This window comes from Caballeronia choica (genome assembly GCF_001544535.1).
GTDB lineage: Bacteria > Pseudomonadota > Gammaproteobacteria > Burkholderiales > Burkholderiaceae > Caballeronia > Caballeronia choica.
The window spans coordinates 1-47,546 of sequence record NZ_FCON02000060.1; the positions used below are offsets into that span (position 1 = coordinate 1).

The 47,546-nt window shown below is 60.0% G+C and carries 48 protein-coding genes and 3 pseudogenes; 12 read left to right on the forward strand and 39 right to left on the reverse strand.

Annotation, left to right across the window (positions count from 1 at the left end):
* From AWB68_RS23785 to AWB68_RS51480, 3 genes and pseudogenes are all read right to left on the reverse strand, one after another.
* A partial coding sequence (locus AWB68_RS23785) for a 3-keto-5-aminohexanoate cleavage protein (protein ID WP_143281970.1) occupies positions 1 to 242 on the reverse strand: 242 nt, incomplete at its 3' end.
* Positions 243 to 603: 361 nt separating this feature from the next.
* Positions 604 to 756: pseudogene (locus AWB68_RS49605) on the reverse strand (cytochrome c); the annotation flags it as partial.
* An 89-nt stretch (positions 757 to 845) separates the two neighbouring features.
* Positions 846 to 1,039, reverse strand: a pseudogene (locus AWB68_RS51480) (hypothetical protein); the annotation flags it as partial.
* Between the two features lie 139 nt (positions 1,040 to 1,178).
* On the opposite strand from AWB68_RS51480, the gene AWB68_RS23795 reads away from it, so the two are divergent.
* The gene (locus AWB68_RS23795) at positions 1,179 to 3,761 is read left to right on the forward strand and encodes a penicillin acylase family protein (RefSeq protein ID WP_200828776.1); all 2,583 of its coding nucleotides are present in this window, start codon (positions 1,179 to 1,181) and stop codon (positions 3,759 to 3,761) included.
* Between the two features lie 352 nt (positions 3,762 to 4,113).
* On the opposite strand, the gene AWB68_RS23800 is transcribed toward AWB68_RS23795, so the two are convergent.
* Genes AWB68_RS23800 through sfnG form a run of 6 tightly spaced genes read right to left on the reverse strand, consistent with a single transcriptional unit; the run spans position 4,114 to position 10,243 of the window.
* Entirely contained in the window at positions 4,114 to 4,863 is a 750-nt protein-coding gene (locus AWB68_RS23800; protein ID WP_087646804.1) for an ABC transporter ATP-binding protein, read from the reverse strand.
* Between the two features lie 2 nt (positions 4,864 to 4,865).
* Positions 4,866 to 6,233, reverse strand: a complete 1,368-nt coding sequence (locus AWB68_RS23805; RefSeq protein WP_087646805.1) for an ABC transporter substrate-binding protein — start codon at positions 6,231 to 6,233, stop codon at positions 4,866 to 4,868.
* Between the two features lie 56 nt (positions 6,234 to 6,289).
* Positions 6,290 to 7,333 carry a branched-chain amino acid ABC transporter permease gene (locus AWB68_RS23810; RefSeq protein ID WP_087646806.1) on the reverse strand — a complete coding sequence of 348 codons (1,044 nt, stop codon included), beginning with the start codon at positions 7,331 to 7,333 and terminating at the stop codon, positions 6,290 to 6,292.
* A gap of 8 nt (positions 7,334 to 7,341) precedes the next feature.
* Positions 7,342 to 8,223, reverse strand: coding sequence for a branched-chain amino acid ABC transporter permease (locus tag AWB68_RS23815; protein WP_087646807.1), 882 nt, complete (start codon positions 8,221 to 8,223; stop codon positions 7,342 to 7,344).
* A 52-nt stretch (positions 8,224 to 8,275) separates the two neighbouring features.
* The gene (locus AWB68_RS23820; RefSeq protein WP_087646808.1) at positions 8,276 to 9,067 is read right to left on the reverse strand and encodes an ABC transporter ATP-binding protein; all 792 of its coding nucleotides are present in this window, start codon (positions 9,065 to 9,067) and stop codon (positions 8,276 to 8,278) included.
* A 39-nt stretch (positions 9,068 to 9,106) separates the two neighbouring features.
* Positions 9,107 to 10,243 carry a dimethylsulfone monooxygenase SfnG gene (gene sfnG, locus AWB68_RS23825; RefSeq protein ID WP_087646843.1) on the reverse strand — a complete coding sequence of 379 codons (1,137 nt, stop codon included), beginning with the start codon at positions 10,241 to 10,243 and terminating at the stop codon, positions 9,107 to 9,109.
* Between the two features lie 306 nt (positions 10,244 to 10,549).
* On the opposite strand from sfnG, the gene AWB68_RS23830 reads away from it, so the two are divergent.
* Entirely contained in the window at positions 10,550 to 11,782 is a 1,233-nt protein-coding gene (locus tag AWB68_RS23830) for an acyl-CoA dehydrogenase family protein (RefSeq protein WP_087646809.1), read from the forward strand.
* Between the two features lie 297 nt (positions 11,783 to 12,079).
* On the opposite strand, the gene AWB68_RS23835 is transcribed toward AWB68_RS23830, so the two are convergent.
* Both AWB68_RS23835 and AWB68_RS23840 read right to left on the reverse strand, forming a co-directional pair.
* Positions 12,080 to 12,424, reverse strand: coding sequence for a DoxX family protein (locus AWB68_RS23835; protein ID WP_087646810.1), 345 nt, complete (start codon positions 12,422 to 12,424; stop codon positions 12,080 to 12,082).
* A 2-nt stretch (positions 12,425 to 12,426) separates the two neighbouring features.
* Positions 12,427 to 13,350, reverse strand: a complete 924-nt coding sequence (locus tag AWB68_RS23840; protein WP_087646811.1) for an NAD-dependent epimerase/dehydratase family protein — start codon at positions 13,348 to 13,350, stop codon at positions 12,427 to 12,429.
* Between the two features lie 130 nt (positions 13,351 to 13,480).
* Here AWB68_RS23840 and AWB68_RS23845 point away from each other — a divergent pair, with 130 nt between their 5' ends.
* Positions 13,481 to 14,086, forward strand: coding sequence for a TetR/AcrR family transcriptional regulator (locus AWB68_RS23845; RefSeq protein WP_087646812.1), 606 nt, complete (start codon positions 13,481 to 13,483; stop codon positions 14,084 to 14,086).
* A gap of 184 nt (positions 14,087 to 14,270) precedes the next feature.
* On the opposite strand, the gene AWB68_RS23850 is transcribed toward AWB68_RS23845, so the two are convergent.
* The 13 genes from AWB68_RS23850 to eutC form a co-directional block, all read right to left on the reverse strand.
* A complete protein-coding gene (locus AWB68_RS23850) occupies positions 14,271 to 14,924 on the reverse strand; it encodes an ANTAR domain-containing response regulator (RefSeq protein WP_235028465.1) in 654 nt (217 codons plus the stop codon).
* Complete coding sequence (locus AWB68_RS23855) at positions 14,925 to 16,079, reverse strand: transporter substrate-binding domain-containing protein (protein WP_087646814.1); 1,155 nt, start codon at positions 16,077 to 16,079, stop codon at positions 14,925 to 14,927. It lies immediately after the preceding gene.
* 82 nt (positions 16,080 to 16,161) lie between these two features.
* Complete coding sequence (locus AWB68_RS23860) at positions 16,162 to 17,895, reverse strand: nitric oxide reductase activation protein NorD (protein ID WP_235028466.1); 1,734 nt, start codon at positions 17,893 to 17,895, stop codon at positions 16,162 to 16,164.
* A complete protein-coding gene (locus AWB68_RS23865) occupies positions 17,846 to 18,655 on the reverse strand; it encodes a CbbQ/NirQ/NorQ/GpvN family protein (RefSeq protein WP_087646816.1) in 810 nt (269 codons plus the stop codon). The genes AWB68_RS23860 and AWB68_RS23865 overlap by 50 nt, the downstream gene beginning before the upstream one ends.
* A gap of 14 nt (positions 18,656 to 18,669) precedes the next feature.
* Complete coding sequence (locus tag AWB68_RS23870; protein WP_087646817.1) at positions 18,670 to 19,707, reverse strand: aliphatic amidase; 1,038 nt, start codon at positions 19,705 to 19,707, stop codon at positions 18,670 to 18,672.
* Between the two features lie 258 nt (positions 19,708 to 19,965).
* The gene (locus AWB68_RS23875; protein WP_087646818.1) at positions 19,966 to 20,721 is read right to left on the reverse strand and encodes a CbtA family protein; all 756 of its coding nucleotides are present in this window, start codon (positions 20,719 to 20,721) and stop codon (positions 19,966 to 19,968) included.
* 13 nt (positions 20,722 to 20,734) lie between these two features.
* Entirely contained in the window at positions 20,735 to 20,944 is a 210-nt protein-coding gene (locus AWB68_RS23880; protein ID WP_087646819.1) for a CbtB domain-containing protein, read from the reverse strand.
* A 38-nt stretch (positions 20,945 to 20,982) separates the two neighbouring features.
* Positions 20,983 to 21,960 (reverse strand): CobW family GTP-binding protein, encoded by a 978-nt coding sequence (locus tag AWB68_RS23885; protein WP_087646820.1) that lies wholly within the window; start codon positions 21,958 to 21,960, stop codon positions 20,983 to 20,985.
* Positions 21,961 to 22,021: 61 nt separating this feature from the next.
* Entirely contained in the window at positions 22,022 to 23,719 is a 1,698-nt protein-coding gene (locus AWB68_RS23890; protein WP_200828777.1) for an FtsZ/tubulin family protein, read from the reverse strand.
* Between the two features lie 77 nt (positions 23,720 to 23,796).
* Positions 23,797 to 24,123, reverse strand: coding sequence for a hypothetical protein (locus tag AWB68_RS23895; RefSeq protein WP_087646821.1), 327 nt, complete (start codon positions 24,121 to 24,123; stop codon positions 23,797 to 23,799).
* Between the two features lie 35 nt (positions 24,124 to 24,158).
* Complete coding sequence (locus tag AWB68_RS23900; protein ID WP_087646822.1) at positions 24,159 to 25,730, reverse strand: tubulin-like doman-containing protein; 1,572 nt, start codon at positions 25,728 to 25,730, stop codon at positions 24,159 to 24,161.
* Positions 25,731 to 26,025: 295 nt separating this feature from the next.
* A complete protein-coding gene (locus tag AWB68_RS23905) occupies positions 26,026 to 26,520 on the reverse strand; it encodes a hypothetical protein (protein ID WP_235028467.1) in 495 nt (164 codons plus the stop codon).
* 62 nt (positions 26,521 to 26,582) lie between these two features.
* On the reverse strand, positions 26,583 to 27,437 hold the full coding sequence (gene eutC, locus AWB68_RS23910; protein WP_235028468.1) for an ethanolamine ammonia-lyase subunit EutC: 855 nt from the start codon (positions 27,435 to 27,437) through the stop codon (positions 26,583 to 26,585).
* 14 nt (positions 27,438 to 27,451) lie between these two features.
* On the opposite strand from eutC, the pseudogene AWB68_RS23915 reads away from it, so the two are divergent.
* Positions 27,452 to 28,183 (forward strand): annotated as a pseudogene (locus AWB68_RS23915) (aminotransferase class I/II-fold pyridoxal phosphate-dependent enzyme); the annotation flags it as partial.
* A 204-nt stretch (positions 28,184 to 28,387) separates the two neighbouring features.
* Here the strand turns inward: AWB68_RS23915 and AWB68_RS23920 are convergent.
* Both AWB68_RS23920 and AWB68_RS23925 read right to left on the reverse strand, forming a co-directional pair.
* Positions 28,388 to 28,693, reverse strand: a complete 306-nt coding sequence (locus AWB68_RS23920) for a hypothetical protein (protein WP_160110051.1) — start codon at positions 28,691 to 28,693, stop codon at positions 28,388 to 28,390.
* A 745-nt stretch (positions 28,694 to 29,438) separates the two neighbouring features.
* The gene (locus AWB68_RS23925; protein WP_087646845.1) at positions 29,439 to 30,107 is read right to left on the reverse strand and encodes a TetR/AcrR family transcriptional regulator; all 669 of its coding nucleotides are present in this window, start codon (positions 30,105 to 30,107) and stop codon (positions 29,439 to 29,441) included.
* 87 nt (positions 30,108 to 30,194) lie between these two features.
* On the opposite strand from AWB68_RS23925, the gene AWB68_RS23930 reads away from it, so the two are divergent.
* Positions 30,195 to 31,295, forward strand: coding sequence for an NmrA family NAD(P)-binding protein (locus AWB68_RS23930; RefSeq protein WP_087646825.1), 1,101 nt, complete (start codon positions 30,195 to 30,197; stop codon positions 31,293 to 31,295).
* A gap of 43 nt (positions 31,296 to 31,338) precedes the next feature.
* On the forward strand, positions 31,339 to 31,872 hold the full coding sequence (locus tag AWB68_RS23935) for a DUF8737 domain-containing protein (RefSeq protein WP_087646826.1): 534 nt from the start codon (positions 31,339 to 31,341) through the stop codon (positions 31,870 to 31,872).
* Positions 31,873 to 31,987: 115 nt separating this feature from the next.
* Here the strand turns inward: AWB68_RS23935 and AWB68_RS46775 are convergent, their stop codons facing one another.
* Positions 31,988 to 32,236 (reverse strand): hypothetical protein, encoded by a 249-nt coding sequence (locus tag AWB68_RS46775; RefSeq protein WP_125483019.1) that lies wholly within the window; start codon positions 32,234 to 32,236, stop codon positions 31,988 to 31,990.
* Positions 32,199 to 32,483, reverse strand: a complete 285-nt coding sequence (locus tag AWB68_RS49610) for a hypothetical protein (RefSeq protein WP_235028473.1) — start codon at positions 32,481 to 32,483, stop codon at positions 32,199 to 32,201. The genes AWB68_RS46775 and AWB68_RS49610 overlap by 38 nt, the downstream gene beginning before the upstream one ends.
* Between AWB68_RS49610 and AWB68_RS49615 the strand changes: the two genes are divergently transcribed.
* Positions 32,406 to 32,825: a MarR family winged helix-turn-helix transcriptional regulator gene (locus AWB68_RS49615; RefSeq protein WP_327383154.1), complete on the forward strand. Its 420-nt coding sequence runs from the start codon at positions 32,406 to 32,408 to the stop codon at positions 32,823 to 32,825. The two genes, AWB68_RS49610 and AWB68_RS49615, sit on opposite strands and share 78 nt — an antisense overlap.
* A 160-nt stretch (positions 32,826 to 32,985) precedes the next feature.
* Here the strand turns inward: AWB68_RS49615 and AWB68_RS23945 are convergent, their stop codons facing one another.
* The 5 genes from AWB68_RS23945 to AWB68_RS23965 are packed head-to-tail and all read right to left on the reverse strand — an operon-like array spanning position 32,986 to position 37,869.
* Positions 32,986 to 33,849, reverse strand: a complete 864-nt coding sequence (locus AWB68_RS23945; protein WP_087646828.1) for a fumarylacetoacetate hydrolase family protein — start codon at positions 33,847 to 33,849, stop codon at positions 32,986 to 32,988.
* A 20-nt stretch (positions 33,850 to 33,869) separates the two neighbouring features.
* Complete coding sequence (locus AWB68_RS23950; RefSeq protein WP_235028469.1) at positions 33,870 to 35,207, reverse strand: MFS transporter; 1,338 nt, start codon at positions 35,205 to 35,207, stop codon at positions 33,870 to 33,872.
* On the reverse strand, positions 35,204 to 35,701 hold the full coding sequence (locus tag AWB68_RS23955) for a flavin reductase family protein (RefSeq protein ID WP_087646829.1): 498 nt from the start codon (positions 35,699 to 35,701) through the stop codon (positions 35,204 to 35,206). Before AWB68_RS23955 ends, AWB68_RS23950 begins: the two co-directional genes overlap by 4 nt.
* Positions 35,698 to 36,585, reverse strand: a complete 888-nt coding sequence (locus AWB68_RS23960) for a VOC family protein (RefSeq protein WP_235028470.1) — start codon at positions 36,583 to 36,585, stop codon at positions 35,698 to 35,700. Before AWB68_RS23960 ends, AWB68_RS23955 begins: the two co-directional genes overlap by 4 nt.
* Positions 36,586 to 36,624: 39 nt before the next feature.
* Entirely contained in the window at positions 36,625 to 37,869 is a 1,245-nt protein-coding gene (locus tag AWB68_RS23965; protein WP_087646831.1) for an acyl-CoA dehydrogenase family protein, read from the reverse strand.
* A 113-nt stretch (positions 37,870 to 37,982) separates the two neighbouring features.
* Between AWB68_RS23965 and AWB68_RS23970 the strand changes: the two genes are divergently transcribed.
* Complete coding sequence (locus tag AWB68_RS23970) at positions 37,983 to 39,005, forward strand: amidohydrolase family protein (RefSeq protein WP_087646832.1); 1,023 nt, start codon at positions 37,983 to 37,985, stop codon at positions 39,003 to 39,005.
* A gap of 145 nt (positions 39,006 to 39,150) precedes the next feature.
* Here the strand turns inward: AWB68_RS23970 and AWB68_RS23975 are convergent, their stop codons facing one another.
* The gene (locus tag AWB68_RS23975) at positions 39,151 to 39,786 is read right to left on the reverse strand and encodes a malonic semialdehyde reductase (RefSeq protein ID WP_087646833.1); all 636 of its coding nucleotides are present in this window, start codon (positions 39,784 to 39,786) and stop codon (positions 39,151 to 39,153) included.
* A 155-nt stretch (positions 39,787 to 39,941) separates the two neighbouring features.
* Entirely contained in the window at positions 39,942 to 41,033 is a 1,092-nt protein-coding gene (locus AWB68_RS23980) for a porin (RefSeq protein WP_087646834.1), read from the reverse strand.
* On the opposite strand from AWB68_RS23980, the gene AWB68_RS46780 reads away from it, so the two are divergent.
* Entirely contained in the window at positions 41,032 to 41,394 is a 363-nt protein-coding gene (locus AWB68_RS46780) for a hypothetical protein (RefSeq protein ID WP_125483020.1), read from the forward strand. The genes AWB68_RS23980 and AWB68_RS46780 overlap by 2 nt on opposite strands.
* A gap of 182 nt (positions 41,395 to 41,576) precedes the next feature.
* On the opposite strand, the gene AWB68_RS23985 is transcribed toward AWB68_RS46780, so the two are convergent.
* The 3 genes from AWB68_RS23985 to AWB68_RS23995 are packed head-to-tail and all read right to left on the reverse strand — an operon-like array spanning position 41,577 to position 44,137.
* Positions 41,577 to 42,557: a fumarylacetoacetate hydrolase family protein gene (locus tag AWB68_RS23985; protein WP_087646835.1), complete on the reverse strand. Its 981-nt coding sequence runs from the start codon at positions 42,555 to 42,557 to the stop codon at positions 41,577 to 41,579.
* Between the two features lie 18 nt (positions 42,558 to 42,575).
* Entirely contained in the window at positions 42,576 to 43,049 is a 474-nt protein-coding gene (locus AWB68_RS23990) for a VOC family protein (RefSeq protein WP_087646836.1), read from the reverse strand.
* A 56-nt stretch (positions 43,050 to 43,105) separates the two neighbouring features.
* A complete protein-coding gene (locus AWB68_RS23995) occupies positions 43,106 to 44,137 on the reverse strand; it encodes a CDP-6-deoxy-delta-3,4-glucoseen reductase (protein ID WP_200828778.1) in 1,032 nt (343 codons plus the stop codon).
* A 1,174-nt stretch (positions 44,138 to 45,311) separates the two neighbouring features.
* Here AWB68_RS23995 and AWB68_RS48305 point away from each other — a divergent pair.
* The 3 genes from AWB68_RS48305 (at position 45,312) to AWB68_RS51490 (ending at position 46,511) form a co-directional block, all read left to right on the forward strand.
* The gene (locus AWB68_RS48305) at positions 45,312 to 45,476 is read left to right on the forward strand and encodes a hypothetical protein (protein WP_160110052.1); all 165 of its coding nucleotides are present in this window, start codon (positions 45,312 to 45,314) and stop codon (positions 45,474 to 45,476) included.
* Positions 45,477 to 45,679: 203 nt separating this feature from the next.
* Positions 45,680 to 46,147 carry a GNAT family N-acetyltransferase gene (locus tag AWB68_RS51485; RefSeq protein WP_374729601.1) on the forward strand — a complete coding sequence of 156 codons (468 nt, stop codon included), beginning with the start codon at positions 45,680 to 45,682 and terminating at the stop codon, positions 46,145 to 46,147.
* Between the two features lie 139 nt (positions 46,148 to 46,286).
* Positions 46,287 to 46,511 carry a TetR/AcrR family transcriptional regulator gene (locus AWB68_RS51490; protein ID WP_087646840.1) on the forward strand — a complete coding sequence of 75 codons (225 nt, stop codon included), beginning with the start codon at positions 46,287 to 46,289 and terminating at the stop codon, positions 46,509 to 46,511.
* A 147-nt stretch (positions 46,512 to 46,658) separates the two neighbouring features.
* Here AWB68_RS51490 and AWB68_RS24015 read toward each other — a convergent pair whose 3' ends face one another.
* A complete protein-coding gene (locus AWB68_RS24015; protein ID WP_087646841.1) occupies positions 46,659 to 47,369 on the reverse strand; it encodes an enoyl-CoA hydratase in 711 nt (236 codons plus the stop codon).
* Between the last annotated feature and the right edge of the window lie 177 nt (positions 47,370 to 47,546).

A 47,546-nucleotide genomic window follows, 5' to 3' on the forward strand; every position in this document is an offset into this window, starting at 1 on the left:
GCGATCAGCTCGTTGAACTTCGACAGGCGCTTGCTGCCCTTGCCGTCGAGTTCGCGCACGTGCAGGTGCAGCACGGTGGCGCCGGCGTTGTAGCAATCCACCGCCTTCTGGATCTGCTGCTCCATCGTGACAGGGATGTCTTCGGGAAAGTCGGAAGGTACCCACGACGGCGCATACGGCGCGGCCGTGATGATCAGGGGTTGCTGGTTTTCGGGGTAGAGGGAACCGTCGAGAAAGTTCATGTCATGTCTCCAAAGGCGGATCGGGAATAAGGAAATAGATCGGGGATGGGGTTGATAAACCCTGTTCGGCTCCAATAGCGCAGGTCAGAGCTTCAATGCGCATTTGGTCGCCTATTGAGACGTCAAATCAAGAAAATCGATGAGCCTGTGGTCTTGCCAGTCTCCAGGCCGCGCGCAGGGCCTCGGGTGTACCCGATTCATAGGAGCTATGGCTTTAACCATGCTGCGTATCTTTTTTTCAATGGCTTGCGAGACATCATAGTAGTGCGGGAAATCATCTTCGACCCCACTCGCGGCAGGGGGGGCGATCCACCACCGCTCGAACCATCGTTGCGCGGAATGCACAGCTTGCAAGGCATTGCGTGTAGATCCTGCCCATCGGCGTGGTCATTGGCAGCCCGCCGGCGAACGGCTTGCCCTTCGGCGCCGAGTGGCACGCGAAGCAATCGCCAGCTTTCGCGAGATATGCGCCCCGTGCGACGAGCACATCGTCGGCAACCGCCGCGCGCGCTGATCGGCAAGGGGCAAGGCCAGCCCGATTACCGCAACGAGCCTCCTGGTCATCATTGTTCCCCTCACGCGGTTTGCAGCTAACGGCCTACCCAGTTGCCGGCGACGCTTGGCCGTCGCGGCATAGATCGCGTTGGTGAGTGCAGGCGCGAGCGCGGCCGTGCCGGCTCTCCGATCGCGCCCGGCGCTTCGGCGCTCTTGACGTTATGCACCTCGATAGGCGGTGTCTGGCTCAGCCGCAGCGTGCAGTAACGAAACGTGGCCCCCTTCTCAAGCTTGATCGGGCCGTTCGCGAACGTCCCGATTCGCAATTTCGGCCCGTGCGCCCGGGCATTGCGCCGTCTTGCGCTTTCCACCAATTCTTGATCGGCCGGACGGTAGGCCTTACGATTGCGCGAACCATCGATAACAACATGGAGACGCGCAATGTCCGATCCGATTCACCGCCCGCTGCTCGTGCGCATCGCGCTTGTCCTTGCGCTGTCCGTCACGCCCTTTATGCCCGCCGCGCATGCGGCCGCAACCGGCAACGCCACCGATACCGCGCATGAAGTCGTCATCAAGAGGGATGAGTATGGCGTGCCGCATATCTACGCGAATTCCGTGTATCGATTGTTCTACGGCTACGGTTATTCGGTGGCGCAGGACCGGCTCTTCCAGATGGAGATGGCGAAGCGCAGCACGCAAGGCACCGTAGCCGAAGTGCTCGGCGAGAAGTTCGTGAAGTTCGATCAGTCCACGCGCGGCAACTACTGGCCCACATCGATCGAAAGGCAGATTGCGGCGTTGCCGCAGCACGAACGCGATATTCTCGACGGGTATGCTGCCGGAATGAACGCCTACATCGCGCACGTTCGCGAGCAACCCGGCACGCTGATGCCGAAGCAGTTCAACGACTTTGGCTTCGCGCCCTCGGCCTGGAGCGCATTCGATGTCGCGATGGTGTTCGTCGGCACCATGGCCAACCGCTTTTCCGACAGCACGAGTGAAATCGACAACCTCGCGCTCCTGACCGCGTTGAAGGACCGCTACGGCGACACCCGCGCGATGGAACTGTTCAACCAGTTGAAGTGGCTCGTCAACCCGAATGCGCGCACGACCATCGCAGCGGGCGAACGCTCGTACTCCGTCAAGGTCGGCTCGCAGCAGCGCGACGGATCGCTCGCATACGCACTGCCCCGCTACGACGCTGCACCGCCGATGGCCGATCGCCCTGCGCACGGAAACGACGGCCTCCTGCTCGCGCTCGATCCGGTGTCCAATCGCGAAACGGTGCTGGAGCAGTATGCGCAAAGCGGAGCGAATGGTCTCGCAGGCTTTCCGACCACGAGCAACATGTGGGTCATCGGCAAGGAGCGCGCGCGGGGCGCGAAAGCGATCATGCTCAACGGCCCTCAGTTCGGCTGGTTCGCGCCGGCCTACACGTACGGGGTTGGCTTGCATGGCGCAGGCTTCGACATCGTCGGCAATACACCGTTCGCTTATCCGTGCATGCTCTTCGGCCACAACGGCACGATATCGTGGGGCTCGACGGCCGGCTTTGGCGACGATGTCGACATGTACGCCGAACGCATCGATCCCGCGCGTCCGGACTTCTACTGGCATGACGGCCGGTGGGTGAAGATGCAGAAGCGCACCGAGATCATTCACGTGAAGAACGGCGCACCCGTTGTGCTCGACGTGTACCGGACGGTGCACGGCAATGTCATGCAGCGAGACGACGCGCGGCACACGGCCTACGCGAAGGCACGTTCGTGGGACGGCCTCGAAGTGCAATCGCTGCTTGCATGGACGCATCAGGCGCAAGCGCACGACTGGAAAAGCTGGACAGCGCAAGCGGCACGTCAGGCGCTGACGATCAACTGGTACTACGCCGACGGCGACGGTAACATCGGCTATGCGCATACCGGCGCGTATCCGCGTCGTCGCGACGGGCACGATCCTCGCCTGCCGGTGCCCGGCACTGGCGAATGGGATTGGCGCGGCTTGTTACCCTTCTCGACCAATCCGCAGATCTACAATCCGCGCGCGGGCTATATCGCGAACTGGAACAACTCGCCGGAAAAGGGCTATCCCGCCTCTGATCTGTTCGCTTTTCTGTGGGGCACGGCCGATCGCGTCGACGAGATCAGCACGCGCATCGAGGCGCACGCGACGCTCGACAGTGACGACGTCTGGCAGATCCTCAAGGACACGAGCCGAGCCGATCTCAACGTGCGACATTTCCTTCCCTTCATCGAGCGGGCCACAGCATCGCTGCCCGAGGACGACCCGCGGCGACGCATCGCGGACACGCTCCATCGATGGAATGGCATCAACGACGACCCGAAGGACAGCGGCCACTATGCGCAACCCGGTTCGGCGATCATGAGCGCATGGCTGGGCTCGATGCTGACGAAGACCGTGGCTAAAGCCGTGCCCGCGCCGTTCGACAAGTGGTACACGGCGAGCGGCTACGAAACGACCCAGGACGGTCCGACCGGCTCGATGAACCTCAGCACCGGCAGCAAGATTCTTTACGAGGCGCTGCTCGGCGAACGCTCAGCGGTGCCGCAGCGTGTGGACCTGTTCGCGGGCGAGCAACCCGACGACGTGGTTCGTGCCGCGCTCGGGGACGTCTGGACGAAGCTCTCGGAACAGCAAGGCAAGGAAATCGCCGCGTGGCGTACGCCCGCCGTCGCGCTGACGTTTCGCGCGAACAATTTCTTCGGCGTGCCGCAGGCGGATGCATCGGAGGCGATTCGCGTGCCTGAGTATCAGAACCGTGGTACGGAGAACGACCTGATCGTATTCGGAAGCGTAGCGGCGCGAGGCAAGGTGCAGGCGTTCGATATAGTCGCCCCGGGAGAAAGCGGGTTTATCGCGCCCGACGGAACGCGTTCGCCGCACTACGACGATCAGCTTGCCCTGTACACGGGCTTCGGCCGCAAACCGCTCTGGCTCGAAGACGCGGATGTCGCGCGGCAGGCGCGACAGATCACGAAACTCCACGTGGAAGGATCCCCATGAAGCGGTGCTTGCGCTCGACGACGTGCCTTCGCCTCGGCGGTCTGCCACATCACGCGACGATCATCAGACTCCTTTGCGCTACGGCACGCCACAGACATCCTCAACTAGCCGATCGAACGATCTCGTCTTTGTCCGCGCGGCGATAGCGACCGCGCAGCACTTTAGGGTTTAGCGAACTCGCTAAACCCCAGCCCCCAAATCAAATGGGGTCTCCCGCAGACGCCTGCCCTCTCAGCTTGAACACCGCGTTCCCTATCGCCGGCGCAACCGACGGACCCGACAACTCCCCGACACCGCCGGGCTTGTCCGGATCGCCCTGCACGATCGCGATGTCGATCTCCGAAAGCAAGCGTTAGAGCACGGCGCCGAGGTAAGCAGTCTGAAGCGCATCCTCGCTCCGCAGTTCGGCGCTGGTCCCTTCTGCCACCACGCGCCCCGTTTCGAGCACGTAGCCATAGGAAGCGTAATGCAACGCCACGGTGGCGTTCTGCTCGGCGAGAAGGATGCTCACGCCATCGTCCCGGTTGAGCCTGGCGAGTATCTCGAAGATCTCTTCAACGATCTGCGGCGCCAGGCCCATCGACGGCTCGTCGAGCAGCAGCAGTCTGGGGCGTGCCATCAGCGCCCGGCCGATGGCTATCATTTGCTGCTCGCCCCCTGAGGTGACACCGGCGAGCGATTTACGATGCGTCTTGAGACGGGGGAAAATCGCATAGATTCGCTCGAGCCCCGCATCGACTTCGCGCCGCGACGGGCGTTGCGAATAAGCGCCGATGCGCAGGTTGTCCTCCACGCTCAGATGCGCGAAGCATCGGCGCCCTTCCAGCACCTGCACAAGCCCGCGCTCGACGAGCCGTGCAGGATCGGCATGCGTAACGTCCTCTCCGCGATAAGCGATCCGACCGTGTGTCAGCGCCCCGCGATCGGCACGGACAAGCGCGGAAATCGCCTTGAGCGTCGTGCTCTTGCCCGCTCCGTTCGAGCCCAGCAGCGCGACGATCGCTCCTTGGGGAACCGCAAGCGTCACCTTGCGCAAGGCCGGAATGAGTCCGCCGTAGGAGAGCGCGATCGCATGGACCTCGAGAATCGCGGGCGCGCTCATGCTCAGAGCTCCTTGCTGCAATCGCGCGGCTTGATGCCTTTCTCTTTCGCATAGGTGTTCGCCGATTGCTCGATGATCGGACGCAGTAACGTGCGATCCGCTTGCACCCAGCCGCTGATCACCTTCCAGTTCTGACCGTCCCATTGCTGGAAGCGCACGGCTCCGCCGCCTTCGTGATCGGCACAGGAGAGCCTGAGCGGCTGCACGAGCCCAAGCGCGCCAAGCTGCTTCAGGCGTGCGTCGTCGAGATTCAGGTGTTCGAAGCCCCAGCGCACCTGTTCACCCGTGAGCGGCTTGTTGCCATACTTCGCCTGCGCGACGCGCAGCGCTTCGACATTGAGGATGCCGTTCACCACGCCCAGGTTGTAGTACACGGTACCGAAGCGCGCCGGGTCCTGCAGGTTGCCCTTGCCTGGCTTCACGACATACTGGTCGATTGCCTGAAGCACCGGGTAGTTCGTGCCGGAGGGATGCGTCGTGATCGAAATGAAGCCCTTCGCGGCATCGCCTGCGGGACGCACATCTTCCTCCGAGTTGCTCCAGATGTTGCCGATGATATGGTTGGCCGGAAAGCCCACCTTCTGCGCAGACTTCAACGCCACCGGGTTCATCACGCCCCAGCCGCGCAAGATCACCCAGTCGGGGTGAATGCGGCGAATCGTCAGCCACTGGGAGCCCTGCTCGTTGCCAGGGTGCGGCACCTCGATCTGCGTGAGTTCGAAGCCGTACTTCTTCGCGAGAATGTCGAGCACGGGAATCGTCTCGCGGCCATACGGCGAGCCGTGATAGAGCACGACGATCTTCTTGCCCTTCAGCGCGGGCAAGCCGCCCGATTGGGAACCGATGTAATTGACGATTGCCGAGACTTCGCTATACGGGTTCAGTTGCAGCGGAAACACGTAGGGAAAGACGGCGCCGTCGGTCGAGTCGGTGCGGCCGTGATTGATCGTGATGAGCGGCAGCTTGTCGGCTGTCGAGCGATCGAGCGTCGCGTAGGCAATGCCCACCGATAGCGGATTGGTCGCTGCGGCAGGCGCACCATCGATGCCACCCTTCAGGCGCTCGTAGCATTCGACCCCCTTCTCGACCACATACTCGGTCTCGCACTCACTCCAGACGAGCTTCACGCCGTTCACGCCGCCATCGCGCGTGTTGATCAGACGCATGTAGTCGATGAAGCCGCCGAAGAAGCCGGTCCCGCCCGCCGCATAAGGGCCGACGCGATAGCTTTGCAGCGGGAAATATTCTTCGCCCGCCGCTCGTGCGGTCGGTGCGGCGCACAGGACGCTCGCGGCGACCGAGATTGAAAGCGCTGCACGCAGCAACGTTGATTGCGCGCGGCGAACCGCGTGTGATGCGAAAGCGTTCATGCTGAACGAATCCTTTATCGTGAGGAAGGGATGGAAGATGAAGCTTGGTGGATCGATCAGGCACGCGAGGTCCGCTCGCGGAACCGCTGCCGCATGCGTTGCACGAGCCGTGCGAGGCCGTCCGGCTCCTTGACGAGGAACACGATGATCAACGTGCCAAACACGATCTTCTGAACGTTCTGCACTTGTCCCGCGTCGATGCCGAGTCCGGCGAGCGCACCCGATGCATGCGACAGCGCGATCGGCAGCAACACCACGAAGGCCGCTCCGTACACGCTCCCTGCGATGCTTCCCATGCCGCCGATGATGATGATGAAAAGCACCTGGAACGACAGGTTCAGGTCGAATCCGTGAGGCTCCACTGTGCCGAGATAGGCGAACGCCCATAGCGCACCGGCGATGCCCAGCACGAACGAACTGAGCGCGAACGCAAGCAGCTTGGTCTTCGCCACGTCAATGCCGATGACCGCGGCGGCCGTGTCCATATCGCGCACGGCCATCCATCGGCGGCCCAGTTCACTGCGAACAAGGCTCGCCGCGAAGAGGAAGAGCAAGCCCGTCACCACCAGAACGAATAGATAGCGAGACGCAGGTGTCGCGACCGTCCAGCCGAGTATCTCGAGCCTGGGGGCGCTCAATACGCCCGATGTGTCGTCATTCGAGAACCAGCTCACTTTCGTCAGCAGCCATTCGACGAAGAACTGCGCGGCGAGCGTCGAAGCGATCAGGTAAAAGCCCTTGATGCGGATGCTCGGCAAACCGAAGAGCACGCCGAACGCGGCGCTCACCATTCCCGCCGCCAGGAGATCGACCGGCAGCGGCAGCGACGGCAGGCGTACCGCGAAGTTATACGTCGCGTACGCACCGACCGCCATGAACGCGGCAGATCCAAGCGACAACTGACCTGCGTATCCGGTGAGCAGGTTCAGCCCGAGTCCGGCGAGCGAGAGGATCAGGAACGGTGTCAGGATCGCGTTGAGCCAATAAGCGCTGGCCAGTGCCGGAATCGCGACTAGGGCGAGAATCGCGGCCGTCACGCCGACGAGCAGGACGGGTAACGCGAAACGAGGCGCAACGGCGCTAACGGAAGTAGTCGACATGGCCGTCCTCACACGCGCTCGATGGCCGGCTCGCCGAACAGGCCGGCGGGTCGTGCCAGGAGAAACACCATCGCGAGAACATACGGAAACCAGTTCTCGATCCCGCCGCCCACGAACGGCCCCGCGTACACTTCTGCGAGCTTTTCAGCGGACCCGACCAAGAGGCCGCCCGCAATCGCCCCTGCAATCGACGAGAAGCCGCCGATGATAAGCACCGGCAATGCCTTGAGCACGACCAGCGACAGAGAAAACTGCACCCCGAGCCGCGCGCCCCACAGCAGTCCCGCGACCAGACTCACGAATCCCGCGAGCGACCACACGATGACCCAGATGCGCGGCAGCCGAATGCCGACGGCGAGCGCGGCGAGCGGATCGTCCGCGACCGCGCGCAGCGAAAGCCCTAACCGCGTGCGCTGCGTGAAGAGCGAGAGCGACACCACCAGCACGCCGGCGATCGCAGCGGCGAACAGATCGAATTGGCTGAGCATCGTACCTCCGATCTCGAGTGGCTTGTCGTCGATGCCGAGGTCGAGACCATGAACCTGCGCGCCCCAGAAGAGCTGCGCCGCGCCTTCGAGGATGAAGCTCAAGCCCAGCGTCGCCATGAAGAGTACGATCGGCGCGCGATTCACCAGCGGCCGCAGCACGGCCCGTTCGATCGCGACTGCGATCAGGACGAATACCGCGAGCGTCACGATGAATGCAAGCCAGGGCGCGAGGCCGCGCTCGACAAGACTCACGAACGTGAGCGCACCGAACAGCACGAGCGCGCCCTGCGCAAAGTTGAACACGCCCGATGCCTTGTAGATCAGCACGAAGCCGATGGCGACGAGCGAATACATCACGCCTGCGAGAAGTCCGCTCGCGAGCACTTCCAGAAAGAAATTCATGAGCCACGCCCTTGAGCGAATTAACCTGCTGTTACCGCGTTGTCAGTGGTTGTCAGTGCCGCGTCCCGAGATACGCGGTGAGCACATCGGGGTGTGTGCGCACGTCCGCTGGCGCGCCGTCCGCGATTTTCCTGCCGTAGTCGAGCACGACAATGTGGTCGGACAGGTTCATCACCACGCCGATGTCGTGCTCGATCAGCACGACGGTGACCTTGAACAGCCCATTCGCGTCGCGGATGAAGCCAGCCATGGCGCGCTTCTCCTCGGCGTTCATGCCCGCCATGGGCTCGTCGAGAAGCAGGAGGCGCGGCTCGGCGGCCAGTGCGCGCGCCAGCTCGACGCGCTTCTGAACCCCATACGACAAGGTTCCGACCACGCTGTGCCTGACGCGCTGCAGGTCGAGCGCTTCGATTACGAGGTCGGCATGCTTACGCTGGGCCGCCTCGTCGCTGCGCGCGCGGCCCAGATGCAACGTCTGTTCGATCCACGTGCTCTTGCGATGCAGGTTGCGTCCGGTCAGCACGTTGTCGAGCACGCTCATGCGCCCGAACAGCGCAATGTTCTGAAACGTGCGCGCAATGCCGCTCAGCGCCGCCTCATGCGGATGCATGCGCTTTCTCGCGGCCCCGTTGAAGCGCACCGTCCCTTGCTGCGGCCGGTAGACGCCATTGATCACGTTTAGCAGCGAGCTCTTGCCCGCGCCGTTCGGACCGATCAACGTACAGATTTCGCCTTCATGGACATCAAAGCTGATATCCGTGACGGCGCGTACTCCGCCAAACGAAAGCGATATGTGTTCGAGCGACAACAGCGCCTCGCGCGCGGCGGTCTGATGCGCGGTCATGCCACAAACCACGCGTGAGAGCATCGATGCGCCGCCATCTCACGCCGCCTTCGCTTGCGACTGCTCGCGCGAGCGCGCGGCTTCCTCCAGTTCGCGCACGAGTGGCAGCACCCGCTTGCCGAAGTATTCGACCTCTTCGATGAAGTGCAAAAACCCGGTCAGCACCAGATCGACGCCAACCGCTTTCAACGCGACGATCCGCTCGGCAATCTGCTGTGGCGTGCCGATCAGGTTGGTGCGAAAGCCATCGTTGTACTGCACGAGATCCTCGAAGCTCGACTTCGCCCAGTTGCCCTCTCCTTCCGGCGAGGCCTTGCCCGCCTCCTTCACCGCGTCGCCGAAGGCGTGCACGGCTTCGACATGCGCGTGCCGGATGATGTCGTCGAGAACGGCCCTCGCTTCCTCCTCGGTGTCGCGTGCGATCACGAACGCGTTCACGCCGATCTTCACCTTGTGATTATTCTTCGCGGCCTTCGCCTGGATGTCGTCGATCTGCAGCTTGAGATTCTCGGGCGTGTTGCCATTCGTGAAATACCAATCCGAGACGCTTGCCGCATTGTCGCGAGCGGCGCGCGAACTGCCGCCCTGGAAGATCACCGGATGCGGCTTCTGAATCGGCTTCGGACTCAGCGTGTAGTTGTTGAAGCGGTAGAAGTCACCCTTGTAGGTGAAGTTGTCCTGCGTCCAGATGCCCTTCAGCGCTTCAATGAACTCACGCGACCGACGATAGCGTTCATCGTGCTCAAGCCAGTGCTCGCCGATTGCCGTGAACTCGCCCTTGAACCAGCCGCTTACCACATTGACGCCGATGCGCCCGTTCGAGATGTGATCGATCGTCGCGATCTGCTTGGCAACGACGGCCGGATTCCACGGTCCGGGCAGGATCGCCGCAAGCACCTTGAGCTTCGTGGTCGCATGCAGCAGCGCCTGGCTGAAGGAAACCGACTCGTGCTGATTGTCCGCGCCATAGCCGGCGGTAAAGCGGATCTGGCTCAACGCGTAGTCGAAGCCGGCCTGCTCGGCGGTTTGCGCGAGCTTCTGGTTGTATTCGACGCTCCAGTCCGTGCGTTGCTCGATCGTACTGACCACGAGGCCACCGCTGACATTGGGCACCCAGTAGGCGAACTGCAATGCTTCCTGAGTCTCTTCCTGCTTCTCTTCCCGCTTCTCGCTCATGACGAATTCCTGAATGGTTGGCAGCTTGCGCGAGCCCAAGTTTCGACGTCGCCGTATCGATCGGCGTGCAGATCGCAATGTAGGGCAGTGCAACGCCTCGACCAATCAATTTATTCAGCTATCGATGTGCGCACAGACGGCGTTAGCTATGGTCGCTTTATCGCGTTGGAACGCGAGATGAAGATCGCGATTCCTGATATTTGCGCGACGGTCCGCTTCATATGCAAAGCGCTAATCGAACTATGAAGCCGGGACCAATTCCGCTAGATTCTGCGCAATTCATTGACGCTCGAACAAGGAACCTCCATGACCCGGACACCGACCGCCGCCCTCTCCCTTGGCGCCGATTACGAAGCCGTTGCAGATCGCTTCAGGCCCATCTTCGAGCGGATTGCCGCAGGCGCGCTCGAGCGCGATCAGACGCGTGCGCTGCCTCATGAAGAAATCGACGAGCTCAAGCGCGTGGGCTTCGGCGCGCTGCGGGTGCCCGTCTCGCATGGAGGAAGCGGCGTCTCGGTCAAGCAGCTCTTTCGCCTGCTCATCGAACTCGCCGCTGCCGATTCGAACCTGCCGCAGGCATTGCGCGGCCATTTTGCGTATGTCGAGGATGTGGTCAACACCTCACCGGGCGCGGAGCGCGATCGCTGGTTCGCACGCTTTGTCGACGGCGAGCTCTTTGGCAACGCCTGGACCGAAGTCGGCAATGTCGCGCTCGGCAGCGTCATCACGAAGGTCTCGCGGCGCGGCGACCGCTGGGTTGTGAATGGCGCGAAGTACTACAGCACCGGAAGCATCTTCGCCGACTGGATCGATGTCTACGCACAGCATGCGGATGGCCGCGATGTCATCGTGGCAGTGCCGACAAAGCAACCGGGCGTGACGCTGAGTGACGACTGGGACGGCTTCGGCCAGCGCACGACAGGCAGCGGCACGACCGTGTTCAACGATGCAGCCGTGCAGGAAGCGCACATCGTCGACTTTTCAAGGCGCTTCAGGTACCAGACCGCCTTTTACCAGCTCTTTCATCTGGCAACGCTTGCCGGCATCGCGCGGGCGGCCACGCGCGACGCGGCGGCGGAGGTTCGTGCGCGTCAACGTGTCTATAGCCACGGGAATGCGTCGCACGTGAGCCGGGATGTACAGATCCAGCAGGTCGTCGGCGAGATCGCGGCGTGGGCGTATGCGGCGGAAGCGATCGCATTGCAGGCGACTGAACCGGCGCAACGCGCCTACGAGGCGCGCTTCGTCGACGATGCCGAGGCGGAAAAGCAGGCGAATATCGATGCCGAAATCGAATCGGGCAAAGGGCAGATCGTCGTGACGGAACTTGCGCTGCGCGCGTCGACGCACTTGTTCGATGCCCTCGGCGCGTCGGCTACGAGCGGCGCCAAATCGCTTGACCGGCACTGGAGAAATGCGCGCACAGTTTCATCGCACAATCCGACCGTCTATAAGGCGAAGCTGGTGGGTGACTGGGAGATCAACGGGACCGAGCCGGTTTATGTTTGGCAAATTGGTCGCGGCGGGAATGACGGTTGAGTTGCCTGGAGTCTTCCTGTCGAAACCCTGCGCGTACGGAAAAAATCACCATGCCGCGGCCACTACTTCATGACGAACACGGGTTCCTTTGCGCAAGGAAGCGCCGAGTGTGGTCGCTCTGCGGAAGGCGACCTGGAGCGCCCAGCCATCGCAACAAAAAGCGGACGCATGACGCACGTGATCGAACTGGAGTTGCTCCAATGCCGCTATCCATGCGCGTATTTCAAGTACTTGCAGAACGGATTACTCGCGCGGCCTGTTAGCGTCCGGGCTCACTCGTCTGTTGGCGAGCAAGCCTCAAACGCGGAGCGCCACCGTAACCACAACGAGAGCCGAGAAGATCAGCGCCGGGGCGAGATGCTTGAACGGCTCCCGATTTCGTAGCAATGTGAAGAGCACGCCAATCATGATCGCACCGGCCAGCGTCAGGCCTAGAACTCTGGTTTGTTGTCCAAGAAGAAGTGCTGCACTGAGCAGTTCGAGAGCGGCACAGAGCAACCGAAACCATGCCGGGTAACCCCAGCGTGCGAAGTCGCGCTTCACCGCGCCACGTCCTGCGAGATTGACCACCCCAGCAACCGCGAACAGAACCGCTACGATCGTCGCGAGAATCGATTCGAAAGATGCAGTGTTTAACGCCATCATCATGCTCCGTTGCTTTGCTGAAAGTGCTTCTGCACAGAGAGGTCCGCAATCAGGCCGGGGCCGTGGGGTTCCCACGCAAGAACTCGCCGGGCATGCCCGCCGCTTACCGTCTGGTCGAGCGCCAGTGCGTCAGCAAATGGCCCAAGCAATTTGCGAGCATCGTCGAGCGGCCACGGTTCGACGCGATCGGCACCGACCGAGGCCCGAATCGCTTCACCCATTTCGGCAACGGCAACCGCATCTTCCGCGATCACGTTGAAGACCTGTCCCGCGACTCGACCGTCCCCACTTGCCGCCCGCTCCACCGCGCTCAGGTAGGCCGTGGCGAGATCATCGACGTGAACGGCAGGCCAGTGGTTGCCACCATCGCCGACGACCCTCACACTGCCGGTCTGACGGACCATGCCGGCAAGCATGCCGAAGATGCCGCCGCCGTAGCCGTGCACCATCGCCGGCCTGAGGATCACTGCGGCAATCGAGCGGCGTGCTGCCAGCGCCAGCACGTGTTGCTCCACTGCGGGGCGCCAGGCGACAAGTGGTGTCGGGTTCAGCGCCGATGCTTCAGTCGCGGGTTCGCCCTCCGTATTGCCGTAGACCCAAGTGCCAGACGTATAGACAAACGCCGCGCCCGGAAGCAAATGCGAAAGCATCGCCTCAACTGCGGCCTCGTCAGCAGCAGCGGCGGAAGCATCGTTGGTCGACGCCATGTGCACCACACCATCGGCGGCACCGGCAGTCGCAGCGAAAGACTGTGGCTCACGCAGGTCGCCGGAATGCAGTTTTACACCGAGACGTGCCAGCGCGCTCGCGGCCGCCGACCTGTCTTCGCGCACCAGCGCCGTCACCTGATGGCCCAGGCTGATTGCCTTGCGCGCGACCGCTCGACCGATGTAGCCCGTACCACCCGTCATGAATAGTTCCATAGCGTTCTCCTCGATGATTGCCTGCGAAGTTGATAAGTGACATGAACGAGACTTATCGGTCTCGTTTCGACCAATCTAAACGAGACTGACCAGTCTTGTCAACTACTCGACGATCTGTTATTTATCTGGCATGAACACGTCCTCTCTCCCCGACCTGAGCCCGCTGCAACGCCGCAAGCGGTCCGCCATCCTCGACGGCGCGAAAGCCGTTTTTTTAAGCCAGGGTTTCGGCCTGGCAACGATGGACGATGTCGCCGCGGCCGCCGGCGTCGGGAAACAGACGGTCTACCGCCACTTCAAGTCGAAGGAGGCGCTCTTCGTTGGTCTGGTCAGCTCGATGTGCGCTCAGGTGGGTGGATTTCTTGCCAGCGCTCAGGGCGAGCAATCCGATGGATCACCCGAAGTCGAGTTGCGCGAGTTGGGATGGTTGCTGGCACGAAGCCTTATTACACCGGATAACCTGCGGCTTTACCGGGCCATCGTTGCTGAGGCCGAGCGTCTCCCGGAACTCGGCCAAGTGTTTTACGAGAATGGTGCAAAGGTCGTGCGTGCCTTCGCCGCAAAGATTCTGCGAAAGCGATTTGACAAATCGACGGCTGCATTGCGGGCAGCGACATTCGTTCAGTTGGTGCTTGGCGACGCGTATCTGGAACTGTCAATTGGCTACACGGTGCCCGATGTTGAAGCGCGCTTCGCGCTGCAGATTGACGAGGCGGTAGCGGCAGCACTTCGCTAAGTGAAGAAACAGCGTGCCCGTCTCTGCGAAGAACAAACTGCTGGAGAAGCTTGCCTCGATGTCCCGGGACATCGAGGAACGCAAATGAGCGCGCTATGATTTTGGATCGCCGAAGCATCCGGGAAATACGAGTGTCGGTGACGGGCATTCCCTCATACCTTTCCGCGCATCCCGAACTCCAACGCTAGCCGCGTAACGACAGATACTGGTCTGCAGCAATAATCGCCGAAGCAATTTCTTCCACCGACACTCGTTTTGCCATCGCTTGAGCCCGCATGGCCCGATATGCGTCGAGCTTGGTAATCCCTTGCTGTCTTACAAGGATTTCTTGCGCTTCGGCGATCTTCCTGACGCTCTCCACTTTGTCCTCGAGGCGGATTACGCGCTTTTTGAGTTTCTTGATGTCGCCAGAAAGCTGTTGAGCAAGCACGACCGCACTGAGCACGCCGAACGAGCGGACTGGCGCGGTTACTACGGCCTTTGCCCCTACGCGAAGAACCGCGTCGATGATGGTTGGATTCTCATAGTTCACGACCGCCACGACAGGAGGCGAGTCGTCGGCGTTGCACCAGGCATAGTCAAAATCGAGCGTATCCGGATAGAGTCCAATGAACACGACGTCCGTTCCTTCGACAGGCGCTTCGAGCGGCGGCCAGAAACAATGCGCCTTGCAACCGATGCGCTCGAGCTGCTGCGTCAACATCTCGCCGTCGCGGTTGTGGGGATGGAAGATGCAGATATGCATCGAACGCAAATCCCTCAGTAAACGCGATCCGCTTCGCAATGAAGAAATTTCGACCCGACCGTTGGTGCGGGCACATCCGATATCGCCGCGCACTTAGTTCTCCACTGAAGTCATTTGTGACGCGGTACTGCTGAGATCGTGCGCCACCAAGTATGGATCGGGATAAATTGCCTCGCGCGTTTCCCGCACGATCGCGAACCGTCCCTCGGAATTGACCCGCCCTATCCGCGGATAAAGATATGCGTGATGATTGGAGGCTTCTATGCGGACCGTACCTTGGGGGGCGTCGAACGAAGATCCGAGCAGACAGGGCATCAAAGCGTCGATGTCATCGCTTCCGCTCGCGCGCAGCGCCCTGGCGAATATGTGGAACTGAAAGTACGCCGCTTCCCAGCATGCGTTTGGTGCGACGCTATCGCCGAACCGCTCCCGGAATTTGGCCAGACAACTTATGTTCGCTTCGGTTTGAATCGTTTGAAAATAGGGCGCCGATGTGTAATGCCCTTCAGCGACAACCGCCCCCATCTGCGCGACTTCAACTTCAGAAGTCGTCAAGCTGCCGATCGGCATTTTCGCTGGATCGAAACCGGCGTCCGCATAAGCACGGTAGAAACATTGTGTTGAATTACCGACTACAGTCGAAAAGATGAAGTCGGGTTGTACATTGCGGATATCGGCCAGTACTTCGTCGAAGTCCCGTTCTGTCGCATCGAGTGGAACGTAGCGCTCACCCACTTTTTGCCCGCCGGGGCACTGGCTCACGAGATCCGCCATGATCCGATTCGACTCGTAAGGATAGATATAGTTTGAACCGACCATGTATACGCGCGGACCAAACTTCGAGGTCATGTACTCGGCGAGCTGGACGCTATTCTGGTTCGGCGCCGCCCCTGTATAGATCAAATGATCGGAACATTCGAACCCTTCGTACAGGGTCGCGTAGAACAGGAGCCTGTTCCAGCGTTCCACTACCGGAATTACCGCTTTGCGCGTACTCGACATGTAGCAGCCGAATATGACCTTCACATTGTCCGCCGTGATGAGACGCTCAGCCAACGCAGCATAGCGCGCTGGTTCGGAATGCGCGTCGTAGAAGACAGGTACGATTTCGCGGCCGTCTACGCCGCCTTCTTCGTTGACCTGTCCGATCGCGAAGAGCGTTCCGAAGCGTTGTGACGACTCGATGGACGAGGTCACGCCCGTTTCGGAATACAGCACGCCAACTTTAATGGGGTCGGTGTGTGCCACGGAATCCTCGACTCGGTTAGGACGCTTGCACGCCTTGATAAAACTAATGTTAGTCCAAACGCCCGCGCCAAAACGGGCTTGCTCATGCCACGAGCCTGGACAGCAAATTCGGCAATATGTCGAAAAGCCGCGTGCTTTGCGTCAATGAAAAGGTATTGCGCCAGCCAAATATTTCGCACATTTCACGGTGTGGCACGGGGTCGACGCTAATACACTGAACCCGTACCCCGCGTACTGCCAGGCCATGCACCGCGTGGCGGGCATCTTCGACCAGATAGCGCGGATCGAAGATGTCGATGTCCGACGGTTCGCCGTCGGTCACCAGCATTATGGTCTTCGACACGCTGCTTTCCTGTTCAAGGCAGGTGCCCGCATGACGCAAGGCGGGGCCGATTCGCGTCGACCATGCGGGCCGGACCGCCTCTAGCCTTCGCCAATGCCGTGCCTCGAGACGTTCTCCGAAGTCCTTGAACCGCACGTAACGAACTTCCGACCGTCTATTGGACGAGAAGCCATGCAACGCAATACGCACGTGTCCGCTGTCGAAAACCGAGGTAACTTCATGGGCAGCCTCCCGCTCGCAATCCAACAACGTGCGGCCCGACGCATCGACCGAACGGGAGGTGGACGCGGAGAGGTCCAGCAGAAGCAGAATCGATGCATCGCGGGCCCTCCGCCCGGTTCTCGTGAACACGCGGCCGTCAGGCACTTTCCCGCTTCGCTGCGTGACGACATGCGTGACCAGCGCCTCGAGATCGATCTCGTCGCCGTCCGCCTGATGGCGCAGCCGATGAAACGAAAGCACCTCCGGATATTCAATCCAGGCGGAACGTGCAGACCGCGCCCCGTTCGGCGAGTCACTGTCGAGAGCGCTCATCTGCAAGTGCGCACCCTCGACGACGCTCACCCAGTCGTCCCGAAGAACTCTTGCCTTGTAGTTCCACTCCGGATACATCAATCGAATCGATTCAGGCGCGGATTCGGTTTCCTCGCTTTCGTCCTGTCGGCCGCCCGCCGCATCCTCGACACGTTGCACCCTGGCTCCCTGTGCCTGGACCACGGCCGTAACAATCTCCTCGTTCTCGAAACGCCACAGATAGGTATTGTCGTCCCGGTATTGCGGCTCAACTTGATAACACTGCGGGTCGAAAGGCACCCGCATCTGGCCGAGGTCGTTTGCCAGGATTGAAGCGACTTCACGAAAGCGCCCGGTATCTTCAAGGCGTGTTCCGATGGCTTCAATCATCGACCTTCCTTTCTCGACCCAGTGATGAGTATCGCGGTATCCAGGATCGTGCAGGGCCAGGCTCAAGCGTTCCGCCAATACTCCAAACGTCAGACCCATGGCCTGAAGCTGTCCGCCGGCACGATGAAAGCGTCTCCAGAGTTCTCTCAGTCCCGGACACTCCCGGATCATCAGGCGCTCTATGCGCACATCCTCCATTAGCGAGAGCATTGCAACCATCATTGGCACGCGAGTTCCCACTGGCCTGCCTGGCTCGGAAAATCTCAGATGCCCAACGGCATGCGCGACAATCGCGTTTCCTATCAATCTCGAATCCGAAGCATGAACGTTCGACGGCAAAATGATGGCATTCCCTGTAATCGATGTCCGGCTCAAATTCATTGCCTGGTCATCATCCGGCGCGGATGCGAGGTCGTTCCGCCCGACATCGACACCATGCTGTCCAAAGCCGTGCGCGTATAGCCTGAGGTGCCGGAACGTCGTACGGTTTCGTCCGATGGCGCCCGGCACAACGCATCGATCAAGGTCCGAAGAAAGCATCGACGAACCCGTCCAGAGCATCCAGAACATCCTCGTCATCGCTGACAGGCCGCGTGAGCGCCATCCTGCATGCAGCATGTGGTTCCACCCCGTCGGCTATCAGCGCCCCAGCCCGGACCAGCATTCGGGTCGAAATCCCTTCGTCCAGGCCGCGACCCCGCAAATCGCGCGAGCGTTGCGCGATACCCACCAGCTTCGACGCGAGATCCGCATCGACTCCGGCTTCCCTCCCTACGATTTCTGTTTCGATGTCGAAGCTGGCGTACTGGAAATCCAGTGCTCCAAACCGCTGTTTGGTCGACACCTTGAGATCCTTCAGCGCGGTCTGGTAGCCCGGGTTGTACGACATGACCAACTCGAAATCCGCATGCGCGTGGAGCAACTCGCCAAGACGATCGATCGGCAACATGCGCCGGTCGTCCGCCAGCGGGTGAATCACGACCGTTGTGTCCGCCCTTGCTTCAACGACTTCATCCAGATAGCAAATCGCGCCGTACCTGACTGCGACGGTGAGCGGCCCATCGTGCCAGACAGTACCAGCAGCATCCAGCAGGTACCGGCCGACCAGATCCGACGCGGTCAGATCTTCGTTACACGCAATCGTTACCAAAGGCTTCCGCAAGCGCCACGCCATGTATTCGACGAATCGTGTCTTGCCGCATCCGGTCGGACCTTTGAGCAACAATGGAATTCGCCTGGCGTATGCAGCTTCGAACAGGCTCACTTCATCGCTCACGGGCCGGTAATACGGCTCCGATTCGATACGGTAAGGTTCTATCCTCTGGTTCATGGCGTGGCCACCTGTTACCTGTGCTGCGGCACCTCTGTCGGAATTCCTTCGATTGGGCACTCGGGCGTGCCCGGCGCGCTGCGCGTCAGCATCTCCACTGCCTTGCGCGTTCCCTCGGGGTCCTGAATCCAGTTGCTATAGAACCGGAAAGGACATACCGCGACACCGTTCACACTTTCGCCGGAGTTGATCATTCCCGTATAGCCTCGATGCAGTAGCTTGTACAGATGGTTCTGTGATTGCATGTTGCGACGCGCATCGCGTATGAGGCTCACAGAAAGCTCCGCATACTGCACGCCCATCTCTTCTTCGCCACATTCGCCCAGTGTCCTCCCATCAAATCCGACGATCGCGGAGTGGCCGAAGTAGGAATACACACCGTCAAAACCCGCCGCGTTCGCCACCGCCACGTAGGTGTTATTCATCCACGCCATTGCTTTTGCGACCATGATCTGCTGCTCCTTCGACGGGTACATGTACCCCTGGCAACGCACCACCAGTTCCGCGCCGCCCATCACGCAGTCGCGCCAAATCTCCGGATAGTTCCCGTCGTCGCAGACGATGAGACTCATCTTGAGGCCCTTGGGTCCTTCCGATACGTAGGTGCAGTTTCCGGGGTACCAACCTTCGATAGGCACCCAAGGCATGATCTTGCGATATTTCTGGACGATCTCCCCTTTGTTGTTCATGAGGATCAGGGTGTTATACGGAGCCTTGTTGGGGTGCTCCTCATGACGCTCGCCCGTGAGTGAAAATACGCCCCAGACGTCGGCCTTCCGGCATGCGGCAGCGAAGATTTCTGTTTCGGGGCCTGGAATGGACGCCGCCGTGTCGTACATCTCCTTCGGGTCATACATGATGCCGTGAGTCGAGTATTCGGGGAACACGACCAGGTCCATCCCGGGCAGACCGCGCTTCATACCGACTACCATTTCGCCGATCCTTCGTGCATTCTCCAGGACCTCGTCGCTGGTATGCAGTCGAGGCATCTTGTAGTTCACGACCGCAACGCCCACACAATCCTTGCTGCTCGAAATATCACCGTGTCGCATGTTCACTCTCCAACGTTAATCCGCGAAAAACAAAAAGCCCCGCGAAGACGAGTTGACGTCTTCACGGGGCTTTTTTGCCATGTGCCTGGCCGGCATTGTTGGCGGCGGGCAAGAACAGGAACCTACTGCTTAAAGCTTAGTTGCCTAAAGACGCTTCGTCAACCCGTCTTCGTTCGTATATCCAACTAATTTCCGTATATCCAAGCCCAGCATTTTCCCCGTGGTACCAACTGTCAGGCACTTCGAGCGCGCCAATGGCTACGCGCTCGCTCTCCGCACTTCAGACGACCTCGCTGCCACCGCCTTGTGCTCAACAAAGGCACCAAACAAAACACCAAGCGTCCCCCACATGACAAACTGCATGCCAATGGCCGCCTTTCTGAATTCCCACAGCACCTGCGCAGGAAACTCCGCCGGAACTTCATTGACAGTGGGAAAGAAAATCAGCCCTGCAATCGTCATGCCGATGTACAGGCCCGCCGCCGCAAGCGATGCATTCCAGTCGCCAAGTCTTCGAACCCATGCACGACGCGCGCGAACGGACACGATCATCGCTACCACGGAAAACACCAGGAAGAGGAAATACAGTGCGGTCCGTTCACCAATCGTCTCGGGATCGCCTATCGATGGTGGATTAGCCGGATACTTGAGCATTGGCACCATCACCAATGCGATGAATGCCGCACCGGCCAATGCCACGGACAGTTTCGACGCCCCGATTCCCTTCACTCGCCCATACAGAAACGCGAACGTCAAGGCGAACAACCCGCCCACGGCGGTTCCATAGGCCACCACGCCCGTCAACAGCCCCACCCCCGCTTGCGTTTGACGGCTGACCAGTTCCTCATCGTGGTCGTGTACTCCGCCCATCGCTGCCTTCCTTGCATCCTGTTGCTGCTCGAATGCAATGGCACGATCAATCGAAGGTTCCCCGATCGTCCTTGCGAACGCGAAGGAGATCAAGCTCGCTATCAGCCCGGCCAGCAAGCCCTGCATCAACATCTTTCCCACCATGATCGCCTCCTGACTAATGGCAAGGGAATCCGAGGAGATGTCGTCCATCATGCACAAACTCATGAACGTACATTCCAGGAACCAATGAAGTTGCACCCTGCTCGGCGCCGACAAAATAGAGCACCAGAAGCAAAAGCAAGCCGCCGAAAACCAGCCAGGGCAGTAACTCTTTCAGGGGAATGGGAGCCGGCAAGGCGACAGAATCAAGAATGGCATCGTTCATGGTCAAACCTCCAAAAAGTAAAGTCTCAAACACACCGATCAATGTCCGACACACGCGGCAAACCCAGCCTTAAGCGTCTCACGCTCGAGGTTGCGCCCGATCAGAACATACTCGGTGCCTCTCGCGGCCTCTCCCCACGCATCAAGACGGCTTACTGTCGTCAGCATGCGCACGCTCTGGAAAAGAACCCGCTCGTTGAAACCAGTTGCGTTGAACACCCCCTTCGACCGAAGAATTGAACCGCCCTGCTCTTGCAATAGTTCCGAGATCCACGACATGAACCGGTTCATATCGATCGGTCTTTGCTCGCGTAACACAATCGATCCGATAGACGGGTCGTGCTGATGCTGATGCTCGTCCAGAAAGAGAGGATCAACTTCGAGTTTCGCTGCCAGTTGAAAAGCATTCGTCTCGAGTACGAGAGACGGGTCCACATCCGCTTGCGAGGTACGGTACAGCTTTGCCAGCGGATTGAGACGGCGCACATGGTCCTCGATACCGCGCAGAACGTCTTCCGACACGAGGTCTGTCTTGTTCAAAAGCACAATGTCGGCGAAACCCAATTGCTCGCGAGCCTCCTCGTTTTCCTCGAGACTGTGGAAGAAATTCACTGCGTCGACTACCGTGATGAACGCGTCCAGGCGGGCAGCGGATTTCACCTCGTCCGATACAAAGAACGTCGACGCAACGGGTGCGGGATCTGCGAGGCCGGTCGTCTCGATCATGATCGCGTCGAGGTCGGGCGCACGTTCACGAATTCGTTCCAGTGTCTCGATCAGGTCGCCGCGTACCGTGCAGCAAAGACAGCCGTTGTTGAACTCGATCAACTGCTCGTTTTCGTCATCGAAGATCAGTTGGCCGTCGATTCCGACCTCGCCGAATTCGTTCACAATGACGGCAATCTTTCGTCCAGCCTGGTTCCGCAAGAGCCTGTTGAGCAAGGTTGTTTTCCCCGCGCCCAGGAACCCCGTAATGACCGTCGCGGGGATACGGGAGTCTGTTAACACGTTGTCCATGACCACCTCGTTTTCGTCTCAAGAGCGGTAACGACAGCATTGCCGCTGGTACTTCCAACGATCAAACCGCTTTCATGCCCGCGGCCGCGACCTTGGGCTCTCCGCCGGGCGTCTTGACGACGGTCTTTGTCATCGCGGAGATCGCGTTGGCGAATATTTCCTTGCGAGTGGGAGGTGGCAGCTTGTCGCCTCGCAGTTCGTCGTAGGGGACCACGATCCAGCATGCGCATCCCCAGATACATTCGCCTGCGAGCCCCTGGAAACGAATGGCGGGTTCCGAGATCATCGGGCCAATGTCCAGAAGCCACGAATGCTCGTTCAGCTTTTCCTCCCACGTCAGCTTGTCATAGGCATCGCGACTGGCCCAGAATGCTTCGAGATCCGTCTTGGCCATACCGGGGAGGATGACGACCGCGTATGCCGTCAGCGCGTCAAAGAACTCGTGGTTAAAGATCTGGACGGGTTTGTCACCGTCGCTCAAGAGATACGTCCTGTTGACCATATCCCTGATCTTCTTGTCAATGACATTGACGTCCATGTCGCGCGGTACATGCACGTGCACTTCCGCATAGTCGGTACGGAACCCGTCCTTCAAACCGTCATACTTCGGAACGAAGTCGGTCCATTGCCCAACAACCGCTTCCCATTTCTCACCATGCTCGCCGGGCAAAACCTGCACGCCGGGATGAGTGAGCTTGGCCACGTTGAAGAGTGTCCAGTTGCGAGCCTTTGCGCTCAAGGTTTCGTGCGGCGCGCCCGTGAAGCCGACGGGGCGAAGCGCCTTGAACAACACGCGCCCGTGTTCGTCGGCTGCAAACCTCATGAAACAGTCAGCGACGAACCGATTGGTCACCATGTGCCTGAACGTATCGCGGATACGTTTCTCGCCGGTGTCCGTATAGGCGGTGAGGCGTTGCCAGCTTTGCTCCGGGTTGACCACGAAGAAGCCGCCTGTGAACGGGCTCTTGTAAAGATCGCCCCACACCGTCATGACGCCGTTGTTCTTGTCGTCGTCCAGCATGCAGTCGAGATCGTTCAGGGCTGTGTACATGGTCGCCGTATGCCGGTGTACTTCCGGGTCGCCGCTTGAAGAAAGCTGCCCCACCCCAATAACGGGCAAACGTCGACCGAGCTTTACATTCGACAGATGCCGCGCGAGATCCACGACAATGCCGGTCCCCGTCCCTCCGGCGAGGCTGAAAGGCACAAGTATCATCGACGGAATTTGAGCTTCTTCGATATGCGCGACGAACTTGTCCAGCGCGTCGTTGAGTATGCGGGGCTCGTCGTAGTACGCCTTTGCATAGATGGCCTTCGCCACGGCGCGAGGAAAATGGTCGCCCGCTTTGGGCAAAGGCAGGTTCCTGTTCACCCACGATTCATAGTTCGGGTTCCAGTAGTAGCGGGGATACTCCAGCTTGAGGAACTCACGCATGCGGCTGGTTGTATTGAAGAGGTCTTCCTTCGACGGAACCTCAAGCGAAATGGCCTGGAAGAGAAAGCGCTCTTGCGGAATTCCGCGCGACTCGAGCCTCTTGCGGAAGCCGCCCGCATAGTCCGTCACGACGCCCATGTCCTGCTCGCCGATGTCCACCACCATCGCCGCGAATCGCGCACGCGGGTCTTCGAGCAAATCCTCGATCTCACCGGTACGAAGAAGCGCTTCGACATATGCAGCACCTGTTCGGCCAATCCCGACAACGTGGATGCAATGTTCAGACTGGTTACCCGTGCTGCTGTGATAAAGCGACTTAGCCATAGCTTCACCTCCTGGTTTCAATTAGTTCTACGATTTGATACGTACTTAACAGTGCCCGTTCAGGAACTTCACCACCGCTAACACCTGATCGTGAACGTCTCCGTTTCGTCTAAAAACCCAAGATCTCTCAGAATATGCGCGACCGACGTGGCGCGCTCGTTAGCCACATACAAAATGTAATCTTCGACGAAAAGGCCTGGATCGCGGGATATTGTTCCGTCTTCAATCAGATCGACGCCTTTCTCGAGGTTGACTCTATGGAGAGTTGCAGACCAAATGGGCGACTCGATATAGATCGCCTCGTCGTCTGCGCGCGCAACTTTTAAGAATTTCCCGCCCGACACGGTTGGAACAAGCGCACCATTTCCATATCTGGCGATCACCTGGGACCAATTGAGCGGCATATCACCTCCTCGGGGTTAGCCTGCTTGAAAGTCAGTCAACCAGCGGCTATTGACACTGGCGTACTCAATGGAGCGTCGCCTCGAACCGCTAAATAGGGCACCTTGATCCAGTTCTGGCTTCCCCAAAGACTCGCACCGGCCATGCTGTCCACTGTCGTCGACGGTTCACAGAGCATCACGCCTTGCTCGAGCAGCCATGAGTGCCCTCTCAGCTTTTCCTGCTGAGTCTGCTGATCGTAGGCCATCCTTGCCTCGGCGAAGAGATTGAGGTCGTCCTTGCTTAGCTGAGGCAGGACAAACTGCACCGAGTCCGTACGGCCCCCTGCTGCGAGACTCGCGTGTATCGATGGACCAAAGGCTCGATCAAGCAGTTCGGCGGTCTCCTTCTTTTTGTCGTCATCCTTCGAAGCGATCCTGGCCTCGATAAATTCCGGGCGGTAAGTGGGCCGCAGACCCATTTTTTTCGGGAGGTCGGCGTGGAGTGCGAGCGGGCCACCCTTGGCGTCTGCAAATGCGAAAACGTGGATCCAGCGCATGCCATACGGCGTCCGGGCGGCTGAATGCTGGGTTGACGGCGCGGCAACCCAGTTCAAGAGCCGCATCGTCTCCCAAAGATTGGCACCATTCCGGGATGCAATCAGTGAGGCAAGCTCGTCGTCCACTCGGTCATGCGTGGCTTGCAGGTTCTCCGTCGCGCCCCACACATGTTGTTGCGGGACGAGCAGGAAGCCCGCCGTGAAGGGGTTTCGGTAGAGGTCGCCACAAGCGGCAACCACACCGCGATTTTTGGTTTCATCGCTCATGCAGTCCAGTTCATTGAGTACCGGGAAGAGATGTCCTCCACAATGCTCCGGTGCGTCACCTTCACAGGGCGCAATGCCAATCCCCACCACCAGGATCCGCCGTCCGAACCTGACGTTGGAAATATGCCGGGCGACGTCCACCGCGATACCACTGCCCGTTCCTCCGCCGAGTCCGAAAAGAACGCAGACCAGCGATTCGCCTGGCGTCGCGGTCACACCATTAGTGAAGCGTTTGATTGACTCGGCTGCGGGTCTGTCACCGTCGTAATAAGCCCGGCCATACACTGCTTTGGCAATCGCCCGAGGAATCGGCTTGCCCGATGGCGGAATCTTTTCGCCCGATCCTATCCACGGCTTGAACGCAGATGCGCGCGCAGAGAACGGATACTCGAGCTGCAAATGTTCTGGATACCTTTTGAAGCTTGCTGACAGGTCCTCGTTCGTCGGTATGTCGAGTTGCAGGACTTCCACAGACGAATGCGGGCCTTCGAGTCTCGCCCCTTGCCGGCGAATTGCGCCTAGATGCTCGTTGTCTCCAATGTCAATTGCCAACACATTCAACCGGGCGCCGACTGGCTCGAGCGTCGTGCTGGAAATCTGCTCCATTGCTCTGGCGACCACCGCCGTTCCCGCACCGCCGATCCCGACCAGATGAATCGTGTAGGGCATGCCGGCTTCGTCGTTGATGCGATGAATTCCGCGCTTCAAAGAGTCGAATTTTCGCCGCTGAATCTTCTCCTCCGTGCTGGCAAGGCCCGGTGTCGGCCGGCCTCGTAGCGGATCGATACCTGTATTTCTGACCACCCTGGCCTCCTTTCGCAAACGGATGAAAGCGCGTAGCTCCGCGCGTCGCACAAACAAAAAGAGCCCCAACCGTGTTGCGCACGGTTGGGGCTCTTTTGCCCGTGACCTGATCGGCAATGCTGGCGACCGGTCTTGAAACTGAGTGCCGCTAGATCTGCTCGTCACTTGAGTTGAGTTATAGACATGTCAATTTCACAAGTCAAGCGCGGGTTTTTTCGGATCGCAGCGGCTAACGGGAGACATTCACGCGTTCAATATCAGCGATGCGTTCGCCTCAGACCAGTTATCCGCATACTTAAAACTTAACTAGAGAACCGTTCTCCTCGCTTTCAGCCACCCTTGCATCTCCGGGACATCCGGGAGGCTCGCGCGAAACCCGAAATGCGCGCGGCAACGCCGACGCCACGCATACCGGCGACGCGATGACCGTACTCATCGACGCTCCTTCGAAGTTGAACTGTGCCGCGTGCGCGACCTGCAGGTGCCCCGCACTGCGGCGCGATCGAATCAGTTGCCAGATTTGGTGCCGCAAGCGCACGAACTCCGGCGTCGCGCGCAGGCCCACGGTCGGGTCGCCCTTGGGCACGTGCACTGGCAACGAATGCGTGATGCGCCCTTGCGCTGCGGCCATCACGAGCACGCGCTGGCCGAGATAGATGGCTTCGTCGATCGAATGCGTGATGAACACGACCGTTGTGCCCGTCCGCCTCCAGATGCTCAGCAGTTCGTCCTGCGAGGCTTCGCGCGCGTGGGCATCGAGCGCGGCAAAGGGCTCATCCATCAGCAGCACGTCGGGCTCGTAAGCGAGCGAGCGGAACTCAAGCTGATCGACGAATTACGTCTTCGGTGCGATCAGGCGGACAATTGACTAGTAGGGTCCCTCACGCCTTCGATGGCAGGCGCCGTCTGACCCGCTCGAATGAATCCATCGGCGCTTTCGTCCTTCAGCGCGACGCCGGTCAGTCCTCGCTCTCGGGCGGCGGTGAGCAGATACACCAGCTTGAACGCGGCGACGTCATAGTTCAGGCCTTCCGGTCTAACGTTCGATATGCAGTTCCGTTCCGCGTCACTTCGACCGATCCTGGGGCGATACGTCACATAGATCCCGAGGCTGGCGGGTGAACTCAGGCCCGGTCGCTCGCCGATCAGTACCACCACGACTTCGGCCCTCAGGATAGAACCGATTTCGTCGCCGATCGCCACTCGCGCCTGATGCGCGATGACGATCGGCCCGACGCGCCAGCCGCAAAGCTGCGCCGTCGTCCTTTCGACCAGCGGTATCGCGTGACGTGACGCGGCGTTAGCGGAAAGGCCATCGGCGATGACGAACACGACATCAGGCCTTCTCTCCTCCTCCGTGAAGAACTTCCCTCGCGACAGGTTCGCCACGCTATCGTCGCGGAGCGCTCGCCCAAGGTCCGGCCGTCGCAGATATTGCTCGCGATTCGAGGCTGCGCTGCAAACGTCGATCGTTACAAACCCCTTGCAATTTAGTTCCTGCCGCAGCGCCTGCGCATCCAGCGGCTGATGCACCGCGTCGCGGGCCTGGGCATGCGCGAGATTGAATGCCAGAAGCGGCGCGGTCGGCAGGCTGCTGCCGGCCCGTCCGAGCGCAATCCGGGCGTCGGTGAAGTGGCGCAATGCGTCCCACGGGTTGGCCGTGACTGAACACATCGCGCTTGCGCTCGCCTCATCTGGTTCGTTCATCGATCTCCCATCAGTTCACCTACTACGGCCTGAAGGCGCTGGCACCGGTATTTCAGTTCGAGATCGTCGGCATCCCGAGCGACCGCGACGGTCTCCTGACGATGAGCATCGAGCGGCGCATGGCCCTCGTCGACATCGCGCGGCGGCATGGCGTGGCGATCATCGAGGACGATGTCTACGGTCCGCTGGTCTCGCAGCGGCTGCCTACGATTGCGAGCCTGTGTCCTGAACTGACATTCCATATCGCCGCGACATCGAAGGTGCTTGCACCCGGCTTGCGGCTCGGTTATCTGCTGAGCCCGCCGGACAATTCGGCCCTCTGCGCGGAGGCGGTGCGCACCACCGCGTGGATGCCCGCGCCGATGTCGATGCTGATCGCGTCGATCTGGATCGAGGATGGCACCGCGCAGCACATCATGGATGCTCAACTCACTGAGATCCGCGCGCGGCAGGATCTGGCGCGGGAACTGTTGCCGCAGGAACTGCTGCAGACGGACCCGGCATGCATGTTCGTCTGGCTCAAGCTGCCGGCACCATGGCGCGCCGACGATTTCGCCGCGAACGCGAAAGCGCGCGGCGTCGTTGTCATGCCGTCGTCTGCGTTCGCGGTGGATCGTTCGGAAATCGAGCATGGCGTGCGGATCAACCTCGCATGTGCGAGCAGCCGGGAGCAGTTGGTCAGCGGACTACGGCTTTTGGCGAGCACGCTCAAGGACCGTCCACGTGCGCTATTTGGACAAATTTGAAAAGCGTGGCGCGTGGCTCGGCAGCGAAGTTCTCGGCCTTTTGGAAAGCTGCTTAAGGCCGATGAGCTGTCATAGGTTCATGCATCTTCGAAGTCGGTTCGTCGGCCGTCATTGGTTCGACGACATGACAGCGGCAGGAATGGCGCTGCATTCGCACGACCGCCTTCCTATTGGATTTGCACCCCGTTATAAGTCTTTGGTTAGCTATATTTTGACGTCCTCCCATCGACGAATGCGTGGCATGTACGTGCTAATCCGGGCCTCTTCTGCGGTGTAGCCTTCCAGTGGAGAGATATCTTCAATGACATTAAGCAACAGAACCTGTGAGGTCTTGATCAACTCACTCTCCAGTTTCAGTGCTGCCAAGCGCGCCATGGGCTCAAACGTGACTGCGACCTGCATCTTGCAAATTTGCCAGCCCTTTACCTCGTCCCGCAAATGACGCAGCAGGCGGTCTCGTGGCCAAACGCTTATTCCGTAGTAGATGACATCTCCCCGATGATCCAGCAAGCGATAGAGGTAAATCCTTTGGTAAATCTCACGATCCCTTCAGCATCAACCTTGTAGCAGTCGCGATGACGTAGAAGTAAGTCGCGCCCCGATCGTTCTGTGAACGAAACCGGTCAAGTGTTCTCGCCCGCTTAAGAAGTCCTGGGAATGGAACGCCCTCGTCTCTCCTTCGTGGCCGGCGCTTCGGTACCGTGATGACACGGCCTCACCATGAACGTAAGGCAAGGAACCCGTCGTCCACTGCCACATGCGGTAGCCATGAGCCGACGCGCAGCTGCCATATTGATCATTGCCTATTACGTACACGAAACGGCCCCCGCTTTCTGAAACTCCGTCCGAGCATGCACAGAAATCACCGTGTAATGCATATTCCGAATTTCATAGAAGTGTCACAGGTCAGGAAGATGACATCGATGACCGTGCCTGTGCCTGCTTTGCGTGAGACTCACGGCTTTGGAATCCGGCCGGTCCCGGCGGTGAGGGAGCCATCCGAGTGACGGCTTTGTCGACGGGCGAGTGGCAACTATTGGCCGAGAGCCGCGGTTCGCAATGTTCACCGAATGCAGCCAAAAGATGATCTCCACATCTCGGTGAAGGGCGGCTTTGCGGAGCCGGCACCCAAAGGCAGCCGTCGGGCCAGGAGCGGTCACTCGATCTCGCCTCGCAGGTTTCTCAATAGCGGCCACCCGGGAGCCATGCCACGGAATCGCCAGGTGGCCGTGGCATCGTACGGATCGTCCATGCATTAGATGTGCTGGCGGGGCATCGTAGCGCTAATCGGGAGCGGATGAAGTTGAAGAAACGCAGCAGAGGCGTTGCGGGCACGTGCCGCGACTTCGCGTGAGTTCGGCCGCTCGGCGACGCCGAGCAGCAGACTGACCATCAAATTACCCCACAGCAACCCACCGAACTGTTCGGCAAGTTCCGCAGGACGGCCATTGAGAAGTCCGGACGCCTGGGCCCGAGTCATGATTTGACGCAAGGCGGCTCGACTCGTCTCGCGTCCTATGGAGTCGAGCGCTTGCGCCACCTCGGGCGCGTCGACCGCTGCGGCGATCGCCAGTCGGAATACCGCAATGACCGTTGGATCGGTTATCTCGCGGACGAGCTTTGTCCCGAGGGAAGTCAGTACGTGCGCGAGGGTCTCGCGATCGTGCGGCACGGGCAAGTCAGCGGGTAACTGCAGTCGCGTAGCGCGTGCGCTGATGCAAGCGATCAGCATTTCCTTCTTGTTGCCCACCAACGCGTACAGTTCTCGTTTTGAAACGCGCGCCCGCGTGGCGATCTCAAGCGTGCTGGCCGCCGCGTAGCCACTCTTCATGAACGCTGCGAAGGCTGCATCCAGGATGCGCGCGCGCACCTCGGTTTCGTCACCTTCCTGACGCTCTTTTGGTAGCGATGCCATGGTCATCATCATCTCTCTTGACAGTAGGTACCACACAGTACCATAATGGTTCCAACTTCTGGTACCTATGGGTACCACACCTGCTGGGAGACTACCATGCTCAAGCCAAGGATCCTTGTGACCGGCGCGACCGGGAAGACAGGCAGCGTCGTCGTTGCGGAACTGCTGAAGGCCGGTTATCCCGTGCGCGCCATGGTGCACCGGGACGATGGCCGCAGCGCGCGGCTGAAAGCGCAGGGGGCCGAGATAGCGGTCGCCGACATGAGCGATTTCGAGCGCGTCGCCGAGGCGCTGAAGGACGTCCAGCGCGCTTACTATTGCCCTCCTTTCGATCCTTATATGATTCAGGGCGCGGTCGCATTCGCCGTTGCGGCCACGCAATCCCGGCTCGAACACATTGTCAGCCTGAGCCAATGGCTGTCGAGTCCCTCGCATCCCGCCCTCATGACCCGCCAGCACTGGCTCGTCGATCGGCTGTTCTCGATGACGCCCGGAGTCGCGCATACGATCGTGAGGCCGGGCTTCTTCGCTGACGCCTACCTCGTAATGATCGGGTTTGCCGCGCACCTCGGAGTATTTCCCTGGATCTATGGCGATAGCCGTAACGCGCCACCGTCCAACGAGGACATCGCGCGAGTCGCCGTCGCAGCCCTGATGGATCCCGTGCAACACGCCGGGAAGAGCTACCGCCCCACTGGGCCGGAGCTCCTTGGCGCAAAGGACATGGCCAAGGCGATCGGCCGGGCCGTCGGGCGACCGGTCAGGGTCGTGCCGGCGCCGACCTGGCTATTCATGAAGGCCGCACGGATGGGCGGCTTGCCGATCGATGTGATCAGCGGCGTTCGCTACTACATTGACGATCACAAACGCGGGGCTTTTGAGCTGGGCGCACCGACCACCGACGTGCTCGATGTGACCGGTCAGCCCGCAGAGGACTTCGAGACGATCGCGCGTCGCTACGCAGCGCTTCCACACAACCGGCGGACGCTCGGCAATTGGCTTCGCCAGTTCGCGGAGTTCGTGATCGCCCCGCTCAGCCCCGGTTTCGATCTCGAGCGCTACGACCGTGAACTGCGCCGACCGTTCCCGTCAGAACCGAAGTTTGCGCCTGAGTCCAAGGTCTGGCTGAGCGAGCATGCCATGGCCCACGTGGAGCCACGCGCCGCGATCGCAGCGCTACGCACGCTGCGCGCTTGATTTCTCACAGTCGATCGCGGGATTTGAACCAAAGGAGAGACTCATGCTGCCGCAACTCTGGTTTTTCGTTAGCATCGCATTCAGCTTCGGCACGTGGGGAATCGTCGCGAAGCGATACATCTGGCCAAAACTCCGCCTCCTGCGAAGGGCCGAAGCGCTGCGGCCTCTTCTCATCCTGCACAGCTTCCGCTTCATTGGGTTGGCATTCCTCGTCCCAGGCGTCGTGTCGCCCGAACTGCCGCCTGCCTTCGCGTATTCCGCCGCCTACGGGGACCTCGTTGCGGCGACACTCGCGTTGCTCTCGCTGGTATCGCTGCCACGCCGGGCTGGCATTGTCATCGCATGGATCTTCAACTTGTGGGGCTTGGCGGATCTCTTGAACGCGTTCTATCAGGCCAATGATGCCGGGCTCGTGGCGGGGCAGCTGGGCGCCACCTACTTCATTCCGACTCTCGTTGTACCTCTACTGTTGATCACGCACGGACTCGTCTTCCGAATTCTTCTGCAACATCAAAGTCAGTCGTCAATGGGGAAAGCCGGCAGCCCGGCGAAGGGCTATCAAGTGGAGGGCCCATGATCGATGCAACAACCTCCACAGAGCCCCAATCGGTCGGTTCGGCGACCCGATAGTCTGTGGTGGCGACTACATCAGTGTCCGCTAATAGGAGAGCAACCCGACGGCTCTGGGGTCGTCAACGAACATTGGATTTCCCCGACAGCGGCCATTCACGATCGACAAATTCAACCGGCCCACTGAATGACGCTGTTCTGGAAAGATACACGTCCGGCGCAAGCGCGCCGCAGGGGAAATGGCCCAAACCGTCGAGGTCAACGTTGCACGTCGCTATATGACAATGCCTCTGATTGAGCACGACAGCCCCTGCAAAACAGTAGCTTAAGCTATCATTCAGGTTCGAATCCAACCGGCGAACGAGATCCATGACCACTTCCGATTCCAATCAACGACAGCCGCGCGCCCGAGAACGGAGCACGCAGCCGTTGCCCGCGGAACGTCCCGATCACGACCTCGACAATTCGATCGGATATCTGCTCAATCTCGCGGCGAGCATCATCGCGGCACGCTTCAGCGACGACCTCAAGTCCTACGACATCAACCTTCAGGGTTGGCGCGTACTCGCGGCGCTCCGCCACGAAGACCATCAGACATTGTCCGATCTCGCGAGTCATACTGGGTCGGAACTATCGTATCTTTCACGCGCTGTGAGCGCCCTCGAAACAAAAGGCTATATCTGCCGCAGCGAGTCCGCCTCCGATCGCCGGACCATCCGTCTGTCGCTGACATCCGCGGGAGCGGACATCGTCAGCGAACTTGCACCGCGCGCCTGGCAAATCGAACGCGCATCTGTAAAGGGCGTATCGGCCCGCGAACTGGAAACCACGCTCAATACCCTCCGAGCGGTCTACTCCAACCTTGTCGACAACTGCGAAGACGCGCCCGCGGTCAATCGTAAGCTCGCCGTCGCGCGTCGTGTTCGCAGGCGTGAAGCGGGCGAAAAAGCATCCGACTAAACCGGGACGGGCGTCGGTATGCGCTGCCTGCCCACGCCATCGACGGGCGTAGGGTGCCCAAATAGAGGGTCCCCTTTTAACACAGGCGCGTACTGATTCCCGATGTCGACAGGCACATCGGGGCGAGTGCGTGCATGTGAGGGGACGTTGTCGACATGCCTCACACCGGCTCGGCAATGACGCGATTTTCGATTGAACCAATTCCTTCTATTTCGGCCCGCATCACATCGCCTGCTCTCAAGTAAACAGGAGGGCTCATCGCGACGCCCACGCCCGACGGTGTGCCCGTCGCCAGCAAATCACCCGGTTCGAGCGTAAAGGCGGTGGACAGGTGAGCGATCTGGTCGTAGATGTCGTGAATCATCGCACCGGTCATATCGTCCTGACGCAGCTCGTCGTTCACCCACATCCGCAAGCGCAAAGCGTGCGGGTCGCCGAGCTCGTCAGGGGTGACGATCCATGGTCCGGTGGGGCCACAGGTGTCGAATGACTTGCCAATCGTCATGGTCTGCGTGGCGAGCTGCCAGTCGCGCACCGATACGTCATTGCACACCATGTAACCGGCGATCACCGAACTCGCTGCTTCGCGGCTCACGTGCCGGCAGCGCTGGCCGATCACCACGCACAGTTCGACTTCATAATCGAGCTGCTCCGATACTGCGGGCAAGTGCACATCACCGAACGGACCGTTGAGGCAGGAAACCTGTTTGTTGAACCAGACCTGGGTGGGCGGGGTCTGCACGCCGACCTTGGCCGCCTCCGCCACATGCTTCCGATAGTTCATGCCGATCGCGAGATACTTGGACGGATTCGGCAGCGGAGCAAGCAGCGTGACCTGCGATAGCGCAACGGCGTGGCCGGGCAGCACGGCGCGCGCACGCGCAAGTGCATCCGGGCCAGCCTCCAGCAACTCCTTCATGGTGGCCGGCAAGGTCGGATCGTTGCGTGGCAGGTCAATCACGAGGTCGCCCTCCACCTTGCCGATAGAGATGTGTGCGTCGTGCTGGTAAGTAACGAGTTTCATGGATGTCAAAGGGAGGTGGATTAAGCCAGGCTCGTACGGGGCGGATCTTCTGATGCTCCACCTTTTTCAAGAGTCTGGACGGGATACGGATAACTGCGCGGCAGACGCAGCAGCAGCCATCCGGCGCAAGTCAGTACACCCACGAACGCCATGAGTGCGGGGCGGTAGGAACCCGTGGCATCGTAGGCAGCTCCCATCATGAAAGGCCCGAGTCCGGTACCGACGGTAAACACGGCGAACAGATAGCCGTAGATCTGTCCAAACGCGCGCAGGCCGAAATATCGACTCTGCAGATATGCGATGAGATCGACTTCCGCACCCATGCCGAGGCCGACCAGCACTGCACCGATTGTCGTGAGCGACACGTTGGCACTGCCCAGCAGTGCAATCACACCGGTGGCTGGCAGGATCACAAACGCGATCGCGACGTGGGGACCGAAAAACCGGTCGAGGAGGTAGCCGCACAACAAGCGGCCTGCGATCAATGACGCCCCGATGCCGGAAAACACGGCCACGGCCTGGCTCGCCGGAATGCCGCGGTCAGTCAGCAACGGCACAAGGTGTACGACAGTGCCGTTGACAACGATCGGAATGCACAGGAACACTACCGCAAGCTTCCAGAAATCAGGGGTGCGCACTGCCTCACCCGCTTCGAGCCCCGGCAAGCCGGAGCCGCGCATGTCCGCCTCCCTAGTGCGAGGCGCGCCAGCTGGATCACGGATGAACAGCCCGACAGCGAGAAACGCGATGACGAACACGGTCAGGCCGATCGCGACGTACGCGCCCCGCCATCCGAGCCTGTCGAGATACAACTGCGTGAGCCGCGGGACGAGTGCCGCACCTAAGCCCACGCCCGTCAAGGCGATGCCCATTGCGAGGCCGCGCCGCCGATCGAATGCCGCGGCGATCGCCTTGGCATAGGGCAGCGGTGCCTGCCCGCCGCTGAACAGGCCCATCATCGCGAACATGGCCAGATATGCCGCGGGAATGGCCGGCGCCAGCGACATGACGGCGATGGCCAACGCAAAGAGCGCGATGGCAACCAGCGTGACCTGCCTGATACCACGCCGGTCGATCAGTCTGCCAGCGACGGGCGTGGCAATCGCGGCGAAGATCGACCCCAGCATGACCGCGACGGACATCACGCTGCGATTCCAGCCGAACTCCGCCATGATGGGCTTCATCAGCACCGATGTCGAAAACTGCAGGACGGTGACATTACCGACCGTCAGTCCCAGCAGCGAGCCAAACACGATCCACCAGCGGCTTCTGAACATCCATTGCACGATCATCTCCAGTTGTTTTTGTGGTCCTCGGGTATCCGCCAACCGGGGCGGCAAATCGGGGTTCGCCGTCATGCGGTGGCACTTTGCTCGAGGAAGCGGCCGGCATGGAACAGCAGCGGCGATTCGCTGCCGTAGGAGAAGCGCTCGACGTGGCCCAGAATCATGACGTGGTCGCCGTAAGGCTCAATGCCCGACGTCCGGCACTCGAAGCAGGCCAGCACGTCGCCGAGCACCGGTACATCTCCGAGCCCCGCCTGCACGCGTTCGCTGAACGGCGCGAACTTGTCTTCCGCGAACCTCGCGAAGTGGGTCGCGAGGTCTTGCTGATCGGCGGCCAGGACGTGCACGGCGAAATATCCCGATTCCCTGAACATCGGCAGGCTTGGCGACCTGTCATTCAGGTACCACGCCACAAGCGGTGGATCGAGCGAAACCGAGCAAAACGAATTGACGGTCAATGCAGCCTGCCGCCCGTCCTCGGTACGCGTCGTGACAACGCAGACGCCGGTCGCAAAACGTCCCATTGCGTTGCGAAGTTCGCGGCCATCGATGGAGATTGCGCTCATGATTTTTGTCCAGTCAAAGCGGGCGTGGCGTTCGCGCCAGCACCCGTAAAACAGCGCGGATCGCGCACGGAACCCCAGGAATCGAGATTGCCCGGAGACGGCTCCATGCGCCGTGGCTCACGAGGATTCGCTTCAGCAAATGTCTCCATCCCGAAGCTGTACTCCATCGTCAACCCATCCGGGTCAAGGAAATACAGAAAGACGCTGTCGGAAGCGGGATGCCGGCCCGGTCCAAACACCACGTCGGAGTTGGCAGCCTTCAGGCGCGTCAGCGCCTTACCGATGTCGTCAATTTCCGTCACCATGTAATTGACGTGGTGCAGACAGTGGCGATCGAAGCGAGCGATGCCGATTCCGTGGTGATAGGGGTTCGGCCAGACACGCATGAAGGTGACGAATTCGCCGAGCGAGTCCGACTCCCGGAAGTTCAGTACGTCGCGCCAGAATTCGATGGCGCGCGCCGCATCAGGGGTGTTGAAGACGACATGCCCGATCCGCTGGATGCGCGCGACCGACGGCTGGAATGGACGCTCCGCGTCCGGCAACGGGATGTAAAACTCCACTGTCGCGCCGATTAGCGGTTCGAATACACGTACGGCCCGCAGCTGCGCCCGTTCCCGACAGATATTCAGCGCCGTTTCGTGTACTTCGAGACCAGCGCGCGTAAGCCGTTCGATCAGCGGCTTGAACTGCGCCTCGTCCTCCAGCATGAAACCGGCGCACCGAAGCCCTGCTTCCGATGCCGCATGCAGCACCACGTTATGGTGATCGTGATCGCAGCGCAGCCGGATCTCGCCGTCGACGCCCGTGTCCACGTATTGGAGACCCACCACCTCTTCATAGAAGCGGCGCGATTTTTCCAGATGAGTCACGTTGAGTTCCACGCGCCCCAGCTTTTGGTATCGGACCATTGCATCCTCCCTTCAATACTGGCCGCGCGGCGGCAGGCCGAGTCGCATCTGCCCGTACATCGTGGACACCGCGTGCCAGTTGACGCTGATGTGGTGCGCAACGGCATTGATATCGCGCCAGGCACGCTGGATGCCGCTGTCCAACTGGATGCCCGTTCCGCCTACGACGTCGTACAGTGCGTTGATGGCGTCGACGCACAGGCGCACCGCGTATGCGTGGCCTCGCCGTAGCGTGATGCGTTGCTCCTTGCTCAACTTGACGCCGCCGTCCACCCATTCGGTGATCTGTTGCAGGTCACGTTGCAGAATGAGTTGTGCGGCGTCGACCGCGGCTTCGGCCTGCGCCACCGCCGACTGGACATGCCCGAACTGGGCAATCGAAGCGCCGCCACCCGTAAAGGCTCCGCGCGTGGAGCGTGCGGCGATGCTCTCGACGAATTCATCGATTGCACCGCGCAGGGCAGCCACAGCCGGGTTGGCCAACAGCGGCGGGAAGCCGCTCAGAAACGGCACCCGGTAGAGCGCCGAATCGTGTAGGTCTGCGCCCGGTGCTTCCTGTTCAAGAACCTCCGAAAACGCGACGGTGCGATGCGCAGGAACGAACACTTCCTCATCGATCAAGATGTCCTTGCTGCCCGTGCCAGCGAGACCCACCGTGAACCACGTGTCGACGATCTCGTATTCGCCCTGCGGTACCAGCAGGAAGATCGGCCGGGGCGCCGCCCCTTCGGCCTGCTCGACCATCGCACCGAGCGACAGCCACTGAGCGTTATCGCTGTTGCTGCCGAAGCTCCATCGGCCCTTCAGCCGGAAGCCGCCCTCGGTTGGCGTGGCCTTGCCCGTCGGCGCAATGCAGGAGGCGATCAGCGCGTCCGGCGATTCGCCCCACACGTCGTGCTGCGCTTGCTCCGGAAACATGCCGACCACCCATGACGCCGCCGCGCTCAGTCCGTAACACCAACCGGTCGAGGCACATCCCTGGCCAAGTTCGAATGCGAGACGCCGCAGCGCCTCCAGGCTCAGCTCATATCCTCCAAAACGCCGCGGCTGTACCACCCGGTAGAGCCCGGCTTCCCTGAGCAGGTTCGTCACGTCCGACGATACGCGCCGGTCCTGCTCGGTCTGGCGGGCACGTTTGGCGACCAGCGGCCGCAGTTCTGCAGCTGCATCCAGCAAACGCGCAAACAAGGTGTCGTCAGATACCGCATCGCCCAGCGATGCGGACTGCCGCTCGATAACGCTCAAAGTCGTAGCCATTTCTCTCATCTCCAAATTTATTGCAAAAACAACTAATCCGTGATTGAATTAGAACCCAGTAAAGTTGCTTTTGCAACTGTTTTTGCGGTCTGCCAATACTAGGAGTTACCCTGATGAAAACGGCCTGCCAGCCTTCGCAATGCGGATGCATCGACATCCATACTCATGTCGTTCCGCACGACTTCCCCGCCTACGTGGGGCGCCATCCAAACGCACCATGGCCCTCGATGCGTGAAGGCCACGCTTGCCACCGGCACGTGGTTGTCTCATCGAAGGTGTATCGGACGGTTTCGCATCAGGCGTGGGACATTGACGTTCGACGTGCTGACATGGACCGGCTCGATGTCGAGCGGCAAGTGCTCTCCCCGATGCCTGAGCTACTGTCGTACTGGCTTGATCCGGCGGATGGCGCAACACTGGCGCGCTATTTGAACGAAACGCTCGCAAATATGGTGGTCCGCGCCCCGCACCGCTTTAGCGCACTCGGCGGCGCCCCCCTGCAGAACATCGACCACGCGATTCAGGAGCTCGAATTTGCGGTCAGCACGCTCGGGTTGGCAGGGATCGAGGTCGGCAGTAACGTGGGCGGCGTCCCGATCGGCGATCCGCGCTTTTTCCCGTTCTTCGAGGCCGCCGAGGCACTCGACGCGGCGATCTTCGTGCATCCACTGCGGCCGGCCGGTATGGACCGGCTGGTCGGTCCCGCATCGCTGGAGCAGATCGTCGCGTTCCCCGGCGAGATTGGTCTCGCGGCGGCATCGTTGATAACAGGCGGCTTGCTGAATGAATTCCCGCGCCTGCGCATTGCGCTGAGCCACGGTGGCGGTGCGATCCAGACAGTGCTGCCACGCATGCAGTTTGCGTGGGAGACACTGGGCGCACTTCGGGAAGCCATGCCCGTAGCGCCGGTCGAAGCGGCGCGGGCGCTCTATTACGACGATCTGCTCTATAGCGCTACAGCCATCCAGGCCCTCATCGAAACTGTCGGCGAGAATCGCATAATGATTGGAACCGACTACCCGTTTGCGATCATGGACGCCGATCCGGCGGCGCGGGTTGAGAGCCTCGGCTTGAGTGCCGCGACCCTGGAAGCATTACGATTGAAAAACGCGGCCGCATGGCTCGGCCTGAAGTGACAGCTTGCTACGCCCCGCGAGACAAAAGCAGGCTAACGTCAGTCGTCGATCGTGTGCTTCCCAAGTGGAAGTGCCGCGTCGACTTCAGCGAAATCTCGGCAAGACGTCGAGCGGCAGTTTGGATTCGTGCGGCCGATGAACCGATCTATAAAAGCGTACAGGCTTGATCGAATTCGAGGCGCGGCGCGCGTGCAAACAGATTTGATTTGTCGCCGAATCCGAGATTGCAAAGGAAGTTCGATTTAATGTGACCTTCGGGAAAGAATTCTTCGGCGGAATTCGGCTCGCTCTTTCCAGCACCAAAAAATTCCTCGTCGACCTTCGCGTTGTCGAACCCCGACATAGGTCCGCAATCCAGCCCTAACGCACGCGCGGCCAGAATCATGTAAGCGCCTTGCAAACTGGAGTTGCGTTTCGCCGTAGCGTCGACGAGTTCAGGTGCATTGGCAAAGAGACCACGCATCTCAGGTTTGTGCGGAAATAGCTGCGGCAGCTTCTCGTAGAACTTCAGGTCGTGAGCGACGATGGCAGTCACCGGGGCGTTCATCGTCTTGTCCACGTTCCCCGGAGCAAGTGCCGGCAGCAGCCTCTCCTTTGCCGCCTTGGTGCGCAAGAAAAGGATCCGTGCGGGATTTCCGTTGGCGCTGGTGGGAGCCCACCTCATCAGGTTGTAAACCTGACGCAAGATTTCGTCGGACACCGGCTCGTTCAGCCACGCGCTGTACGAACGTGCCTCACGAAACAGAATATCGAGCGCAACATCCTCTATAGCGTTTCTCATAAACCCTCCTGAACCAAAAGGCCGCGACTGACTCGCACGACGTGCGTACTAACGCGGCTACGATCGAACATTCTCCATCAGCACGATGATTTTTCCTCCCGCGCTGTCCTCCAGGAAGCAAACCTATGCTATCCGCCCTGCTTCGCTACGACGTATCAGAACTTCTGCTGCAGACCGACCATGACACCGAGTTGATTCGCGCCGGTTTCGACCGTGCCACCCGCTGCAACCGGGTTGGCAGCCAGCGCACTGTTGAACATGTAGCCGACCGACGTGTACACCATCGTGCGCTTGGATAGCTGGTAATCTACGCGCCCGATCAGTAGCGTCGCGCTCGAGTCGTTCATTCCCGCCTGGCCGCGTTGCAGACTGCGTACGCCCTCAGCGTCGAAGGAAAGCGCTGGCGTGAGATAGTACGTCGCCCCCGCGAAGAAAATATCTGTCTGCAAATGGGTCGCGGCTGCCACGTTGTTTCTGACCCAGCCGACACCGATCTTGGTTGGGCCCAAAATCACGTAGCCATCGACGATATTGTGCGTGTCGGTGTACGCGCTGTTGTTCAGCGGCCCCGACGCCCCTGCCCCACCGCGCATCACGTCGTAGGATGCTGCCACACCGAAGCTCGTTGAATCATAGGCGAGCAGCGCGGTGTATTGCCGGCACGCAACGAAGTCGCCCGGCACCTGTCCGCCGCAGTTGGTCGCCGCCGGGCCCGCAGGGCCAGCCGCGTCACGACCAAAGCTGTAGGTTCCGCCGAGAGTGACGCCGCCGAATTTGCCGAGATAGCCAACCGCATTGTCGCTGCGCGAGTTCGGCAGATACGGGTCGAAGCTTGCCATCGAATGAATCGAAGGGCCAATCACATCCGCGTTCGTCAGCGCGTACATCGTCATGTTCATTTGCCGGCCGAGCGTGAGCGAGCCGTAGTCGCTGCTTACGCCGACATTCGCCTGACGGCCGAAGAGGCGCCCGCCATAGTTCAGCGAGCCGGTGCCCGGCTGAAAGCCGTTCTCCAGGACAAAGAATGTCTTGTAGCCACCGCCGAGATCCTCGACACCCTTCAAGCCCCAGCGTGACGGTACTTCACCCGTCAGAGTCGGCACCCCAATCTCCGATCCACCGTGGGCTGTCGCGTGGTTGTAATACGACAGCCCTGTATCGACGATTCCATACAACGTAACACTGCTTTGGGCATACGTGAACCCCGACGCCGCGACGAGCAACGCCGCGCTCCATGTGATTTTCATGACGATCGAATCTCCATTCTTGTGGCGCAATGTCTGGTTACGAGAGCCTAGGGAACCGCTGATCGGCAAGCTCAACCTCTCATTAGGATGCCTTATCTTCAAAATCAAAAAAGCGGATGTGATAACCCGATTTGAACCTGTGTCATCGCGACCGGCCGCCGCGCGCCCGTTCGCATCTATGTTGCTGTTGCACGGCGCGCGGACGTGCACCTATTGCGAGAGTTCGCGGCAATCGCCCAAGCCGCGTCTCAGGGCACGGCGTTCAGTGCAAGGGCTGAGCGTCGCCCGGAATTTTGCCTTCCCGCAGATCGTGTATAAGTTCGACCCAAACGAAGGAAAGAAGAAATGTTCAGAGCACTGAACCGGGGGCACTCGGCGGAGTTCAATGCGGTGACCGTACAACGAATGAGGGAAGGGTACGGTGTGAACCCTCCGGCCCGCGAGCTTCGCATGTCGCCGCGGACGCTGCGCAACTGGCTCAAGGCTTCCGAATTTGGCAAGCTGACTGGCCCGGGCGCGATGACGGCCACACCGGAACAAATATCAGCTATCCGTTGTTGTGGTGTCGTGCGCCTTGAACGTGCTCTTGAGCGTGCCAATACCTTCGACCCAGACCTCGATCTCGTCGCCGGGATCGATGAACTGGTTGTGCGGCATACCGACTCCAGCGGGCGTGCCGGACAGGATCACGTCGCCAGGGTACAGCGTCACCCGGCTACTTAAGAAAGCGATCTGCTCGGCAACGCTAAAGATCATTTCCGCTGTGCTCGAATCCTGACGCAACTCGCCGTTGCGCCAGAGACGGATTCCAAGTGACTGAACATCCGGAATGGTTTCTGCTGGCGTAATCCAGGGTCCAAGCGGACAACTTCCCTCCCAGCACTTCTGGGAGATCCAGTCGAAGTGGAACGGTGAATGCACGCCAATGTAGTCGCGTACGAATACATCTCGCAGCGAGAGATCGTTGGCCACGGTGTATCCGGCGACATACGACAGCGCGTTCTCGACTGCGACGTTCCTTGCCGGCCGTCCGATGACCACCGCGAGCTCTGCTTCCCAATCAACGTTGCGGCTATACGGCGGCAACGTAACCTGCTCGCCAGTACCCGCGACCACCAGACACGCGGGCGCCTTGATGAAATGCCAAGGCGCCCCCGATACCGAGTGCGGATCAGGAGACGGCGGCATATTGAACGCACGGTCCATCTCCGCGACGTGATCATGGTAATTGGCGCCCGCGCCATAGATGGTTCCAGGTAGGAGCGGCGCCAGCAGCGTTACCGCGTCAAGCGCGAAGCCCGGCAACGATGTCGTCGATGCGCTGATGCGAGCGGCTGCCTCGCGCAATTGCGAACCAGCGCTGTCCCACCGGCCAATAAGTTCAGTGACCGTCAGGTCAGGTATGTCGAGCTGAATCAACTCGCCAAGCTGCGGACCATACGGATAAACACGCTCGCCGATCAGCAGGCCGGCACGCGCCCGCCCTTCGTCGTTGAAACTCAGCAAATGGTAGTGGTCGTTCATGTCGAATTGTCCTGCCGCTTAGAAGCGATCGCCGAAATCGAAAACATCGTCGTCCTGGAAACCGTCGTAATGCTGAAATTCCCACCAGTTGTAGTCGAGGTCCTGAAGATAGAACGAGTACACGCCGTGTTGCAGCGTCACTTCGGTAATCTGGCGAATCTTGTACTGATCCTTGTACTCGTGCGCCGAACGATGAGCAGCGTCGACTTCTTCACGGCTACGCACGTCAAGTCCCCAGTGAGTAAGGAACGAGACGTCATGGATCTTGTCACCCACTTCGACACAGAACACGTGGAACTTCATACCCAGCCTGAACGCGAACGCGGGCGCCGCATGGCGCACGGTTTCGAGGCCAAGGAACTCCTCGTAAAAGCGCCGCGTTTCGGCAATGTCGCGGCACTCCAGCGTGCCGTGTCCGAGCAGGTAGGGTCGATTGATCGCGCGGCTGTTTTTCAGAGGTACAACGGCCTCGCCAGGGATTTCAAGCGTCATGAGATGACTCCATTGTGTCAGGTACGTTTCGTTTATCGATCGGCGACTACGTGGCATCACGCTGCGGTCTCAGCCTGCGTCAGGAACGCATCGGCGTGGAAGGCTGCTGGTGGAAGACCGCACGTGTTCGTGAATTCCTCCCGTGCTGCGTTGACCATCGCCGGCGCGCCGCACGCATAAACCTCATAGCCCGAAAGGTCCGGAAAATCGTCGACCACCGCCTCGTGAACCCAACCCGTGCGCCCGGTCCAGTCGCAATCCATTCCCGGTTCGGAGAGCACCGGCACGAAATGGACGTTCGGATGGTCCTCCGCCCATGTGCGCGGCAGGTCGGCGAGATACAGGTCGCGCCGCCGACGGCCACCCCAATAGATGTGGAATTCACGAGCGCTCCCGCGTTGCAATGCATACTCGACGATGGCCTTTACAGGCGCGAAGCCGGTACCGCCCGCGAGCAGGATGACCGGCTTCTCGGTAGCCTCGCGCAGGAAGAACGAACCGAAGGGCCCTTCGAAGCGAAACATCTCCCGCGGGGCAAGCTCCGAGAACACATGCTCGGTGAAGCGCCCGCCCGGGTGATGGCGAATGTGCAACTCGATATGCGTCAGCGACACCGGATCGGGCGGCACAGCGATCGAGTAGCTGCGGCGCACGCCGTCCGGCAACAGAACGTCTATATACTGACCCGCGCGGAAGAAGAGATTCTCGTTCGGTGGAAGGCGCAATCTCAGAACGGCAACATCGGGCGCCGGCCTCGCGATGTCAGTTACCCGACAGGGGTAAGTCGAAGCCTTGACGACATCGACCCCGGTCAGTTCCTCCACCTCGATGGTCAAATCGGAAAGCGGCTTTGCCGAGCAGAGCAATGCGTAGCCGCGCTCCCGTTCTTCGGGTTGCAGCGCCCTTTCGAGTACGTGCCCATGCTCGACGCGGCCCTCCACGACGCGTCCCTTGCACGCGCTGCAGGCGCCCGAACGGCAGCTATAAGGAACGAAAAGACCGGCCTTCATGGCTGCCGCCAATACCGTTTCGCCCTCTTCGACGACATAGCGATTTCCGCTCGGTTTCAGTAGTATTTCAAAACTCACTTTTGCGTCTCCATTCTTGAGTCCAACCTCTACCCGGCTGCCCTTCTCGTTCCGAATCCACCGCCGGCACACGAATCACCGGAACGTCAGTCAGAAAATATGCCCTTTACGACCCATCACGCCCTACGGACTCAGCCCAACATTGCCCGCGCGACCGAGCCTGCGGTCACTTTGCAACGACGCGCCCAATGCCAAGGCAAATTAGCTTTCCAGATCGAATAACGTGCAGTCCGTTTCATAGTCATCCAAACTGTTTAATCTTCACTTCGAAGGCTCCGTTCCGATCAGTGGAAGCGGGTGTCATTTCTGTCACCCCTAAAATTATTGCAAAAGCAACCAAACTGTAATCGAATTAGACCTCACAACAGTTGCTTTTGCAACCTATTTCGAGCAACCACCGGATTAGTACTTACCCGAATAAACACCGCCTGCCAGTCGTTCTACTGCTGATGCATCGACATCCAAACTCGTCGTCTTTCGTCATGATTTCCCGGCCTATGTAGGCCACCACCCAAACGTGCCTTGGCCTTCGATACGCGAGGTCACGATCTAGCAGCGCGTGTTGCGACATTCGGATTTAGTGCCACTGTCCCGCAGGTTTACGATGGAAAACCGCGGCCACTTGGCTGGGCCTCGAGTGACATGCAGAGCATTGCGCGACCATCTCGGGAGCTGAAGGAACCGCCGGCATCGACGCCCTTGAGCATGGTCACGCACCGTCTACGGCTTGTGGACAACGCCTTCCGTGGCGACGCAAGTTCGATCCGCGCCGTGCCGCCACGACTGGCACGGCGACAGCATAGAACCGACGTTCCGTTCGAGGCTCGTCGGATGAAATAGCTCACGCGCTTTCGGCCGGCTACCGGACAGCCCTCTGCATCATGGCGAGCGACGAAACGTTCGACGACGTGCTCGTTCTCCGCGACACAGTACGACCAGGAGTCAAACCCCATCAGCTTGCGCGTCACTCGCAATTGATCTTCGACGAACGCCAGCGTTCTTTCGTCGGCACCGCACCAGGCAACCGTACCGGCGCAAGGAACCTCGATATCGAGAACGCCTTCACGAGAGCGCCAGGCAACCACGGATGGTTATCTGCGAGCGTCTTTGTGACGCCGAGGGTATGTATGAGGAGGCGCAGCTTCGTTCGCACGTGCCAATCGACTGTGCTCTTATGCAGATCGTCGAACAGCTAATTGACCTGAGGTTGTCCTTGATGAAAGCACGAAGGCGCACGGGGCCGCATGACGGCATCAATCTTCCGATGGCCAACTGGCTGGAGATCGTTTCTCCTTCCGGTGCGTCTTCAAGCTTGAAATCGCAGGCAACTTCAGCGTGATTTCCTCGCCCCGGGCCGTGATCTGGTACTCGGGTACGCCAATTCGCTAACCCTTCATCTCTTTGGACTTGTCAATCGCTCGATCTGCACGGACGTAATGGTCATTTAAACCTTGCGATCAAGCCGTCACGATCATGTCGATTTATATCGCATGATCTCACTTGGAATAAATAATGTCAAGGATCATTGAAAACCACATATTTATGGAGCGCGCCGGCTCAGCGGGCCGGCGAACGATATCGTCGTACGTTCGACCGACCCGAACTGTCCGATGCGCGGATCGTGCGACCCAACGTAGACGACACACCTTATATGCTCCGGCTCGCCGAAATAACGGAGCCTGGACCCTTCAATTCCCGCACCAACGAACTAGGTTACTTCTTTGGCATCAGGGAGGGCGGCCAACTGGTGGCGATGGCGGGCGAACGCCTCACTGCCGGGAAGTACGTCGAAATCAGCGCCGTGTGCACGCACCAGGAGTGGCCGGGGGGTTGGATCGACTGTTGATGGAGCATCTGTCGCCAACCATCCAGGAACGCGACAAGGTACCGTTCCTTCATGTGTTCACCAATAACGTTTCCGCCGTTCGACTGTATCGGGAGCTTGGCGTTCGCACTGCCACAACCTTGCAACCGACGGCAATCGTGAGGTCGTCGGCTGACGCAAGGTAATCGCCGCGGTGCAAGGACTGGGCTAACGGCACTGTCGATGGACACGCAGGACACTGCACCTTTGAGATTGAAAGAAAATGGGACACTTACAAGCTGACAAACAGGCCACGCATCGGCGGATTGTGTTGCCGCGCGTCTTTTGCGCGAGCGCGGCATTGACGGAATCGGTGTCGGCGACATCATGAAAGAAGCTGGCTTGAGCGTCGGCGGCTTCTACAAACATTTCGAATCACGCGATGCGCTGGTAACGCCGGCTTTCGTCATGGCGTTGCAGGACATCGAGCATATTGAGGACGCGCTCAAGACCGAGCCTCAGCGTAAAACGTGTTTCGAACTCCATTGGCGCTTTTCAACACTGTCTTGAAGAAGGTCATTGCATGGATAATTTTGACTACGCGCGCCGGTTACTCTTGAGCCGACCGAACATCCCCTAACCTGGATCGATGCGACATACGCCCCGTTGACCTGCATTCCGATTGAATCGGCCAGTCCCGCTTCCTGGCACGTAGGTTTAGCAGTTCTTCCAAACCGCCTTGCGCTTTTCCAAAAAGGCATTCACGCCTTCGCGCTGATCATCCCAATCGAAGAGGTCGATGAAGCGCTCGCGCTCCAACGCCAGCGCGGCCCTTCGCGGGACACCCTGACGAGCGCTGTGAATCAGTTGTTTGCTGAACGCTACCGCTTGCGGACTCAAGCTTGCGACGCGTTCCGCCAATCTTAGGGCCGAATCCAGCGATTCGCCCTTGCCAAAGACCTCCTCGACCAGTCCAATTTTCAAGGCGGTGTCGGCATTCACTCGTTCGTTGGTCAGGATCATGCGCTTGGCCCAGCCTTCCCCCACCAGCCAAGGCAGCGTCTGAGTCCCGCAACCGGAGGGAAGCAAGCCCACTGCGGGCTCCGGCAGCGCCATCTGCGACTGTTCCTCAGCAATGCGTATGTCGCAAGCGAGCGCGCATTCCAGTCCGCCACCCATTGCGTAACCGTTGATTGCTGCAATGACAACCGGACGCGCCTCCTGCAACGCTTTGAACGCTTCGCCGAATCTTTGCACCATCAGACGCGCCTCTACTTTGTCACAGGCGGCGAAGCTTTTCAATTCCGCACCGGCGCTGAAGAACCTGGTGCCCTCGCCAGTCACCACGACGGCATAGATGTACCGATCGTCATTCAATGCACGTACTAGTCCATTGAACCAATTAAATTGCACGACTCTAAAGTGCATCGGAAAAATGAATCTGAGTGATGGCGAGCGCAGGGAATTGATGGCAATGCAGCGCGGTCGCACGATGGCTGTAGGTCAAGTGCGGCGTGCGCGGCTGATTCTTCTGCTCGACGAGGGCGCCTCGCGCCAGGCGATCGTGGATGAGTTGCGATGCGACTCGCGTTTCATCACGACCTG

What these genes read in the sequence shown, in the direction of transcription:
- AWB68_RS23795 (WP_200828776.1), top strand. Translation starts at nt 1,179, where the DNA reads ATGTCCGATCCGATTCACCGCCCGCTGCTCGTGCGCATCGCGCTTGTC.
- AWB68_RS23800 (WP_087646804.1), bottom strand. Translation starts at nt 4,863, where the DNA reads ATGAGCGCGCCCGCGATTCTCGAGGTCCATGCGATCGCGCTCTCCTAC.
- AWB68_RS23805 (WP_087646805.1), bottom strand. Translation starts at nt 6,233, where the DNA reads ATGAACGCTTTCGCATCACACGCGGTTCGCCGCGCGCAATCAACGTTG.
- AWB68_RS23810 (WP_087646806.1), bottom strand. Translation starts at nt 7,333, where the DNA reads ATGTCGACTACTTCCGTTAGCGCCGTTGCGCCTCGTTTCGCGTTACCC.
- AWB68_RS23815 (WP_087646807.1), bottom strand. Translation starts at nt 8,223, where the DNA reads ATGAATTTCTTTCTGGAAGTGCTCGCGAGCGGACTTCTCGCAGGCGTG.
- AWB68_RS23820 (WP_087646808.1), bottom strand. Translation starts at nt 9,067, where the DNA reads ATGACCGCGCATCAGACCGCCGCGCGCGAGGCGCTGTTGTCGCTCGAA.
- sfnG (WP_087646843.1), bottom strand. Translation starts at nt 10,243, where the DNA reads ATGAGCGAGAAGCGGGAAGAGAAGCAGGAAGAGACTCAGGAAGCATTG.
- AWB68_RS23830 (WP_087646809.1), top strand. Translation starts at nt 10,550, where the DNA reads ATGACCCGGACACCGACCGCCGCCCTCTCCCTTGGCGCCGATTACGAA.
- AWB68_RS23835 (WP_087646810.1), bottom strand. Translation starts at nt 12,424, where the DNA reads ATGGCGTTAAACACTGCATCTTTCGAATCGATTCTCGCGACGATCGTA.
- AWB68_RS23840 (WP_087646811.1), bottom strand. Translation starts at nt 13,350, where the DNA reads ATGGAACTATTCATGACGGGTGGTACGGGCTACATCGGTCGAGCGGTC.
- AWB68_RS23845 (WP_087646812.1), top strand. Translation starts at nt 13,481, where the DNA reads ATGAACACGTCCTCTCTCCCCGACCTGAGCCCGCTGCAACGCCGCAAG.
- AWB68_RS23860 (WP_235028466.1), bottom strand. Translation starts at nt 17,895, where the DNA reads ATGTTCTGGATGCTCTGGACGGGTTCGTCGATGCTTTCTTCGGACCTT.
- AWB68_RS23865 (WP_087646816.1), bottom strand. Translation starts at nt 18,655, where the DNA reads ATGAACCAGAGGATAGAACCTTACCGTATCGAATCGGAGCCGTATTAC.
- AWB68_RS23870 (WP_087646817.1), bottom strand. Translation starts at nt 19,707, where the DNA reads ATGCGACACGGTGATATTTCGAGCAGCAAGGATTGTGTGGGCGTTGCG.
- AWB68_RS23875 (WP_087646818.1), bottom strand. Translation starts at nt 20,721, where the DNA reads ATGGTGGGAAAGATGTTGATGCAGGGCTTGCTGGCCGGGCTGATAGCG.
- AWB68_RS23880 (WP_087646819.1), bottom strand. Translation starts at nt 20,944, where the DNA reads ATGAACGATGCCATTCTTGATTCTGTCGCCTTGCCGGCTCCCATTCCC.
- AWB68_RS23885 (WP_087646820.1), bottom strand. Translation starts at nt 21,960, where the DNA reads ATGGACAACGTGTTAACAGACTCCCGTATCCCCGCGACGGTCATTACG.
- AWB68_RS23890 (WP_200828777.1), bottom strand. Translation starts at nt 23,719, where the DNA reads ATGGCTAAGTCGCTTTATCACAGCAGCACGGGTAACCAGTCTGAACAT.
- AWB68_RS23895 (WP_087646821.1), bottom strand. Translation starts at nt 24,123, where the DNA reads ATGCCGCTCAATTGGTCCCAGGTGATCGCCAGATATGGAAATGGTGCG.
- eutC (WP_235028468.1), bottom strand. Translation starts at nt 27,437, where the DNA reads ATGAACGAACCAGATGAGGCGAGCGCAAGCGCGATGTGTTCAGTCACG.
- AWB68_RS23925 (WP_087646845.1), bottom strand. Translation starts at nt 30,107, where the DNA reads ATGATGACCATGGCATCGCTACCAAAAGAGCGTCAGGAAGGTGACGAA.
- AWB68_RS23930 (WP_087646825.1), top strand. Translation starts at nt 30,195, where the DNA reads ATGCTCAAGCCAAGGATCCTTGTGACCGGCGCGACCGGGAAGACAGGC.
- AWB68_RS23935 (WP_087646826.1), top strand. Translation starts at nt 31,339, where the DNA reads ATGCTGCCGCAACTCTGGTTTTTCGTTAGCATCGCATTCAGCTTCGGC.
- AWB68_RS46775 (WP_125483019.1), bottom strand. Translation starts at nt 32,236, where the DNA reads ATGGATCTCGTTCGCCGGTTGGATTCGAACCTGAATGATAGCTTAAGC.
- AWB68_RS49610 (WP_235028473.1), bottom strand. Translation starts at nt 32,483, where the DNA reads ATGACTCGCGAGATCGGACAATGTCTGATGGTCTTCGTGGCGGAGCGC.
- AWB68_RS23945 (WP_087646828.1), bottom strand. Translation starts at nt 33,849, where the DNA reads ATGAAACTCGTTACTTACCAGCACGACGCACACATCTCTATCGGCAAG.
- AWB68_RS23950 (WP_235028469.1), bottom strand. Translation starts at nt 35,207, where the DNA reads ATGACGGCGAACCCCGATTTGCCGCCCCGGTTGGCGGATACCCGAGGA.
- AWB68_RS23955 (WP_087646829.1), bottom strand. Translation starts at nt 35,701, where the DNA reads ATGAGCGCAATCTCCATCGATGGCCGCGAACTTCGCAACGCAATGGGA.
- AWB68_RS23965 (WP_087646831.1), bottom strand. Translation starts at nt 37,869, where the DNA reads ATGGCTACGACTTTGAGCGTTATCGAGCGGCAGTCCGCATCGCTGGGC.
- AWB68_RS23970 (WP_087646832.1), top strand. Translation starts at nt 37,983, where the DNA reads ATGAAAACGGCCTGCCAGCCTTCGCAATGCGGATGCATCGACATCCAT.
- AWB68_RS23975 (WP_087646833.1), bottom strand. Translation starts at nt 39,786, where the DNA reads ATGAGAAACGCTATAGAGGATGTTGCGCTCGATATTCTGTTTCGTGAG.
- AWB68_RS46780 (WP_125483020.1), top strand. Translation starts at nt 41,032, where the DNA reads ATGACGATCGAATCTCCATTCTTGTGGCGCAATGTCTGGTTACGAGAG.
- AWB68_RS23980 (WP_087646834.1), bottom strand. Translation starts at nt 41,033, where the DNA reads ATGAAAATCACATGGAGCGCGGCGTTGCTCGTCGCGGCGTCGGGGTTC.
- AWB68_RS23985 (WP_087646835.1), bottom strand. Translation starts at nt 42,557, where the DNA reads ATGAACGACCACTACCATTTGCTGAGTTTCAACGACGAAGGGCGGGCG.
- AWB68_RS23990 (WP_087646836.1), bottom strand. Translation starts at nt 43,049, where the DNA reads ATGACGCTTGAAATCCCTGGCGAGGCCGTTGTACCTCTGAAAAACAGC.
- AWB68_RS48305 (WP_160110052.1), top strand. Translation starts at nt 45,312, where the DNA reads ATGCAGATCGTCGAACAGCTAATTGACCTGAGGTTGTCCTTGATGAAA.
- AWB68_RS51485 (WP_374729601.1), top strand. Translation starts at nt 45,680, where the DNA reads ATGGAGCGCGCCGGCTCAGCGGGCCGGCGAACGATATCGTCGTACGTT.
- AWB68_RS24015 (WP_087646841.1), bottom strand. Translation starts at nt 47,369, where the DNA reads ATGCACTTTAGAGTCGTGCAATTTAATTGGTTCAATGGACTAGTACGT.